Genomic DNA, 57,335 nt, shown 5'->3' on the forward strand with positions numbered 1-57,335 from the left:
AGCTCAGCGACCCACCCCCACACCCCGAAACCAGCCCACCCCCCACCCCCACCCCCACCCCGAACCCCGAACCCGCAACACAGGACGCGCCACAGGCCTGACCACCCACCGGAACGCCCGCCACGACACGATCACCGCCGCAGGCGTCATCGGTCACCACCCGCGTGCCCGGCACGAAACGTCAGCCCGTCGGCCGCGAGCGAGGCTCGCGTTCGTCGGGTGAGGAGGCGGACTTCGCGTCGCGGCGGTTGGCGTGCACACTCGTGATCGTGATGGTGATCAGAACGGCGACGATGACCCCCAGCGAGACCGGGGTGGGAATCTCCGGGACCCACGCCCAGGTGCCGTGCGCCCAGTGCAGGACGAGCTTGACCCCGATGAAGGCCAGGATGACGCTGAGCCCGTGGTTCAGGTGCCGCAGTTTCGTCAGGGCGCCCAGGAGCACGAAGTAGAGCGCCCGCAGGCCCAGCAGGGCGAAGGCGTTGGTGGCGAAGACGAGGAAGGGATCCTCGGTCACGCCGTACACCGCGGGCACCGAGTCGATGGCGAAGACGATGTCGGTGGCGAAAACGGCCACGATGGCCAGGGCAAGCGGGGTCAGGGCACGACGGCCGTCCTCGCGAACAACCAGGTGAGAGCCGCGGTAGTCGTCGGTGACCGGCATGAAGCGCCGCAGCAGCCGGATCGAGCGCATGGAGGAGATGTCGACCTCCTGCCGCTGCCCGCTCAGCGCGTCCCTGAGGATCTTCCCGGCGGTGACGATCAGTATCCCGCCGAACAGCAGGAACGCCCAGGTGCCGCTCCGCAGGACGGCCGCCCCCAGCGCTATGAAGATCGCGCGCAGCACCAGGGCCCCGATGATGCCGTACAGCAGGACGCGCTGGGCCAGCACGGCGGGGACCGCGAAGGCCGACAGCAGCAGCATGAACACGAACAGGTTGTCGACCGAGAGGGACTTCTCCACCACGTAGCCGGTGAAGAACTCCACCGCCACATCGGACCCGAAGACCCTCCATACGTAAACGCCGAACAGCAGGGGCAGTGTCAGGTAGAAAACCGACCAGCCCACCGCCTCTCGCATCCGTACCTCGTGCGGGCGCCGGGTCAGCACGAAGTCCACGCCCAGCAGGACCATCAGAGCGGCCACGGTGATCGTCCACAGTCTCGGCGAACCGATCGTCTCAAGATCGGCTACCGACAGGATCGCCTCGGCGGACATGCAACCTCCTCGAACGCGCTCGGCTGTTCGAGGTCTCCTTCACCTATGCCTGCGGGCGGCCGCCCGGGGACATCGCGAAACGTCCGTGCTGACCGGATCGGCTCTTGGAAGTACTCCCCTCGTCCTTCCAGGTTAGGCGGATCCCCGAGGGGCGCTCTACCGCGGGGGCGTTTGACTACGGGCCTGAGCTGCACCGATAGTGGAATTGATACGGAGGGGAGTACCCACCGTCCGACACCCCGATCGTCATCACGGTCCCCGAGCACAGGGAGACCCGGCGGGGTGGCCCTCGTGCGATACGGGGGTGTGGGAAGACCTTCGTCCTCGTCGTCACATGATCACAGCGAGGTCGAGGGAGGACTTGATGTCGACCGCCGCGCTTCTCGAAATCCTGCTGGGTGTGCTGCTGACGATCTCCGCGATCGCCACCGTCGCCGTTCTGTGGCCGGGCAGGCCCGGTCCCCGGCTGCCGCTTCCTCCCGAACCGCCTCCTCCGCGCCGCCCACCGGTGGCCGGCATGAGGCGCCGGGACGTGACAGGTCGAAGGCGCCGTACACCGCCTCCGGACAGAAGGCCGAGGCCGAGGCCGAGGGCGAGACCCGCCGGACCCGACCGGCGGGCTGTTTCCGGGACGAGGGCGTCGGGCGTCGGCTCTGGCGAGGAGCCGGGCCGAGCCCCCTGAGCCGGATTCGCCACACCGGTCTCGGCTCAGCTGGGGTCCCGGTGAGACTCAACCGGTCCCGTCTCGGCCGGGCCCCGGTGAGGCTCAGCCGGTCTCGGCTCGCAGCTCAGCGGTGATCGCGCGCTCCCTGAGCTGGGCGGACTCGGCGCGCAGTGCCTCCAGCTGCTCACGCAGATCCGTCAGGCGCATCTGTTCCATGGCCAGCCGCATGCGCGCCTCGTCGCGTTCGGCGAGGGCCTCGGCGACTTTGGCCGCCGCGCGCTCCCCCGCCTCGGCGACCTTCTCTGCGGCGCGTTCCTCGACTTTGGCCATCCGGCGCGCCGTCCGCCTCTCCAGATCCGCCGTCTGCTTGTCCACTCGCTCCGCCCGCGAACGCGCCTCGGCCGCCTCGGCCAGGGCCTGAGCGCGCGCGGCCGCCTCGGCGTCGGCGCGCGCCAGCGCCCGGTCCCGCTCGGCCTGACCTCTGGCCTCGTGGGCCTGCCTGGTCTCCTCCAGTGCCCGGTCCCGGTCGGCGCGCGTCTGACCGGACCGCTCCTGATCGTGGAAGGCGCGCGCCTCGGCCCGGCGCGCCTCGGTCTCGGCGGCCTCCACCCGTTCGGCCATCTCCCTCAGCGCCGCGTCCCGAGCGGCCTCGGCCCGCTGGGCCCTGCGGGTGGCCTCCTGCTCGGCCTGTCTGGCCCGGCGTTCGGTGCTGGCCGCCTCGTGCAGCGCGGCCAGCGCCTGCTCCCTGGCGGTCTCCGCGTCGGCCAGCGCGGTGTCGCGTTCGGCGTTGGCCTCCTCCACGCGGCGCGCCATCGCGTCCCGCTCGCGCCGGGCGTGCTCTGAGGCCTCCCGCGCCAGGCGTACCTGCTCGAAGGCCTGTTCGCGCTCGGTGCGCGCGATCGCCACCCGGGTGTGAGCCTCGGCCTGCACCGCGCTCACCTTGGCCTCGACCCCCGCCGGGCTCAGCTCCTCCGACAGCACCTGCGCCAGCGGGGCGATCGCCGCGATCATCCCCTTCTCCATGCGCTCGTAGAACTCCTCGGCCCTGGCCAGCGCCCCCTCAAGGCCCGGCGTCGCCCGTCGCATCTCGCGTTCGCGCTTGGCCACCGCCTGACAGTTCCCCTGCGCGCAGTATGCCCTCGGCCGTCCCCGCCCGGGCCGCTGCTCGATCGGCGTCCCGCAGTGTTTGCACGGCGTCACCGCGCCCGGCTCCTGCATGCCGGAAGCCTACTGACACCTTCGATTTTCCAGAAATTAGAAAATAATAAATACGATTCATTGCGTTGCGGCCCGGCCGGGGCAACGCACCCGGGTGGCGGAGGCGTCGCGCGACTGGCGGGCCAGCGGCAGGAAGACCCGAGGCAGGCCGTCACGTCCGTGATCGACCTCGGCCTCGACCCGGTAGACCGCGCGCAGGAGGTCTGTGGTGATCACTTCGGTCACCGGGCCGTCGGCGACGATGCGCCCGCCGTCGAGGACGACGAGGCGGTCGCAGGCGGCGGCCGCGAGCTGGAGATCGTGCAGGGTCACCAGGACGGTGACGCCGAGCGTGCGGACCAGTCGCAGCAGATCGACCTGGTGGCGCAGGTCCAGGTGGTTGGTGGGCTCGTCGAGGATCAGCAGCCGGGGCTGCTGGACCAGCGCGCGGGCGAGGTGGACCCGCTGGCGCTCGCCTCCCGACAGGGTCGCGAACGGCCGGTGCGCCAGAGCGGAGACGTCGCACCGCTCCATCGTCTCGGCGATGAGCGCCCGTTCGGCGGCCGAGAGCCGGCCCAGCGCTCCGAGGTGGGGGATCCTGCCCAGGGCGACGATCTGTTCGACGCTGTCGTCGAGATCGGCGGGGGTGTCCTGGGTGACGGCGGCGACCTGCTGGGCGATCTGGCGGGGTGGGGTCCGCCACACATCGGCGCCGTCGATCAGGACCCTGCCGCGGTCCGGGCGGATCCGGCGGTAGACGCACCGCAGTAGGCTGGATTTGCCGCTGCCGTTGGGACCGATCAGTCCGGTCACCTTCGCGGAACCGGCCGTGAGGCTGACGTCGTGCAGCACGTGCAGCCAGGAGACGTCCTTGATCTCGACGTTCACCGCAGGGCCCTTCGATCGGCGCGGATGAGCAACATGAGGAAGAAGGGCGAGCCGAGCACGGCGGTGATCACCCCGATGGGGATCTCGTCGGGCTGGTTGAGCATGCGGGCCGCCACGTCGACCCAGACGAGCAGGAGCGCTCCCGTCAGCGCGGCGAGCGGGATCAGGCGGCGGTTGTCGCTGCCGAGCACGAGCCGTACGGCGTGCGGGACCATGAGCGCGACGAAGCCGATGCCGCCGCTCACCGCGACGACCGCGCCGATGACCAGCGCGCACATGACGATCAGCCGCAGCCGCAGCCGGTCGACCTCCACGCCCAGGCCGGTGGCGCCCTCGTCGCCGAGCACGAGGGCGTTGAGCAGGCTCGCCCGGGTGGCGGCCCAGACGGTGGCCGCGGCGACGATGAGCGCGGGCACGCCCACGTCGCGCCACTGGGTGCCGGACAGGCCGCCCAGGGTCCAGAACAGCGCCGAGCGCACCTCCTTGTCCGGTGTGGTGAGCACGATGTAGCTGGTGACGGCCTCGGTGAGCGCGGCGACCGCGACACCGGCGAGGATGAGCCGGGTCGGCGCCAGCTGCCCTCCGCACCGTGACAGCGCCAGGACCAGCGCGAAGGCGGCCATGGCGCCGGCGAAGGCCGACAGCGGCAGGGACAGCGGCCCGAACGGTGACAGTCCTGCCAGCATCACCAGCACCGCGCCCAGGGACGCCCCGGAGCTCGCTCCGATGATGTAGGGGTCGGCCAGCGGGTTGCGCAGTACGGCCTGCAGCACCGCGCCCACGAGGGCCAGCCCCGCGCCGACCACCGCGCCGAGCAGCACCCGGGGAAAGCGGATGTCCAGCACGATGACCGCCTGGGGGCCGGCCGGCGCCTCGGTCACGAACCAGGGCAGCAGCCGGTGGCCGAGCATGCGGGCGACGTCGCCGAAACCGATGGCGACCGGCCCGAGACCGACGGCGGCGACCAGCGATACGGCCAGCAGTGCCGACAGCAGGGCCAGCGTGCCGAGGAAGGTCAGGCGGCCGGCCGGCGCCGGCCGTCGCGGCGCGCCGGACACCGGGCCCCGCTGTCTCGGCTGTCTCGAAGCCGCGACGGAGGGTCTCGCGGAGCCCGGTGGCTCCTGCGGCCCTGGCGTCCCCGGCGGCGGGTCCTGGGGTTCCGCCTTCGGAGAGATCACTTGGCCAATCCGGCGACGAGCGTCTTCAGCGCCCGGCCGCTGCGCAGGCCGGGCTGGGTGTCGTTGACCGGGATCACGATGAACCGCTTCTCCTTGATCGCGGTGACATCCTTGATCGGCTCGTAGGAGGTGAGGAACGCGATCGCCTTGTCGGCCGGCTCGAACGCCTGGTCCTCCACGACGATGGCGTCGGGGTCGCGCTTGACCAGCTCCTCCCAGGAGATCTGCGCGTACGAGGTCACCTCGGGGAAGACGTTCTCGCCGCCGGCTCGGCGGATGAGGTCGTCGATCAGGCCGTTGGACCCGGCGGTGCTCGGCTTCTCCAGGCCGCCCGCGTAGTCGAACACCTTGGGGGTGCCGGAGACCGGTTTCACGGCCTCCACCTCGGCGGTGAGCTTGCTCACCAGGTCCTCGGCCGTGGTCCGGGCGCCGAGGATGCGGCCCAGCTCGCGGATGTCGGTGTAGGTGTCCTCGACGGTGGCCTTGCGGCCCGGGCAGTTGCCCGACAGCAGGTAGGAGTTGACGCCCTCCTTGTGCAGCTGTGCCCGGTCGCCGAGTGCCTTGGGGCCGTAGTCGTCGCCGTAGCCGCTGACCACGAAGTCGGGGTTGGCGGCGAAGACCGTCTCCTTGGAAGGGGGTGGGAAGGCGGACTTGGCGATGACGTTCACGCCTTCGAAGGCGGAGGCGACCTCGGGCAGGAGTTCGCCCGGGGCGACCGTGCCGGCCAGCCGGTCGCGGGCGCCCAGGGCCAGCACGAGCTCGGTGGCGATCGTGCTGGAGGTGACGATGCGCTGCGGCGGACGCTCGAAGCGGTAGGTGGCGCCGCAGTTGCTCACCTCCACCGGGGTGGCCGAGGGCTGCGCGGTGGCCTGCGCGGCGGCGGTGGTGCTCGTGGCGGGGCTCGCGGTCTGGCCGCACGCGGCGGCGGCGAGCACGGTGGCTCCGGCGAGCAGGGCCTGGGCCGCGCGAGGGGTGATGAGTCTCATCGAAGGTGCTCTCTTTCTGGCTGGTGCAATTTCTTCGGGTGGTCGGCGTGGCGGCCGCGCGGCCGGAGTACGTCGAGGATCGCGCCGGGCGGTTCGGCTTCGGCCGGCGTGGCCTGGCTGGCGGCGAACCCTTCACGGCGCAGGCCGTCCAGGGGAACGGGACGGGCGGTCAGGCATGGGGCACCGGCGACAGGTCGGGGCGACCGGGGAGAGGATCGGCGCCGCCGCCCAGGAGGGGGAAGGCGGCCGGGGCCGTGGCCCGCAGACCGGGCACGATGACGCGGGCGACGGCCAGGCCGCAGACGGCGACGTCAGGGACGGTGAGGTCCACCGTGACGGCCTGCAGGCCGCGGGCGGCCAGCGCCGCGGCCGTGTCGAAGCGGCCCATCACGGTGGGCTCCGCGGGTGCCGTGAACCCGCCGCGGGCCAGACGGGTCAGCACGCGGGCGGAGAAGGAGGGGTCGGCCAGGAGCTGCAGATGGCAGGTGACGTCGGTGATGTCGGCGAGGTCGGGCCGGTAGGAGGAGGCGAAGGCACGGTCGGGACGGTGGGGTGCGAGCGGGCCGTGCGGGCGCTCCCACTCGGGCAGGCCGCCCGCGGCGAGCTGGACGGTGGTGTCCAGGGACTGGACGGCTTCGGCCGCGGCCTTCCAGGCGGCCGCGGTCAGCGGGTCGGCGGCGCCGGGAACGAGCGCGCAGCCGACCCCCACCGTCCCGCCGAACTCTTCTCCGGTGTCCTCGGCGACGCACAGCACCACCGGGGCGTCCAGGAGGTTCGGTACGGTGTGCGCGCTCAACCGCACCCCGGGCACCTGGGGCAGCCGCACGCCCGCCGGTTCCGGGAAGGCGAGCCCCGAGGCCCAGGCGGTGGCCAGGGCGTGCCGCTCCACGACCTCCGCCAGCGCCGAGGCTCGCGCGGAGGCGAGGTCGGGGCCCGCGGCGATCCCGGCCGACACCGGCAGGACGACGGGCCGAGACCGCACGCGAAAGGGGGTGAGCCAGGCCAGTGCGGCGGGTACCCAGACCGGCGCGCCGTCGCAGCGGGTACCTCGCACCCAATGGGTGCGGTCGGCGCGCGCCAGGCCGAGGAAGGGGAACCCGTCGCGGGAGATCTGTTCGGCTGAGTACAGCGCCAGGGTCTGCGGGTCGACGGCGCCGGGGGCCAGCTCGTGCCAGGCGGCCTCCACCAGCCGCCCTTCGGGGACGAGGTGGCCGCAGTGGCGTTCGGCCGCCTCCCCCAGCGCACGGCGGCGGGCCTCGGCGGGATCGTGCCAGGAGGCGCCGCAGACCGTGGGGTTGCCGAGCGGCAGGCCGTACCCGGCGGTGGCGGCGAGGTCGGCGAAGGCGACATGCAGGCGCCCGCGCAGGAGTGCGGTGCGCACGCCGGTGACAAGACCGGTTCGGGAGTCGACGGGGATCATGTGTGCGGCAGGGGGACGAAATTGACCTGATCGGCGGCCTGCAGTCCGAGCCGGGCGGGGTCCTCGCGCAGGCGGTGCCCGCCGAGGAAGGGGAAGGCGGCGGGCGCGTTGGAGTAGGCGCCGGGCACGATCACCCGGGCGACCGACAGCCCGGCGGACGCGATGTCGGGGGTGGTCAGGTCGGCCGCGTAAGCGCCCAGCCCCTGGGCGGCGACCCGCTTGAGGTAACCGTCGAGCACATCGCCGTCCACGTGCGGCAGGTCGGCCAGAGCGATCGCGTCGGTGCAGGCGGTGATCGGCGCCAGGTGCGCACGCATCCGCGGGTCGAGCCAGAGCTGGCTGTGGCAGCCCAGATCGACGACGTCGCGAAAGTCACCCCGGTAGTCGTCGGCGTAGCGGCGGTCGGCGCGGTGGGGCTTGAAGATGCGGGCGTCGATGACGCCGGCCGCGGCGGCGGCCCAGATCTCCCCCTCCGGGTCGATCAAGCCCAGCGCGTAGCGGCGCAGGGTGACGGCCTCGGCCAGCGCCTTGCGCACGGCCTCGGCGGGATCGGGGCGCGCGGCGACGCCGAACACGGCGATGCCGGTCTGCGGGTCGTCGAGCAGCACGCCCACGACCGCGACCTCGAAGACGGTGGGAATGGCCACGACCCGGTAGCGGCAGCTTCCGGTCGCACCCGCGGCGCGGTACCAGCCGGGTTCGGCCTCCGGCAGCAGCGGCGCCGCGGGATGGCCGGCGCCGGTGACGGGCCGGGCGGGCAGCTCGCCGGCCCACCACACGACCGTGGCGTCGCGTTCGATGACCTCCTCCAGCGCGGCCGTGCGGGCGGCTCGCGCGGAGGGCCCGGCGGCGATGCCGGCGAGCATGGCGTAGTTGGTCGGCGGCTCGCCCGCGCGGGGCGGGGTGAAGTAGTTGACGTAGACGAGGGAGGCGGGCAGCCAGGCGGGCGTGCCGTCCGTCAGGTCCGCCCCCCGGGCCCACAGCACCTCCAGGTCGGCGGTGAACGGCGTGAACGGGAAGCCTGGCTCTGCGTGCTGGGCGTCGCGGTACAGGGCGAGCCGGGCCGGGTCCAGGGCGGGTTCACGCAGCCGCCGGTAGGAGGAGCGGAGCAGGCCGGCGGGGACGAAGTTGCCGCAGTAGCGTTCCACCGCCTCGCCGACGGCGCTCATCCTGGCCCGGCCGGGATCGCCGAACGCGGTGCCGGTGGAGACGCGGTCGGCGGGCCAGGGCAGCAGCCGGTACGGCGAGCTCACCTCGGCCGAGCAGATCGTGAGCCCGTCGGGCCACCACGGCTCCGGCTCCAGGAGGTCCAGCCTGCGGATCAGTCCGGTGCGCTCGTCGGCCAGGATCGTCAGCGGGTCGTCGCCGGCCTGTGCGGTGTCCGGCCGGGCGGTGGCGCCCGTCGTCTCACCCCTTGTGTCCTCGACCGTTCCACCGGCCGCGCCGTCGGCCGTGACACCTGGCGTGCCGCCTGCGTCCGTCATGCGAAGACTCCCTTTCTCGGGCGGGGAAGGTGCAGCGTCACGTCACGGAAGGAGAGCTCGGCCCGCCGCTGCGGCGCCGGGTGGCGGGGGGTGCGCCCGGCGGTCAGCTCCAGGTGGAGCCGGTGCCCGGGCGGCAGCTCGGCCGCGGCCGGGGCCAGGCGGACCTCGCAGCGGGAGGTGCCCGTTGCGAGGGGCGCCGTGCCGTCGGCCATCCGGGTGGCGGTGCCATCGGGCTGCTCGTGGACGAGGGTGGCGACCAGTTCGGTGCCGGTGTCGGTGGTGACCTCGGCGGTGAGGCGGGGTGTGCCGTGCCAGTGCAACGGGCCGTCCAGGGGCAGCCGGACGACGTCGTCGCGGTCGGTCAGTGGCGCCAGGTCGGCGGAGTGCGGCGCCGACGGGTAGGGGGCGGCCGGGTCGTGCCGCAGCCGCATGCCGTTCGCGCCGAGAGGCAGGGCGGTCCAGCCGGGACGGCCGGGTGGGATCGGATCGGTGTCCGTCCAGCGGCCGGTGCCCAGCAGCAGGCACCCGTTGCGGCGGAAGCCGCCCAGCCACTCCAGCGCCAGCGCGAAGGGGTGCGGTCCGGCCGGTTCCGGCAGGGCGCACTCGGGCTGGAGGCGGTGGGTGAGCGCGCTCGCCCAGCCGCCGACGACGGCTTCGGCGCGTGGTGCCAGCATGGCCTGACGCAGCGTGGCCGGCGCCGACCGGCAGTACCAGCTGCCCAGGTGCAGGCTGGGCACGGTGGCGGTGCGTGCGGCCCGCGCCATGCGCCGGGCCGCGCTCTTGTAGGTGCTGGGCGTGGCCGGCCACGGGCCGACGTCCACCGGCCAGGCCTCGGCGACGGCGGCCACCGGGATCAGCCCGGTCAGGTGCGGTGCGCGGGCCAGGGCCGCGTCGTACAGGCCGGTGCGCACCGTCCGGCCGGTGCCCAGGTCGGTGCGCCACCACAGCTCCTCGTCCAGGGCGGGCGAGCCGATCGGCGGCCAGGGCTGGCGGCTGACGATCCCGCGGACCGCGGGGTGGCCGGCGGCGCACCAGGCGGCGTAGGCCTCGTAGGCCAGGCCGTACAGGAACACCTCGCCGTCGCACCAGGGCTGGGCCGCCGTCCAGTCCAAGCTCGCGTGGCCGTCTGCGGTCTCGTCCGTGCCGGGGGTGAAGGCCCCCTCCGACAGGTGGCGGCCTCGCAGGTCCTGCACCAGGCAGGCGAATCCGGCCTCGGCCAGGGAGAGGGCCTCGGGCAGGCAGCCCGAGGCGCCGTAGGGCGTGCGGATCACCACCGCGGGAGCGGGCAGCCGGTCCGGCAGGACCAGGTCGGCCACCAACCGCGCGCCGTCGGACGCCGTCACCGTCAGGCCGGTACGCACCTCGCTCACGCGGGTGTCTCGCGCATCAGGCCGCGCGGCACCGGCAGCACGGGGTGACGGCGGATCTCCCCCGCCGCCAGGTCGATCCCCACCTGGTGCCCGCCGCCGGGCGGGGACGCGCCGTCGAACCAGGCGCGCAGGTCGGCGGCGACCAGGGCGGCGGCGACCTCGGCTCCGGCCGGGTCGGCCGGGGCCGCGGGCCTGCCCCCGGCCTCCAGGAAGGCCCAGTAGGCGGCCAGTTCCTCCGGCCACGGGCAGGCCGCCAGGCGGCGCAGCCGCACGTCCTCGTACCCGGCGCCGCCGGTCGGCGGGGTGAACGGGCCGACGTACCAGCGGCGGCCCTCGCTGTGGCCGCGGTGCCAGGCGATCCGCAGGTCGCGGCAGCGGGCGTCCAGTTCCCGCCAGGCCGCGTCGGGCAGGTACTCGGCACAGGCGACCAGGGCCACGGTCTGTGGCTGGAGGTCTTGGCCGGGCTCGCCCTGCCGTACGGTCAGGCCCGCCTGGCGCAGGTGGCGGAAAAGCGGGTCCAGCAGCGGGCCGTCGCCCACCAGGAGGACCTCGGCCCTCGACGGAGGCGCGGCGGTGCCGGCCGCGTCCTGCGACGCCACGGTGAGTTCGGCGATCAGGTCGGCGGCGTCCGGGAGGCGCTCGAGCGCGGCCCGCACCCCGAGCCGCCCGCTGATCAGCCCCGCCACCGCGGCCTGGTCCTGCGGCGGCACCCGCACGACCATGAAGTCCTCATCAGGGCCGTGGACCAGCCACCCGTCCCCGGTGGGCACGAACGTGGTCCCGGCCGCCCAGCGCGCGGGCCGGTCCAGCCCTGAAGTCATCGCGAGCGCACCTTTCTTCGGAGTAACATCCCTCGCACCCGGGTGCGGGCGTGGTTGGCTCATGCCCGCACCCGGGGTCTCACCTCGCGACTAGCGCCAGGCCACCTTGGCGAGCGCCACCGTGGCGTGGTTGGACGAGTGAACGGACGCGTTGCGCGCCTTCACCTTCAGCTTCTTGACGGTCATGCCGGGTCACCTCCTTTCATCGGATCGGGGGACAGGAGCCTCGGACGCTCCGCCCGGCGGCACCGCGGTGTCCGCCTGGGAGCGCACGAGACGTTCGCAGGCCTCGCAGCGGGCGAGGAGCTCTTCGCAGGGGTCGGTGCCGACGATCCGGCCGCGTTCCAGCAGCACGCTGTTCACCCCTGTTGTCCGTGATGTCCCTACAAGGAGTAATGAAAACGAAAACCAAAGTCAATACTTGATCTTTGGCGACTTAGCAATGAAAATCATCATCACTCGATCGTCAGGGGTCACCGGTGGAACCTGCGCGCACTTTGCGTGAGCTGCTCGTCCGCAACCGCGACCTGCGCATGCTCTGGTTCGGCAACCTCGTCAGCGTGTGCGGCGGATGGTTCTCCGCCGTCGCGGTGTTCGCGATGGTCTACGAGTACAGCGGGGCCGGCCTGGCCGCCGGGCTCACCCTGGCCGTGCGCTACCTGCCGGGCGTGCTGGCGGGGGTCTGGGGCGGAGTGCTGGCCGACCGGGCCGACCGGCGCACGGTGATGCTGGTGACCGACGTGCTCATGGCGGTGCTCGCCGCCGCGTTCCTGCTCGCCGACGACCCGGGACGGCTCTGGCTCGTCTACCCGCTGACCTTCGCCTCCGCCGCCGCCGGCTTCGTCTTCCAGGCCGCCCGCGGCGCCTGGATGCCCAGCCTGGCCCGGCCGCAGGAGTATCCCCTGTACGCGGCGGCCGTTCAGGTCAACGGCCTGGTCTTCCAAGCCCTGGGCGGCGTCGCCGGAGGCCTCGTCGTCACGGTGGTGGGCTGGCGGTGGGCTTTCGCCGTCAACGCGGCGTCCTTCTTGCTGTCGGCCGCGCTCACCGCGACGGTCCGCTCCGGCGACCGGTCGGCGGGTGCTCCCGCGCACGGCTGGTGGCGCTCCCTGCGTGAGGGGGTCGCGGTGGCCGCGCACAACCGCGTCATCGCCGCGCTGCTGGGGCTGGAGGCGCTGTTCTGCCTCGGGCTGGGCGGTGCGATCACCGCGATGACCTACCTGGCGCTGCGTGTGCACGACCTCGGCGAGGGCGGCACCGGATGGTTCTACGCGGTGCAGGGAGCCGTGGGCGGTGTGGTCCTGGTGGCGGCCGCGTCCCGGATCCGCGCCATGGGGCCGCGCGGGCGCCACCGGGTCATCGGATGGTCGTGCCTGGTCGAGGGCGTGCTGACCATGCTGCTCGGCCTGCCGTCGGGCGTGCTGCCCGCGCTGGCGCTGTGGGGACTGGTCTCGGCCGCCGAAGTGGTGTACGGCCCGGCGGCCATGACCACTTTGCTGACCGCGACGCCGAACGAGACCCGCGGGCGGGTCACCTCCCTGTGGAGCGCCACCGCGACCTTCAGCCTCGGCGTCTCGGCCGCCGTCACCGGCATGCTCATCGACCGGCTGGGCGTGAGCGTGGTCTTCGTCGTTCTCGGCCTGTTCATGGCGCTCGCCGGCGGGTTTTGGCTGGTCGCGGGCATCCGCATCCGGCCGTTCGCCCCCGGCGAGAGGGAAGGCGAGAAATCCACAGAACAGGATCTAACTATCGATCAAGGCACCGAAAGGAAAACCACCGTGACCTGGCACGACAAAGCGCATGGCTGAGCTTCGGACCGGCCCGCAGGACACGCGGATCGATGACGAGGGCCCGTTTCCCCCTGACTCCTGGGGACGTGAGGAGTCCGCGAATCATGCTCTGCCGTGGGGGTTCGCGCTCGTCGTCATCCTGCTGGTGGTGGGGCGTCTCACCCTCGCGCCGCACCTGACGGCGCCCGCGTTGCAGACATGGGCCACGATCTTCGTGGCGATCTGCGTGCAGGCGCTGCCGTTTTTGGTCTTCGGGGTGGCGCTGTCCGCGGCGATCACGGCATTCGTCCCGGCGTCGTTCTGGACCAAAGCGCTGCCGAGGCACCCGGCCGCCGCCGTACCGGTCGCCGGGATGGCCGGAGCGGTGCTGCCGGGCTGTGAGTGCGCGTCCGTACCGGTGGCGTCGGGTCTGATGGCCAGGGGGGTGACCCCGGCCGCCGCGCTGGCGTTCCTGCTCGCCTCCCCCGCCATCAACCCGATCGTGCTGGTCGCGACCGCCGTCGCCTTCCCCGGGCAGCCGCTGATGGTACTGGCCCGCTTCGGCGCGTCACTGACCGTGGCGGTGCTGGTCGGCTGGCTCTGGCTCAGGTTCGGCCGCAGCCAGTGGCTGCGCATCCCCTCCCGGCCGCACGGCGACGGTCCGAGATGGGTGCAGTTCGGGGAGGCGATGCGGCACGACCTGCTGCACGCGGGCGGATTCCTCATCGTCGGCGGCCTGGCCGCGGCCACGCTGAACGTCGCGGTCCCCCGTGAGTGGCTGACCGCGATCGCCGAGGTGCCCTGGCTCGCCATCCTGGTCATGGCGCTGCTGGCGGTACTGCTGTCGATCTGCTCGGAGGCCGACGCGTTCGTGGCCGCCTCGATGACCGCGTTCTCCCCCACCGCGAAGCTCGCCTTCCTGGTGGTCGGGCCGATGGTCGACCTGAAGCTGATCGCGCTGCAGGCCGGCACGTTCGGCAAAGCCTTCACGGTGAGGTTCGTCCCGCTGACCTTCGCCCTCGCCGTCCTGGTCAGCGTCGCGTTCGGCTGGCTGCTGCTATGACGCCACCCTCCCTGCCGCCCCTCTCGCTCCGCTCCCCCGGGCACGCCGACGGCACCGACGGCTCAGCCTCGGGCACCGGCACGATGGAAGGAACCCGCGCCCCCCGATGAACCGTGTGACCCAGAACCTCGTCCTGATACTGCTGGGCGGCGCCGTGCTGCGGATCTCGGCGTTCTCCACGACCTACCTCAACTACGTCAAACCCGGTTTCCGGCCGTTCCTGATCAGCGCGGGGGTGGTGCTGGTGGTCCTGGGGGTCATCGGACTGCTCCAGGCGTCCCGGACGAAGGAGAGCCCGGCCCGCGAAGAACCACGCGACCATTCGGACGGCCACGACCACTCACCCGCCGGCGACCGCTCACATGACCGCGACCGGCCCGACGAGGGTGGCCACGACCACGCGCACGGCGGCCCCCGGGTCGCATGGCTGCTGTGCCTGCCGGTGTTCGCGATCTTCCTGATCGCGCCGCCCGCCCTCGGCTCGTTCGCCGCCTCCCGCGACGACACCCCGCCGCCCCGCGACCAGACCCTGAGCTCCTTCACCCCCCTCACCGGCACCGGCGCCGTGGAGATGACCATCGGTGACTTCATCGGCCGCGCCTGGGACGACGACAAGAAATCCCTCACCGGCCGCGAGGTCAAGCTGACCGGCTTCGTCTCCCCCGCGAAGAAGAAGGGCCAGTGGTACGTCACCCGCATGCAGATCGCCTGCTGCGCCGCCGACGCCTTCCCGCTGAAGGTCGCCGTCAGGGGACTGCAGGCACCGCCCGCCGACACCTGGGTCGAGGTCACCGGCACCTGGATCCCGCAGACCTTCGGCAAGATGACCACCGGCGTCGTCTATCCCCAGATGACCGGCAAGAGCCTCACCAGGATCGATCCCCCCGACGAGCAGTACGAGTAACGCCAAGACCACGGAGGAAGGGGCGAGCGTCTCAGGGGCGCTCAGGGAGGTTCTCGTGAGGCGGGATGTCACCCGGGTCCTCGGTTGACGGGGCCTGCGGAGGTGTCCGAAGGGTGAGGAGGCGGCTGATCGTCTGCTGGGCGGCGGCTTCGCGCTGCTCGGCGGCCTGGGCGCGCTGTTCGGCCCGTTCCAGTGCCTGCCGCAGGGCTTCCAGCCGGGTGTCGGCCACCGCGATCGCGGTCTGTGCCTGGTCGCGCTGGGCCTGGATTCGCCGCAGGTCGGCACGTTCGGCGGTGAGCTCCTCCTCCAGGCGGGTGAGCTGCGCGGTGAGTTCCTCGCGTACGCGGCCGGTCTCGGCGCGGGCCGCCTCGGCTTCCCGGTGGGCCTTCTCGCGGGCGTTCTCGGCACGCTCGGCGCGACCGGCGGTGGTGTTGAGGTCGGTACGCGCCTGATCGAGGTCGGCGGTGCGGTCGGCCAGGGCGTTTTCCAAGGTGGCGGTCCGCCGGTCGTGTTCTGCGGCCACGGTGGCGTTGTGGCGGCGTTCGGCGTCCAGGACTCCCTGCAGGGCGTCACGCTCGGAGGTGATCCGCCGGACCGCGCGCTCGGCGGCGGCGGCGCGCTCGGCGGCCGCGGTGGCGTCCTGCTGGGCGCGGGCCCGGGCGGATTCGTGCTCGCCGGCCGTACGCCAGGCCGCGCGTTCGGACTCCTCGGCGCGCTGTTGCGCCGCGGCTGCCTTCTCCACGGCCTTCTCACCTGCGGCGATGGCGGCCTCGGCGCTGTCGTGGGCGGCGGCGGCGCGCCGGTCGGCGGCGGTGACGTGTTCGGTGGCGCGCTGCTCGGCGGCCGCCGCGGCGGCGCGGGCCTCCTCGGCGGCCTGTTCTGCGGCGTCGATCTGGGTGAGCGCGCCGGTGGTCGCGGCGGTCAGCGCTTCGGTGAAGGCGGCCAGCTGGGCGCTCCACTGCTCGCCCGCGCTCAGCAGATCGCCGTTCAGCGCGCCGGTGCGGCGCAGGGCTTCGACGACCACCGGGGTGTGGGCGGCGGTGCGGGCGCGGTGGGCGGCGGCGCGGCAGGCGTCTCCGCAGTACAGGGCCGGACGGCCGCTGCGACGGCCACCGCGGCCCAGCGGCTCGAGCCGGTTGGCACACCCCGAACGGGCGCACATACGCCCCGTATCAGCATCGTCCGGACTCGCATCGTGGGCCGGATCGGTCTCGGTCGCGCGGGAAGAGGCGTCGCTCACGCACAAAGATTAGCATCGTACCGTTCGAAAACGATCAGCTCTTCATTCGTTCGAAACGAAACAATGAGAGTCGTCGTCAGGATGTCGGTGACACCTTCCGGGACGACGGAAGCCCATCGGCCCGGGTGCCCGTCTCTTCGCCTGGCCGGGTTCGACAACCGTACCCCTTGAGCCGGGGGGAGGCGCGGTGCCGTGAGAGGCGTTCTCCGGTGCCGGCGGCCGCGGTGGCGGAAGCGTGCGAGCGTCTCAGGGACGCTCAGAGAAGTCTCGCGAGGTGCGGGTCCGGCCTGTTCCGGCTCTCGGGTTCGGTGCGAGGTTCTCTTCCCATCGAGTGGCGACGCCTGGCGCGGGTGCGGGGGCGTTTTCGACTGGTCTGGCCGGTGAGGGCCCGGGTGGTGTCGTCCGGTTTCGGGTGGGCTCACAGGCCGACGCCTCGCATGGCGTTGTCGCGCCAGCGGTCGACGGCGCGGATGTAGCGCAGGACGACCGGGGAGGCGGGGGCCCAGCGGCCGTGTTTGGCGATGACGGAGACGGGGACGCCCGCGGCGTAGGCGACGGTGGCGCCGCCGGCGCGCAGGCTGTGCGCGGTGAAGGTGTCCGCGCCGGGAACGGCGGCGCGGACGGCGAGGTCGCGGACGATGACGTTGACGGCGTCGGCGCCCAGACGGGGGCCGAGGTTGCCGTGGCGGTCGATGCGGCGCAGCAGCCGCCCGGAGGTCTGTCCCGCCTCGGTGAGCACGCCGATCCAGTCGCTCCAGACGGCGACGGGGTCGGTCAGGGGGTGGCTGCCGCGCGGGATGGCGACGGTCTCGCCGCGGCTGTCCTTGTCGGTTTTGGAGGTGCGGATGGTGACCTCCAATCCGTCGGGAACCTGCCGGACGTCGTCGCAGGTCAAAGCGACGAGCTCGGAGCGGCGGCCCATCAGGGCCAGGCCCAGCACCAGCAGGAGCCGGTCGCGCAGGCCGGTGCGGGTGTTCAGGTCGCAGGCGCCGACCATGGCACGCAGCGCGTCGATGCCCACCGGTGGGGCTTCGCGCTGGCCGCGGGTGCCGGCCTCGGCGCGGGCGCGTTTGTAGGCGCGCAGCGCCAGGCGGGCGGCGTCGGTGGGAGGCTGGTTGTGGTGGCCGGCCAGGCGGTGCATGGTGCGTACGCAGGCGATGGCCTGCTCGATGCCGGCCGGAGCCCGCCCGGCCGCGCACAGCGTCTCGACGTATTCGGCCAGCGTGTTGCCGGTGGCGGGCATCTCGACCCGGCCGTGCTCGATGCACCAGGTGGCGAAAGCGGTCCATTGGCGTTCATACGCACGCCGGGTGTTGGGAGGGACACCGTCGGCGATGCGAGCCCTGGCCTCGTCGCTGAGCGCGTGGTCCGCGGCGGTGTACCGCCTCCCGCCAGCGGTCGTGATCGCGCCCTCCGGCCCCTGCTCCCCCACCCGGACGACCTGCCCTGTGAGCGGTTTCCCGTGATGCCCGTCATCCGTCACTCGGCAGCCTCCGGAGGTCTCGTTTCGAGAGGGCGATTCTGACCCGCGATAAGTGATGTTATCGCGGGTCAGCCTGAATCGCCGTCATCTTTAGTTTTTCGTTTTGTTACGTACGAAAGTAACTTGTTCACGAACGGTACGTTTCTATTCTCCGCATGTTGGTGATGATCTTTCCCGTCCCTCCGAGCCTTTCCTGGTCGTCGAGGGGAGCGCCGACGATCCTGGTGCGGAGCGGATGTGCGCCAACCGGCTGGAGCCGCTGGGCCGCAGGGTGGCGGCGAGCGGCTGAGGACGTCGGCTGCGCCACCACGGCACAAGCTGGACGACACCGACCGCGACCTCGACGACGAGGAACAACCGCAACAGCCGCGTGGCACCGTGAGCCGGCGCGCATGCCTGCCAGGCCGCGAACAGCGTGCGCGCGGCGCCGTCGAACGGTCCGTGCACCGGCAGCGGCCTGACGATGCGCAGCAAGGTCCAGACGACGACCGAACCCATCAGGTTCGCGTGCGGGATCTACATCGGGTCGAGTGCCGGCAGGACACCAATCCACGGCATATCGCGTGGAGACGGTCCGGGATTATGTATGGATGGACATGCCGGCTACGTACGGTGCCGACGTAACCTCCGACCATGACACACCCGGACACTGCGGTCGTGATCGGCGCCAGTATCGGCGGGTTGCTGGCCGCTCGCGCTCTCACGGAACGGTATGCCAAGGTCACCATCGTCGATCGCGATCTGCTGCCGGGGAGCGCCGCCGGCCGCCGTGGTGTGCCGCAGGGGCGGCAGCTTCATATCCTGCTGGCCCGCGGCAGGGAGGCCTTCGAGGAGTTGCTGCCTGGCCTGTCGGGCGAGCTGGCCGCCCTTGGGGCGCCGTTGATCGACCTTCACGAGCAGGTCCACTGGTACAACGACGGGTACCGGATGCGCCGGGCGCCTTCCCCGTTGAGGGCTTTCGGGATCAGCAGGCCGCTGCTGGAGCACGCGGTCCGGGCCCGCGTCGCGGCGTTGCCCGGGGTGAGTTTCATGCCCGAGTGCGAGGTGGTCGGCCTTGCTGCGGCGCCTGGTTCCCGGCGGGTCGACGGGGTACGGGTGCTGCCTCGTACCGAGGGGGCGACGGAGTCGGTCATCGGCGCCGACCTGGTCGTGGACGCCGGTGGGCGCGCCTCGCGGACCCCGATCTGGCTGCGCGAGCTGGGATACGAGTGCGCTCCGGAGGAACAGGTGCGTGTCGGCATCACCTATGTGACCCGGAATTACCGGCGCGAGCCGCACCATCTCGACGGATTGTTCGGGGCCCTGGCCAACGCCACTCCCGGCCTGCCGCGGACAGGGATCGTGGCGGCCCAGGAGGAGGGTCGCTTCGCCGTCGTCCTGGCCGGCATGCTGGGCGAGGAACCGCCCACCGACGACGAGGGGCTGGCGCGGTATGCCGCCACCCTGGCCGCACCGCAGATCGGCGAGGTGGTCCGGTCGGCGGTGCCGTTGGACGCGCCGGTGAAGATGCGCTTCCCGGCGAGTACGCGGCGCCGCTACGAGCGGCTGCGAAGTTTTCCCGACGGCTACCTCGTGGTGGGCGACGCGCTGTGCAGTTTCAATCCCGTCTACGGCCAAGGCATGACGGTCGCCGCGCTCGAGGCGCTACTACTGGGTGATCTGCTCGGTCGGGGAGACGATGGGCTGGCACGGCGGTTCTTCCGCGCCGCGGCCAAGATCATAGATGGCCCGTGGTCGATCTCGGTGGGATCCGATCTGCGGTTCCCGCAGGTGGAGGGGCGGCGCTCGCCGAGGGTGCGCTTCGTCAACGCCTACGTCAACAGGCTGCACGCCGCCGCGACCGCCGACTCCGTGCTCGGCGCGGCCTTCCTGCGCGTCCTCAACCTGATCGACGCGCCCAGCCGCCTCCTGGCACCGGCGATCGTGCTCCGTGTCCTGCGGGGGGCGTCGGCCCGTTCCTCACCGGCGACCTCTCCGCCGGTAGGTGAGGCCGGCGCCGGCGACCGGGACGTACGCGCGTCTGGTGACTGACCGGCGCCTTCGGCTGTCGCGAAGGAGAGCCCGGGGTGGTCGCCCGCGTTTCCTCAAGCCATTCGCGTCGGCCTCCGCCCCAGCGGCTGCCGCCCACTTTCCCCGGTCGCCCGCCCGGTGATGAATGGCAAGGGTCCGGGCCTTGTCGGCGGTGGCCTCTGTGAAGAGACCCGCATGGTGAGGTGTTCGGTTTCACCACGCCTGCTCTCGTCCCTCACCTGATCGCTGTCATGCTCCACTCGTCCGCCAGGAGCCTGCCGGTGAGCTGCGCGACGATCCCGTAAGGGGCGTGCAGCGCGGCACCGTGCAGGTCGTGAAGGTAGGACGGGGCCCACGGCAGCAGGTGGTCCTCCAGTAGTTCGCGAACGGCATGCCGGTCCTCGTCTTCGGGACACGCCGCGGAGACACCTCTCTCCCAGTCCCGCAGCAGGTGATGCAGGAGCGCCAGGCCGACTCCGAGATGGTCGTAGGCGAGCAGCGTGTGCCCGCCGGGCGGTTCGGCCTGCAGCCGATGACGGGTCATGAAGTCCCTGATGGCGTGGTCGGCGCGCCCGCCGACGAGCGGCTCGCCCCGGTGTATCGACGCGTACGGCGGACAGGCTGGATACGGCCCCACGAACAGGCGGCAGAACTCGACCGAGAGGGTCCGCAGGGCGTCCGGTTCGTCCATGGCGCCTGTCTGCTCGTCGATCAGGCGGTCCTCCGCCGGCGTCCCTTCGGGGTCGGCCGTGAGGAGTGCCCGGTACAGCGGCTGGTCGATCTCCTTACTGAGCAGCCGGGACGTCAGCAGGAACAGGTCGCGGCCCGTGGCCAGGGTCTCCAGCCGGGAGTCGTTCACGCGCCGTTCTCGATCTTGCGAACGCTGACGACGGTGTCGTGGTAGGACTGCTGGCCGGAGACCGGGTCGGGGTAGATCGGCAGGATGTCGTTCTGGGCCACGCTCAGTGTGCCGGTCCACCAGATGCGTTCGGTGTCTTTGTCATGCGGTCGTTCGTGCCCGGGTGGACGGGTCATGTCGCGGCCGTTGGTGGCGATCGGTCCCCCTGTCGTGCGGCCGGAGTTGTGGGCGATGGCGATGACCGAGGGGTGCACGCCTTCGGTGATGTGAACGCGGGTCCGCAGGGATCCGAGCCTTGAGCCGTCACCGCCGGGTACCTGATCGTCGTGGGGGCGGAAGCTCGTCACCTCAATCCAGTCGCCGTGCCGCAGTCCCAGGCGGGCAGCCGTCGCGCTGTTGATCCATGCCGGGTTGGTGTGGGCGATCTCCTGGAGCCATTTGGACTGCATCGTGCGATGGGCGTTGTGCACGTTCCACTTGAAGCTGATCATGATGAGCTGGTCCTCGGCGAGTGGTCTGCGGTGGCTCGGGATCTGCTCGTAGATCGGTAGCGGTGAGACGGTCTTGTCGACCTCGGTGCCCTTGTCGGCCACGAACTGGCTGTGTACCTCGACCTTGCGGGAGGGGGTGGAGAACCCTCTTCGCGGGATGCCGTCGATCATGATTCCTACGGCGAGGCGTTCCTTCGTCTTGGGGTCTTCGCCGTTGTAGATGATCCCGGTTTCCCGGTCGGTCTCGCTGCCTTTCAGTTCGTCGTCGGTCAGGACCCGCTCGTAGGGGGTGTAGTTGGGGGTCTTCGCCGGGTCTTGCCACACCCCCGAGGCCCGCATGTGCGCGAGACCGCCGGGAACGCTGCGGAAGTAGTCGTCGAAGTACTGTTCCTGGGTCTGCCAGGGGAAGTAGCGTTCCATGCCGCCGCCGATGCGGCGGGCCAGTTCCGGGAAGATCTCTCGTAGGTCCTTCGACTCCCCCAGTGGTTTGACCACGGGCTGGCGCAGGCCGACGTAGTCGACGAGTCCTTGCGGAGGCCGTGAGTCGATGTCCCATCGTTCGAGGTAGGTCGTCCAGGGCAGCACGATGTCGGCGAGCGCCGAGGTCTCCGAGGGCATGACGTCGATGCACACGTGGAAGGGGACGAGTTCCTCGTCGGCCAGCACCTCCCGGACGAGGTTGGCTTCGGGCCATGACCATGCCTGGTCGCAGTTGTATGTCATCAGCGCGGAGATTCGCTGGCGTCGTTCTTTGATCCAGAGGTAGACGATTTCGCCGACCCGCATCTTGTTGTCCTGCCAGGCGTTCGCCAGGGGCCAGTTCTTGGCTTCGGCGATCAGGCTGCGGGCGGTGGGCTTGGGCGGGATCGGCTCGGGCTCGGGGATCTGTTTCTTGTCCCAGGCGCTGATGGGGTGCCAGCACCAGCCGCCGGTGCGGCCCATGTTGCCGACCAGGGCGTTGAGCACGGTGATGGCGCGGTCGTTGTAGAAGCCGTTGCGGTGCGCGGCGGAGCCCCGGTTGCAGATCGTGGTGCATCGCGGCGCGGCCGCGGCGAACTCGCGGGCGATGCGGCGGATGGCCTCGGCGGGCACGCCGCTTTCCGCTTCGGCGCGCTCGGGCGTGTACTGCTTGACGTGTTCGGCGTATTTTTCGGCCGGATAGTTCGACCAGGTGTCGAACCATTTCCTGTCCCAGAGTTCTTCGGAGCAGATGACGTTGGCGATGGCCAGGGCGATCAGGCCGTCGGTGCCCGGCTTGACGCAGAACCACTCGTCCGACAGTGCGGCGGTGTTGGACAGGCGCGCGTCGAAGGTCACGATCTTCGCGTGGTTGCGTTCACGGGCTCGCATCATGCGGATCGCGACGGGGATGTGGCCCTGGTGTGCCTCGGCCCAGTTGCATCCGAAGTTGAGGATGTAGCGGCTGTTCTCGAAGTCGCCGAGGTCCCAGTCGGAGTCGCCGATGGTGGCCAGGATGGCGGCGCGGCGGTTCAGTGAGCACAGGGCGCGGTGGTTGAAGGCCGAGGGGGTGCCGAAGGCGTTGAGGAACCTGCTGACGATGTCGGTGGAGCGGTTGCGTCCTTGCTGGAAGGCGAACTCCTCGGGGTGGCCGCTCTGCCTGATGGGGCGCAGCCTGTCGGCGATCTCGGTGTAGGCCTCCTCCCAGGAGATGCGCCGCCATCGTCCCTCGCCGCGCTTGCCGACGCGTTTGAGCGGATAGAGCAGGCGGTTGGGGTCGTACAGGATCGACGGTCCGGCCACGCCTTTGGCGCAGATCGATCCCTGGCTGTTGGGGTCGGCGGGATTTCCTTCGATGGTGAGCAGCCGGCCGTCGCGTACGTTGGCGACGATGCCGCAGGCGGTGGTGCACATCTGGCACATCGAGGGGATCCTGCGCGCCGCGCTCGCGGTGCTCGCCGCGCCTGGGGAAGTGCTTGAACGATCGATGATCTCGATGGTTCCCAGTCCCGCCACCGCGACGCCGGTGACCGCTCCTATCCGAAGGAGATCGCGCCGTGTCAGCGCCCATGCGGGTTCCGGAGTGCTCTGATGCTCGGCTGGCACGATCGCTCCCTCATTGGCCGACGGCGAAAAGCAGATAGCGGGTCGCCGCGGCGCCGGTCAGCGTGGCGACGGCACCGGCGATGACGATCACGCGATGAGCGGGAAAGAGGAGAAGCGCCGTCGCGGGGAGGGCGATGCCCACCACGACCACGAGTCCCCAGAACACCGGGGCCAGGCTTCCGGTGAGCATCGCGGCGAGCAGGAGGCGGTCGGGCGGTCTTCCCCCGAGCGAGAGCATCTCGAACGACAGGGTGACGCCAAGGGCACCGAGCAGGACGAGTACCGCCCGGCGGCAGATGTGGAGAGTCGGCGTGTGGTCGCCTTCTCCCACATCCAGGAGGGACACCACCAGCAGGACCGCCGCCGTTCCCATGAGCAGGGCGGTGACGACGAAGATCAGCGCTGAGCCGCTGGTGCCGGCCAGCGGCGAGGCCCAGGACCTGGACAGCAGCGAGGCGGGGTAGACGGCGAGCGCGAAACTGGTCAGCAGGAGAGCCCCCGACAGCAGGGAGGCGGTCCTGCCGGACGTCACCACTGCGGCGCCTGCGGAGCGTCGACGCTGTTCGAGCCCGTAGACGAGAACGGCGAGCAGGAACATCTTGATCGCGATGAGCTTGGCACCCACGGCGATCGGAGAACCCAGGTTGTCGAAACGGGTGATCATCAGGTGGAAGCGCTCGGGGCGGCCCAGGTCGACGACCAGGAGGACGCTGACCACGAGCAGGGTCGCCAGCGCGCCCCATGCCCCGTAGCGGTCGATGCGTGCTGAGTCGTGAGAGCGTCGCCGGGCCAGCGACCAGGTCACCAGGGTGAGACCGCTGGGAAGACCGACGAGGATGATGTAGGCCGCCAGGAGCGGGCCCCAGGGCGGCTCCGGCACGGGAACGTGGGCTTGGTACGGCGCGGTCATGCCCTCTCACCGGGCAGGTCGACCGAGCGGTCCATCTGGACGCCTACGTCGGTGACCAGGCCGAGCGCGTTCTTCGGGTCGACGTAGAGCACGCGGGGGCGTGTGCCTTCGTCCTCTTTCCACACCGTGGTGGGGTTGGCCGCGGCCTTCTGCGCGATGATGCTTTGAGGGTCGTCCAGGTCTCCGAAGATCCGGCAGTCGGTGGGGCACGCGTCCACGCAGGCCGGTTGCCGTCCTTGTGCCGTGCGGTGCTCACAGAAGGTGCACTTCTGCGCGGCGCCCTTGTCGACGTCGATGTAAATGGCGTCGTAGGGACAGGCCGACATGCAGGCCCTGTTGAGGTTGCAGTCACCTTCGTCGATCGTGACCTCGCCGCCGTCCAGCCGTACCACCGCGCCGGTGGGGCAGGCGTTGAGGCAGGGAGCGTCCTCGCAGTGGTTGCACAACACGGGTATGAAGTGGCGGGTCACCTGCGGGTAGGCGCCCTCCTCGACGTACTTCACGGTGTCTCTGAAGACCCCTAGGGGAACGTCGAACTCCGCCTTGCAGGCCACGGAGCAGGCGTGGCATCCGATGCAGGTGTTCAGGTCGATGAGCATGCCGAGACGAACCATGGGGGACCTCCGAGGCCGGAGAGCGAGGACGTGCGCCCGGGTGCCGATGCGGACCGGTCGGCGAAAACCGGATTCGCGAGGCGAGATCGACAGTGGCGAGCGTATGTCGGCGCTTTCGTTAGCGTCAACTGTCAAAGCGGGTATCGCCGCCCGTTGATCGGATCAGAATGCGGTCTTCTGCCCGGCGCGAAGTCGCAGGGCGGAATTCGCGAGGAGCCGGGCGGCGGTCTTGACCTGGTTCTTGGTGGTCCAGCGTCCCAGCGAGAGCCGTATCGCCGACAAGGCTCGCTCTCTTTTCAATCCCATGGCCGTCAGGACCGCGGAGGGTTCGGGGTCGCCTGTGTGGCAGGCGGATCCGGTGGCGGCCGCGATCTGGGGGGTGGCGGCGATCAGGGCGGTTCCCTCGACGCCTGCGACGCTGAGGTTCACGGTGCCGGGCAGTCGACGGTCGGGGTGGCCGTTGAGGTGGATCGATCCGGGCAGCTGCTGCAGCAGGTCCCGGTGGAGCAGGTCGCGGAGGTCGCGGAGCCGGGAGGCTTCGCGGTCGAGTTCGGTGGCGGCCAGGTCGGCGGCGGCCCCCAGCGCGACCGCGTACGCGACGTTCTCGGTTCCGGCTCGAAGGCCCCGCTCCTGATCTCCCCCGTAGACGACGGGTTCGATGGTGACGCCTTTGCGGACGTACAGCGCGCCGATGCCCTTGGGCGCGTAGAACTTGTGGCCGGCCACGGTGAGCAGGTCGACGCCGAGGTCTTCGACCGCCAGCGGGATCTTGCCCACCGCCTGGGCGGCGTCGGTGTGGAACAGCGCCCCGTGGCGATGCGCGATCTCGGCGAGGTCGGCGATCGGCTGCAGGACGCCCGTCTCGCCGTTGGCCGTCATGATCGACACCAGGAAGGTCTGCGGGGTGAACGCGGCTTCGAGGGCTGCCGGGTCGACGAGGCCGTCCTGGTCCACCGGCAGGAAGGTGACGCGGACGTCGTGCCGGCGTTCCAGCGCCCGGCAGGTGCGCAGCACGGCGGGGTGCTCGGTCTGCTGGGTGATGACGTGGCCGCCACCGGCGGCCACGGCCAGGCCGCGGATGGCGGCGGTGTCGGATTCCGAGCCGCCGCCGGTGAAGACGATTTCTTCCGGGCTGCCACCGAGGAGGGCGGCCACCCGCGAGCGGGCCTCCCGCAGGGCGCGGCGTGGTTCCTCCGCGTAGCGGTAGGAGGTCGACGGGTTGCCGAAGAACCTGGTGACGTACGGCCAGGCCGCTTCGGCCACCCGGGGGTCCACGGGTGTGGTGGCGTTGTAGTCGAGGTAGATCACGTTGTTGTCGAGACCCGGGTGATTCACTGTGGCTCCCTGTCAGGAGGCGATCGGCAGTCCGGCCCGCCGCCACTCGGGCAGCCCGTCCTCAAGCAGCCTGGCCTGGAACCCGTGCCGGCGCAGCAGGCGCACCGCTTCCGGCGCCATGACGCAGAACCGGCCCCGGCAGTAGGCGACGATCAGGGTCTCGCAGGACAGCTCCGCCAGCCGCGCGGCCAGCTGGTCGTGCGGGACGGACAGCGCGCCGGGAATGTGGCCGGCCGCGTACTCGGCCTGCGGCCGCACGTCGATCACGGTGACGTCGCCACTCTTCAGCAGGGCCGCCAGTTCGGCTCGTCCGACCGGCTGCAGGTCGCCGAGTTCGCCGAGGTAGCCGTGGGCGGCCCGTTCCACCTCGGCGAGCGAGGCCGTCGCGACGCTCTTCATCTGCTCGACGAATTCTCCGACGGCGTCGTCGGTCAGGCGGTAGAAGACGTGCGTTCCGGAGCGCCTTGTCGTCAGCAGGCCCGCCGACTGCAGGATCTTGAGTTGCGCGGAAGTGTTGCTCAGCTTGGATCCGCAGGTGGAGGCGAGGTCTTCCACACCGCGCTCGCCCTGGGCGAGCACGTCGAGTATTTCCAGCCGGAGGGGGTTGGCGAGCGCCTTGCCTATTCGGGTGAACTGTTCGTACAACTGCGACTTGCGCTCGCGGTCACCCATGAGCCATCCTCCAAATAGTTATGGAATATTGTAACATGCCGTACAAAGGGGTACACAGTGGGCTTTTCAGGATCCCAGTTGATTCCTCTGGTCGACGAGGGACTCGGGAACACGTCCTATCTGGTCGACCTCGGCGACGGACGCGCTCTCGCCGTCGATGTCTCCCGGGATCTGCGCGCCGTTCGGCGGGCCGCCCGGCGGCGCGGGCTCACGATCGCGTTCGCCGCCGACACCCATCTGCACGCCGACTTCCTGTCCGGTTCCCTCCAGCTCGCCCACGACCTCGGCACGCGGGTCCTGGCCTCGGCCGCCGGGGAGCGCGCCTTCGACCACGTCGGCCTGCGTGACGGAGACGAGGTCGACCTCGGCGGGCTGACCTTGCGGGCGATCGTCACTCCCGGGCACACCACGGAGCATCTGGCGTTCCTGCTGCTCGACGGTAACCTCCCGGTGGGCGTCTTCACCGGAGGGTCCCTGATCGTGGGTTCCGCGGCGCGGACCGACCTGGTGTCCCCGCAGCGGGCCGTCGAGCTGGCGCACGCGCAGTACCACTCGTTGCGCAGGCTCAGCCTGCTGCCCGAGGAGGTGGCCGTCTGGCCCACGCACGGCGCGGGGTCGTTCTGCTCGGCGCCGCCGGGAGCCGAACGCGTCTCGACGATCGGCAGGGAGAAGGAGACCAACCCGCTCCTCGCGGCGCCGGACGCGGACGCGTTCGCGAACTGGCTGCTCGCAGACCTCGGCAGTTTTCCCGACTACTTCCTGCGGCTCGGCGAGGTCAACCGGATCGGTCCCGCCGTCCTCGACGAGCGCCCTTGCCTGCCCTCGCTCACCGTTGAGGCGGCGGCCGCCAGGGGGGCCACCGTGGTCGACGTCCGCCCGGTCGGCGACTTCGCGCGCGGGCACATCCCCGGCTCCATCTGCATCCCGCTGCGCGACCAGTTCGCCAGCTGGCTGGGCTGGATCGTTCCGGCCTCCGCGCCCGTGGCGATCGTCCGCAATCCCGACCAGGATCCCGAGGAGATCCTCTGGCAGGCACTGAAGATCGGCCATGAGAACCTCATCGGGCAGGTGGCCGGGGACTGGCCGCGCGACCTGGCCACGATGGACGTCGTCACACCCGAGCAGCTCGGACGTGACGACGTCCTCGACGTGCGCCAGGCCGCCGAGTTCCGGGCCGGGCACCTTCCCGGAGCCGACCACATCGAACTCGGCAGCCTCGCGGGCGCGCACCTGGACGACCGCCGGCGGGTGGTGATGTGCGGCCACGGGGAACGCGCGGCCACCGCGGCGAGCCTGCTGCGGCGGGCCGGCCACGGTCAGGTCAGCATCCTGTCCGGGGGCCCCGGCGACTGGGCCGAGCTCACCGGCGCCTCTCTGGAAAAGGACAGGTGAGAGAGCCGCCCCGGCTCGGACTGCGCGCGAACCTGGCGCAGTTCGTCCTGCTGGTGGCCGTGAACGCCCTGGTCGGCGGGATGCTCGGGCAGGAGAGGACCGTGTTGCCGCTGCTGGCCGAGCAGACGTTCGCACTCAGCGCCTACAGCGCGGTCCTGACCTACATCCTCGCCTTCGGGGTGACCAAGGCGATCAGCAACTTCTTCGCGGGCACGCTCTCCGACAGGTACGGCCGCAAACCCGTCCTCATCGCCGGCTGGCTCGTCGGGCTGCCGGTGCCGCTCCTGCTGATCTGGGCCCCCTCCTGGGGATGGGTCGTCGCCGCCAACGTGCTGCTCGGCGTCAACCAGGGGCTCACCTGGTCCACGACGGTCATCATGAAGATCGACCTGGTGGGGCCGCAACGCCGGGGACTGGCGATGGGCTTCAACGAGTCGGCCGGATACCTCGCCGTCGCACTCACCGCCCTGGCCACCGGATTCCTGGCCGAGCGCTACGGCCTGCGCCCGGCGCCCTTCCTCCTCGGCCTCGCCTACGCGGCTTTGGGCCTGGGTGTCTCCCTCCTGCTGGTCAGGGAGACCCGCGGGCACGCGCGGCTGGAGGCCACGACGCACGAGGCCACCCGGTTGAGCACCTCGCAGGTCTTCGTGCTGGCCAGTTTCCGGCACCCCTCCCTGTCGGCGGTGAACCAGGCCGGAATGGTCAACAACCTCAACGACGGGCTGGCCTGGGGGCTGTTCCCGATCCTGTTCGCCGCCCACGGCCTGCACCTCGCGCAGATCGGCCTGCTCACCGCCTTCCTTCCCGCCGTCTGGGGAGCGGGACAGATGATCACCGGCGCGCTCTCCGACCGGCTCGGGCGCAAGCATCTGATCACCTCCGGAATGCTCCTTCAGGCGGCCTCGCTGGCGGGTGTCGCGCTGGGGACGGGCTTTGCCGCGTGGGCGGCCGCCGTCGCCCTGCTGGGCGCCGGGACCGCCATGGTCTATCCCACGCTGCTGGCCGCCGTGGGAGACGTCGCCCACCCCAGCTGGCGTGCCCGCGGGGTGGGCGTCTACCGCCTGTGGCGCGACGGAGGGTTCGCGGTGGGTGCCGTGCTGTCCGGCGTCATCGCCGACCTGTACGGGATCCCCGCGGCCATCTGGGTGGTCGCCGGGATCACCGCCGCCTCGGGTCTTGTCGTGGCCGCCCGGATGCAGGAGACCCACCGGCGCCCCGCGGCGGGGTGATCTCGGCCAGACTCCCGTCCCTTCCTCACGCGGTGGGCCGGATCTCCACCGTCGCGCGGGCCGGCCAGTCGCGCACCATGTCCAGCGCCTCGTCCAGGTCGGCCACTTCGACCTCGACGTAGCCGGTGAACGCGTCACGATCCGCGCAGAACGGTTCGTCGAGCACCCTGAGCAGCGGCCCCTGCCCCGGACGCAGGGTGGTGGCGGTCTCATACGACCTCAGCCGGCGGCTGTGGGTGATCCTTCCGGCGTGGGCGGAGAACCACCGCTCCACTTTTGTGGACATGTGATCGCACTCGTTGTCGTCCGTCGCCTCCCAGGGCTGCTCGGCCCGCTCCGCGCCGCGAAACATGAGGGTGTATCTCACGCGTGCACCTCCTGCCTGAAAGACGAACGGCAATCGCCGTATTTCTACATCTATAGGGGGCGACTTCCGTAAGGGCTCAACACAAGTCGCGAAATGGCGCAACACCTCAAACAGGCATAAACAACTTACTTTAGATACATATAGTCAAATGCTAGGCTTTATAAAAATATAGTTCCCTCTGGACGACTTCGGCGGGGACGCCGTGCACAGGAGGCGTTGTGACAGACCAGAGCACTCGAGCCGCGTCGCACGATCCAGGCGACGCCACCGCAGACAGTCTCGACCGGCGCACGCTGCTGCGCGGCAGCGCCCTCGCGGGCGCGGGCGTGCTCGCCGCGGGATGCTCCACGGCCCAGGCGGGCACCCCCTCGCCCGCCGCGAAGCCGGACTCGGCCCGTTTCAACCCCCGCAGCTGGGAGTCGGTACGCGCGCAGTTCCCGCTCACCCGGCGCTACGCGCACTTCTCGGCGTTCATGCTCGCCTCGCATCCCGCGCCGGTCAGCGCCGCGATCGGGCACTTCCGTGACGGCCTGGACTCCTTCCCCCAGCAGTACGGGCTCGGGATGGACGACTTCCGGCGCAGCGACGACGTGCGCAAGGCCCTGGCCGGTTACATCGGCGCCAAGGCCGAGGACATAGCGCTGACCGACAGCACGACGATGGGCATCGGCCTGGTCTACGGCGGCCTGGACCTCAAGGCCGGCGACGAGGTCGTCACGACCGAGCACGAGTTCTACTCCACCCACGAGTCCCTGCGGCTGCGTGCGCAGGCCGACGGCGTCGTCGTGCGCACGATAAAGCTCTACGACGATCCGGCGAAGGCCTCCGCCGGTCAGCTCGTCGCCAGACTGCGCGCCGCGATCACCTCCAAGACCCGGGTGGTGGCGGTGACATGGGTCTATTCGAGCACCGGCCTGAAACTTCCCGTGAAACAGGTCGCGGCCGCCATCGCCGAGATCAACCAGCGGCGTGAAGACGAAGAGCGCATTCTGCTGTGCGTCGACGGGGTGCACGGGTTCGCCGCTGAAGACGTGACGATGCAGGACCTGGGCTGCGACTTCTTCATGACCGCCACCCACAAATGGCTGTTCGGGCCGCGGGGCACCGGCTTCGTCTGGGGCAGAGCCGAGGCGTGGGCCCGGTTCCGGCCGGTGGTGCCGAGCTTCTCGATGCCCGCCTTCACCGGCTGGCTGACCGGGCAGCCACCGACCGGCGCACCGGGCGACCTGGCCACACCGGGCGGCTACCACTCCTTCGAGCACCGCTGGGCGCTGGCCAAGGCGGTGGAGTTCCACCAGGCCATCGGCAAGGCCCGCGTCGCGGCCCGGACCCGCTCCCAGTCCGATCAGCTCAAGGACGGCCTGGCCAAGCTCAAGCACGTACGCCTCATCACGCCGCGTTCGGCGGAGCTGTCAGCGGGGATCATCTGCTGCACGGTCGACGGGCTCACGCCCGAACAGGTGGTCCAGCAGCTGTTCGCCGAGCATCACATCTCAGCCGCCGAGACCCCCTACCGCGAGTCCTTCGTCAGGTTCGGGCCGAGCATCGTCACCGATCCCCAAGAGGTGGAACGGGTCATCCGCGCGATGGCGACCCTGGGCTGAGAAGGCGCCGGTCGGGCTCGTCACACGTTGATCGTCTTGTCCGCCCAGGCGGTCCACTGGGCCAGTTCCTTCATCGAGGACCGGTGGGTCCCCTTGGCCACGTTGTCCTCGCTGACACCCCGCGCGTCCAGGCAGGCGCCGCAGGACCCGATCTCGGCCTCCTTGTCCACCAGGCCGCGGATCATCTTCGCGATGTTGTAGTAGCCGTTGGGCGTCTTCTGGCCGTCCATCGCCGAGATCACCGCGTCGCCGAACAGGAAGACCTTCACCTCGTTCTCGTCCTCGTCGAGCATCTCCCTGGCCCAGCGGATGCCGTTGTAGGTCCGCTCGGTACCGTACGGCGGGTCGTGCAGGACGAACAGGAATTTCATCGGACGCTCCTTCCGAAAAATGATCGATGCGGATGCGGTGTGCCTCCGCCCGCGCGCCCGGAGGCCGCACCCAGGCGGCTCCGGAAGACCTTGGATATCCGGTCGACGCCGATGACCAGGATCACCACCGACGCGACCAGGGTGGCCAGCTCCTGGTATCGGAACAGGTGCAGCGCGATACCGAGGGCCTGGCCGATCCCCCCGGCGCCGACGAAGCCGATCACCACCGAGCTGCGGATGTTGCACTCCCACTGGTAGAGCACCTGGGAGGCCAGGTGCGCGCGGGCCTGCGGGATGATCCCCAGCAGGGCGGTGGTGAAGCGGGAGCCACCCGTGAGCCGCATCGCCTCGACCGGGCCGGGGTCGACGGCCTCCAGCTGTTCCGAGCACAGCTTGGCCAGCACACCGGCCGAATGCAGGCTGATCGCGTAGACGCCCGCCGCCGGGCCAAGACCCACGGTCGCCACGAACAGCAGAGCCCACAGCAGCTCGTGGACGCTGCGCAGCAGGGTCGCCACCGTCCGCGCGGCGGCGCCCAGCCAGCGCGGCGCCTGTACGTTCCCGGCCATCACGACGGCCAGCGGCAGCCCGATCACCGCGCCCAGCAAAAGCGCGGCCACCGACATCTGGAGGGTCTCGACCGCGGCGGTGAACACCCTGCTCAGCAGGTCCGCGTCCAGATCTGGCGGGAACAGGCCCGATATCAGCTGCGCGGCACCGGCCCTGCCCTCGATCAGGGACCCCAGCCCGACACCGGTACCGGCCAAAGACCACAGCACCGCCGCCACCACCACGGCGCCCAGGAGCCAGCGCAGCGACCGCCGGGGAGAAGGGGAACGCCAGGCCACGCCCCGGCTCGGCGCGCTCATACCGGTATCTCCTCGGGCGCGCTCTTGCCGTAGATGCGCTCGATCTCCTCGGCGTCCGGCGGTTTGCCGTCGAAGACGATCTTTCCTTCCCGTAGCGCCACCACCCGCTCGAAACGCCTGGCCACGTTCAGGTCGTGCGTGGTCGCCAGAAGGGTCGCGCCGGAGCCTTGCAGGTGGTCGAGCGCGACAGTGGCGCGTACCGGATCGAGGCCGGAGGTGCACTCGTCGGCGAGCAACAGCCGGGGCCGGGTGAACAGGGCTCGCGCCAGGGCCACCCGCTGGCGCTCCCCACCGGACAGGTGCTCGACCCGGTCCGCGAGCAGGGACTCGATGTCGTGGATGCGGGCCAGTTCGCCCAGGCGCTCGGCGAAACGGCGCGGTACGGAGCCCACCAGCACCGCGGCCCAGTCCGCGGGTCTCCACGCGTGCGCGGCCCCGGCCAGGATGTTCGTGCGGGCGGTGAGTCCGGCGACCAGGTCGTCGCGCTGCCGCACGCATCCGATGGAGCGTCTCAGCCGGGTCAGGCCGGCACGGGTCCCGAAGGGATCCACCCCGTCGGCCATGACGGCGCCCCGCTCGGGGCGGAGCGCGCCCACGACGACGCGCAGGAGGGTCGTCTTGCCCGCTCCCGAAGGGCCCAGGAGGGCGATCTGCTCTCCTGGGGCGACACTCAGGCTGACGTCGTCGAGGACGGCCTGGTCGGTGAACGTGACGCGGACGTTCGACACCTCGATGCGCATCGCCTGCCCGCTTCGCGATGTGCTCACGGAGCCGTCAGCAGACCGAGATCGGCCGCTCGCTCGCGGACCTCGTTGTAGTGCGTGGCCGAGACCGCCGCGTAGCGCTTGGCGCGCATGAGGTCCAGCAGGCGGGGATCGGATATCTCCGTGAACGCCTTCACGATCGCGGCGCGGGCGCCCTGGCCCAGGTCCGGACCGGCGACCCACGGATACCCCATCACCTTGCGGGTCTCCACCACCCGCAGCGCGCCCTTGGGCACGCTTCCCTGCTTCTCCAGGCGATGCAGGATCCGCAACTCGATGCCTCCCGCGTCGGCGCTGCCCGACAGCACCGCCTGAGCCGTCGCGTCATGGCCGCCGGTGAAGGTGACCGCGGACAGCGGGGCGCACGAGGTGAGGTCCCGCGCTTGGCATCGGGCTCCGGCGTCGGCCAGCATGATGCGGGGATAGAGACTGCCCGAGGTGGAGCTGACGTCCCCGAAGGCGAACTTCGCGCCGGCGGCCACCACCTCCTTCGTCGACTGGAAGGGCGCGTCGGCCTTGGTGACGACGGCCGACAGGTACTCCGGGGTTCCCGTCTCCTGGTCGACCTCGGTGACGAGCGGCACCACCTTCGTCTGCGCCTCGGCCTGTACGTAGGTCAGGCCGCCCAGATAGGCGACGTCGAGTTTTTTGGCCGCCAGAGCCGTGACGACCCCCGCGTAGTTCGTCGCGACGAACAGTTCCACCTCGGTCTTCAGTCGTTCGGCGAGGTACTTGCGGAACGGCTCGTACTGGGCGCGCTGGGTCTCGGGCGAGATGTTGGGGATCACCCCCACCCGGAGGGTTGCGGGCAGCCCGTCGGAGCGGACCGCCGTCGCGGCCGAGCAGGCGACGGAGGTGATCAGGACTGACAATACGGCGAGAGCCGCCTTCAACCGTGTCCTGGTCACCGCTCGCTCCCGGGCGTCTGGAGGTCGGCGACGGGCGCGACGGCCACGTCGAGGGAGCTCGCGCCGATGAGCTCCTTGCCGGTGTGATTGTTGATGGGCATGATCAGCCCGGCTTGGACGTCGCGCCACATCCGCTCGAACGGCTGGCCGCGCATGTAGGCGGCGCCGCCGACCACGTCCAGAAGGCGGGTCATGATGGCGGCGGCGTTGTTCGTGCAGACGTTCTTGACGAAGGCGCACCGTCCCAGCCCTTCCTGGACGGTGAGCTGTTCCGTGAGACGGTGGCTGGACACCTCCGCGGCGTGACGCTGCAGCACGCTGCGGTTCACCTCCAGCATGATCTCCACATCCGCGACCGTGTCCTGGACGCGCGGGTCCCCTGCCAGGCCGCGGCGGCGGATCTGCGCGATGGCCCAGTCCAGGGCTCCGGCGGCGATGCCGGTGTAGACGGCCCCGAAGCTGGGAGCGGTCCAGCAGATGATGGTCTCCAGGACCTGGGCGTCGAAGTGCCCGACCGGTATCGACTGGACGACGCCGTGCTCGGGCACGAACAGTCCGTCGAAGACGACGTCGTTGCTCTGCGTGGCCCGCATGCCCAGGGTGTCCCACGTCTGCTCGATCGTGATGCCCGGGACCGAGGGGTCCACAAGCAACACCAGCAGGCGCGCCCCGTGGTCAGGGTCCTCATACCGCGCCGTCGTGGCCCACATCGTGGCGACGGAGCTGTTGGTGGCGAAGTTCTTGCGGCCGGTGATCCGGTACCCGCCCTCTGTGCGGGTCGCCGTGGTCTTGGCGTCCATGAAGAGGTTGGAGGTGCCGATCTCGCTGGCGATCGCGGCGAGCACCAACCGGTCCTGGCCCGCCAGCTGGAGCACCTGCGCGAGGGGCGGAGCGCCGGTACGCCGCCAGGTCAGCGCCCAGGAGCCGAGAGGTGCCACGTGCATGGCGTAGGCCAGGGCCGTGGCGGCGCCGGCGCTCGCGAGACGTTCCAGCACCAGCAGCATCTCCGCCTGCCCGGCGCCGAGACCTCCCAGCTCTTCGGGCACCGTCAGGCGCAGGAGTCCCGCCTCGCGCAGGTCGTTGTAGTCGTCGAAGGGGAAGGTGTTGTCGCGGTCGTGACGGCCCGCGCGTTCGGCGAGCGCCGGAACCACCTTGTCCGTCAGCGAGAGGAACCGCTGCTGGCGCTCGTCCAGGCACTGGCGCATGATGATCTCCTCGAAACTCGATGAGGTGTTGGCACAGCTGACGTGGTGGTAACCGGTGAGTCACGTGGTCATGGGCGTGGAACCGACGACCTCGCGGGGGCGTGAGCGCCGCCGGATCAGCAGCGAGCCGAACGCGGCGAGCAGGGCTATGGCGGCCAGCACGATCAACGCCGAGCGTTCGGCCGCGGCGAAGGCGTTCGTGTACGCCTCGCGTGCCTGCCGCACCTGGCCGCCGGGGCCCACCGGTGTCGCCGGCCAGGACGGCGAGCCGATCTGGACGATGGCGCCGACGAGCGCCACACCGAGCATGCCCGCGAGCTGCCGCCCGGTGTTGAGTACCCCGGAGGCCGCGGGAACCAGAGCGGCGGGCAGGCCTTTGATGGCCTCGGTACTGGCCGGCGCCATCACCAGTCCGACGCCGGCACCCACCAGGGCCAGCGGCAGAGCCAGGGTGAGCACCGTGGCGGACCGTCCGGCCAGCAGGGCGAACCACCCCACGCCTGCCGCCATGGCCATCATGCCCCCCATGATGATCAGCCAGCCTCCCGCCCGGTCGGTGAGCCATCCGGCCAGCGGGGAGAGCACCCCCGCCGCGACCGCCATCGGCAGGTAGACCAGCCCCGTGTCGATGGCCGTGCCGCCCAGCGCGCCCTGCACGTGCAAGGTGACGACCAGCATGAGGCCGAGCATCACGGTGAACTGCACACACGCCAGCCAGCCGGCGACGGTGAAGGAGCGGTGGGCGAACAGGCCCAGCGGCATGAGGGGATCGGCGTGCCCGCGCTCCCACCAGACGAAGACGGCGAGAAGCACCAGTCCCAGAACGAAGATCATGGGGATGGTGACGGGACCGGCGACCGTGCCCCACGCGTGCCGCGGTCCTTCGATGAGGCTGTAGGTGATCGCCGTCAGCCCGGCGGTCGCCAGCACGACACCACCCCGGTCCAGCGCCTGCCGCCGGCCGGCACGAACGTCGGGAACGTAGCGAAGGGTCAGCAGCAGGGCCAGCACACAGATCGGGACGTTGACGAGAAACGCCCACCGCCATCCCCAGCCGGTGACGATCAGACCTCCGCCGACCGGGCCGACGACCGCCGCCAGGGCCATGGTCGCGCTGACCACCCCGAGCGCGGCGCCGCGGCGGTGCTCGGGAAACAGCATGGCGACCAGGGTGAGGCTCTGCGGGACGATCATCGCTCCCCCGGCGCCCTGCACGACGCGGGCGGCGATGAGCTGTGCGGGGGAATCCGCCAGGCCGCACGCCAGCGAGGCGGCCACGAAGAGGACCAGACCCCCCAGCAGCAGACGCCGGGGACCGTGGACGCCTCCCAGCCGCCCCGCGGTGATGAGCAGGGCGGCGTAGACCAGGACGAACCCGTTGACGACCCACAGCACCTGGTTCAGGTCGGCACCGAGACCGTCGATCAGATCCGGGGCCATGACCTGGACGATCGTCGTGTCCACCATGACGACGAAGGCGGTCAGGCAGAGCGTTGCCACGGCGCCCACGGTGGCGGACGATTGTCGCGGGGAAGAGGGGGCGGGCATGCGAAGCTCCCAGATCGTTGTGATCGGTCTGGTCCGGGCTAATAACCCCATATCAGAAAAACGGACGAATGCTTTATAAATATATAGTTATCGTCTATCTTGACCAGAAACATGTCAAGACTCCTGGCTGATACTCCTACGAGTGACAACCGCTCTTCGTTGCGTGACCCATTCCGGTCCTCAGTCGAACGGCATTATGGAATTGACCAGCAAACCGTGCATGACGTGCGGCGCGGCCTCAAGCTGAAAGTCCATCATGGGGTGGAGACGGCGCACCGTCCCCTCAAGGGAGAGCAGGCACAACAGGGGGAACACGAACTCCGGCTCCGCGAAGAGCCGGTGCCTTCGCTGCAGATCGAAGAGGTCGACCGAGAAGGCGGCCAGGTCGAAGTCGCGGGCGACCGCACCGGCGTTCCGCACCACCAGATCGGCGATGTCGCGCCGGAACGCGGCCACGTCGGCGTCCTTCCCAACACTCCGGACAGTGGACAGCAAGATCTCTGCGCAGGATTCTCCGTCTCCCCGGATCATCCCGGCGAAGAATTGCGTGAACCTGCCTCTCGCCATATCGCTCAACCGAAACGTGAATCCGGCGTCAAGGATCACCAATTTCCCGTCGGCCTGAAAATAAACGTTTCCCTGATGCAGATCGACGTGGATAAAACCCTCGACGAAGAGCATCCGGTAGACGGCCTGTACCAGGATCACCACGCCGGCCTCCCGCGTTTCCCGCGGCAGGCGGTCGACGGCCAGGCGGTCGAGACCGCTGATGTAGTCCATGGTGATGACCCCGCCGGCGCACATGCCCTCGCGCGTCGCGGGAACCACAACCTCGGGCAACGAGCTCAGGTCGGCGCGCAGGCGACGCAGGTTGTCGGCCTCCTTGACGAAGTCCAGCTGCCCGACCAGCGAGTCCCCGATCTGCGTGACGATGTCGACCATGGGCACGCGCCGAAAAGGCGGGAGGCGGGTGATAAGCCGGGCCGCCAGCCGGAACATCGCGATGTCGGCCGCGAAGCGCCGGGCGATGTCAGGACGACGCACCTTGATCGCTACCTCCCCGTCGTCCCGTTCTGACCGGTAGACGCAGGCGATCGATCCGCTGGCCACGGGCGGGCGGCGCAGGGCCTCGTCGAACCCCGCGGGCAGCGCGCCGAAGGCGGCGCGGGCCTCCCCCAGCGCCTGGCGGCCACTCATCGGCCGCACGTTGTCGTGAAGCCGGCCGAGGGCGGCGGCCGTGGTGTGTCCCACCAGGTCGACGCGGGTCGCCAGGAGCTGGCCCGCCTTGAGGAAGGCCCCGCCCAGCCGTTCGGCCAGGTGGGCCACCTCCGTGGCGACGCGTTCGCGCCGGGAGGCCGCCGGCGAGGTGAGGGTCACCCCGAGCACCCGCAGCAGGAAGCGAAAGACGTGGACGGCCACCTGCAGGGCGCGTCCCAGCAGCAGTGCGGGCGAGGGCCGGGCCGGCATGCTCACTCCCGTTCCTCGCGCAGCCGGCGCGCGACCGCCTCGCGAAGAAGCGGCGGGCTCATGTCGAAGTCCGCCGCGGGGATCGCCGTCGCCGGACTGGTCCGGACGAAATCGCTGCGGTGACCGCCCTGTGACCGCGAGACCCTGATGCGTCTGGGCAAACGGTCCTCTTCCGCCTCACCCTGCTCGATGAGTTCCCAGCGCCTGACCTGCTGGGCGCCATCGTGTACCGTGCGCGCGAGCACCATGCCGTGGCGCGCGCCGACGACTTCGCTGACACGCAGCCCTGGCATCGAGGACGGCCCAGAAAAGCAGCGCGTCTCGACCCCGGGCGGGAGGTCCGGCAGCCGATCGGCGCACAGGCCGGGGGCGACCGGTTGCAGGGCGGGATGCGGCCAGGCCATGAGGTCCACGTATCCGATCTCGGTGAGGGGCAGGCAGTCGAACACGAGCCGGTCCACCACCTGCAGCGGCTCCCTCATCGTGGGCAGGTAGGTCTGGACCGCGCAGGTCGCCAGAGCGAGGTCCTCGTCGATCCATACGTAGGTGCCGAAGAGAACCTCCGGCTTCATCACGAAGATCGCGGTCGCCGCGCTCTCCCGGCCGGGGGGCCCGGAGAAACGGCGCGCGAACAGGTACCTCATCGGTTTCTGCCCGATGGTGGCCTCAACGCTGAAGGCATAGGACACGAGCCGGCCCGCGCGAAAGTTCGCTCGGGCCGGCCCGGCAACACGCACGTCATCCATCGCCTAAGTTCCTAGGCGAGCACTCTGGCGAGCTCGGCTGGAACCACCGCGCTCGTGATCGGGATGTGGTGGAGAAGATTCCCGATCTCGATGTCGGCGGCGATCAACTCACCTACGCGACGGCCTTCGCCGTCGTACAGCGTGTAGTGCTTGGAAGTACGCGACACGTCCCCGATCGGCGGGACCATCGCAACCCGAGACTCCAGACGGACCACCTGGTCGCCGGTGTCCACGGTCATGCCGAGCTGCTCTACCTCGAACCGAGGATAGATCATGGTAATACAGTCCTTGATGGGCATCACCGAGCCGTCGTCGGGGGCGGGACTCGGCTTGACCCGGGCTCCTTCCGCCTTGCCAGGCGAGTTCGAGACCTTGACCTGACCGAAGATCTCGCTGTGTCCCGTCACCTGAAGCGACAGGAACTGCGCGGTGATCGTCGAGCTGGCCCAGTCGAGGGCGACGCCCTCGGCCGCGTGCGGGTCGTGGCGACGATAGATCGCCATGCCGTGGAGGTCGACGATGTCCTCACCGAGACCGTCGATGCGCACGTGAATGCGCTCGCGGACGGTGAAGGACTCGAGGGCCGACGGTGTCAGCGTGTACGGGCGGATCGGGTAGAGGTTACCCGGCCCTCCCCACGCGGACTCGTGACCCTTGACAACCTCCGCCGGCGAGAGCGTCGCGTCGTCGATACCCGACGCGACGCCCCTGTCGAGGAGCTGTCTGAGGATTCCCTGAGGTTCGCTCACAGTTCAACCTTTCGAGTGAGAGCGATGGAGCGTGGTTGCCCGGCGTCACCCACTAGTTGTCAAGTGACGCCATGAGGACATCGAGCGAGTCGATGACGTGCGCGAAGTCGACTGTCCGCTCGCGGACCTTGGTCTTGTCGACCGTCTGGTCACCCAGTTCGATCGCGAGCACCTCGATCAGCCGATCGAGGTTGTTGTAGGCGATGCTCACCGGGAAGTGCTTGAGCGGCGTCTCGAAGCTGGGATCGGCCGTGGGAGCCCCCGACTCCATCACGCCCTTCGAGCCACTCGCCTCCCGCCAGGACCGCTCCACCGTGAGGTCGTAGGAGTGGAACGGGCCCAGGTAGTGCGGCTTCCAGAGCCGGCGCAGCTCATTCGCGGAGATCCTCCTTTCCAGGTAGTCCACTGCCACGGGGACGAACCGCTCGCGGTAGTCGGCGAGCAGGGGGCGAACGTCCGGGGATGTCGTCGACAGGGGGCTGTCCGCGATGGTCATGTCTTTCTCCCAACCTGGGTTCTCGGCTGATCAGGACGCCTCTCGAAGTGGAGTCTCCGGATGCCGCCGCAAGCTGCCGGATCCGGTGAGGGCCGCGCTCAGCGACCCTGAGCATCGGCGTCACCCATAGTTGATTACTTTAACTTCATATAGTCAACACTTCGGCCGGGAAAATTTCTCCGCAGAAGGCCCGTAGATCGCTTCTCCACAAACTTCCTTTTGAATAGCCACATCAGAGCCAGACGGAAAGAGGGCGAGGAAGTTCCGGTGTTCGATCGGTTGACAGCACGCTACAGGTATTATTAGTTAGGTGCTGGAGGCGTTAGGTGCCTGGTGGCCCTCCCGGTCTACAAAACCGATGGGCGGCGTTAACGTCGCTGGCGGGTTCGATTCCCGTTCGCCTCCGCCAAAAATCGTCGCGTCACTCCTTGAGCGATGGGAAAGCGCGTATGCATGTAGTCGCGACCGCAGGCCACGTAGACCACGGAAAGTCGACGCTCGTACGCGCCCTCACCGGCATGGAGCCCGACCGCTGGGCCGAGGAGCGCCGGCGAGGCCTCACGATCGACCTGGGTTTCGCCTGGCGGACACTGCCCTCGGGCAGGCCACTGGCCTTCGTCGACGTTCCCGGCCACGAGCGCTTCGTGACCAACATGCTCGCCGGTGTGGGCCCGGTTCCCGCCGTCATGATGGTGGTCGCCGCGGACGAGGGCTGGATGCCGCAGTCGGCCGAACACCTTTCGGTGATCGACGCGCTGGGGCTGGGACACGGGCTGCTCGTCGTCACCCGATGCGATCGCGCCGATCCCCTGCTCGCGGTCGAGGAGGCGACCTCGGAGATCGCCAAAACCTGCCTGGGCCAGGTCGAGGCCGTCACCGTCAGCAGCACGACGGGAGAGGGCGTCGACGACCTCCTCGAGGCGCTGGACAGGCTCGTCACCGCGCTTCCCCCCGCGCGGGCCGATGAGCCTGTCCGGTTGTGGATCGACCGGGCCTTCACCATCAGGGGAATGGGCACGGTCGTCACCGGCACGCTGCCCGCCGGTACCGTGTCGGTGGGTGATGAGCTCATCCTGGCCCCCTCCGGGCGTCGCGTCCGGGTCCGCGGCCTGGAATCGCTCAAGAAACGTCTCTCCTCGGTCTCCGGTGTCGCCCGCGTGGCGGTGAACCTCAAAGGGGCCGAGCTGACGGACGTCGCACGCGGTATGGCGCTGGTGTCACCGGACCGCTGGACCGCCACGAGCACCGTCGACGTCCGTCTGCGCGGCGCCGGCGCCGACGACCTCGGAAGAGAGTCCATCCTGCACATCGGCTCCGCCGCGACCGCGGTGCGCCTGCGACGCCTCGGCGCCGAGACCGCCCGGCTGACGCTCACCACACCGCTGCCGTTGCACGTCGGAGATCGCGCGATCATGCGAGACCCCGGCTCTCGCCGCATGGCGGGCCTGACCGTCCTGGACGTCCGGCCCCCGCCGCTCAACCGCCGCGGCGCGGCCGCGGCCGCGGCCCGCGAGCTGGCCGGATGGCCCGAGCGGCCGACCGGAGGCGCGCTGCTCCGCAGGCACGGTTTCCTGAAACGAGCCGAGCTGGCCATCATGGGCTGCGAACCCGAGGACGGGCCCGTGGTCGGCGACTGGCTGGTCGACCCGGTCCGCTGGAACTCCCTGGCCGGCGAGCTCTCCGAAACGGTCAACGCCTACGCCGACCGCAACTCCCTCGCTCCGGGCCTGCCGGTCGAGTCGGCCAGGCAGCTGCTGAACCTGCCCGACCGGCGCCTGGTGGAGGCCCTCGTACGGCCTCCGTTGCGGATGGAGGGCGGCCGTGTGCACCGGCCCGCCGCCGCGCCCACACTGCCCGCCTCTCTCGCCGCGGCCGTGCGCCGTCTGGAAAAAGAGCTGGAGGCGGCCCCCTTCAAGGCCCCTGACGCGGCTCATCTCGCCGACCTGGGCTTCACCTCGAAGTCGGTGATCACCGCTGCGCGCGCAGGCGCCCTGCTCCGGCTGGCCGAAGGTGTGGTCCTTCCCGTCGAAGCGGAGGGCAAGGCCGTGCAGATCCTGAGCCGGCTGCCGCAGCCGTTCACCGCGAGCGAGGCCAGGAGCGCCCTGGGCACCTCCCGCCGTGTCGCCATCCCGCTGCTGGAGTACCTCGACAGCCGCGGCCACACCGTCCGGGTGGACACGAGCACACGTCAGATGAGAACGCGCACGCCGGGCTGACCGATCGCCCGCACCCCAATCGTGGGTGAAGGCTCGCCCGGGTGTGTTCCTCTCCGCCTTCCGCCACCTCGATGAGGATGCCGCCGTCTCCCCGACGCGTGGCGCGCGAACGCGCGAGCCCACCGACCACGGCGAGGCCCGCCACGCTCGCAATACGGTCACCGACACCGGATGTCCGGATCAGTGCCCGATCGCGCGTCGCAGGCTCCGCAGCAGGATCTCGTCCTGATCGGGGAAGACGGTGCGAAGGTCCACCACGACACGTCCCCGCTCGGCTCGCGCGATGACGGGCAGGTCCTCGGCGCGCAGCCTGGCCATGACCGCGGTCTCGGTCACGGGCCGCGGATCGATCTGGACGAGCACGCTGGGCATGCCCTCACCGGGAAGGCTGCCGCCACCGGCCACGCTGGCGCCCTCCCCCAGCGAGGCGGCTTCGCCCAGGGCCTGGACCATGCGTTCGGCGCGGGATCTGACGTCCCCCAGAGGCAGGGTGAGCATCCGCCACACGGGGAGTTCCTCCAGCCGGCCCGACAGGTGTGTCTGCAGCGTCGCCTCCAGGGCGGCGAGGGTCAGCTTGTCGATACGCACCGCGCGCGCGATGGGATGGCGCGACAACCGCTCGACCAGGTCCGACCGGCCCACGACGAGGCCCGCCTGGGGGCCGCCGAAGAGCTTGTCACCGGAGAAGACCGCCAGATCGGCTCCAGCGGCCAGGCTCTCCTCCAGCGTCGGCTCGTCCCCCATGTGTCCGCGCAGAAGTCCCGATCCGATGTCGTGCAGCAACGGGATACCGGCCTTCCTCGCCAGGTGGACGAGGTCGGTCAGGGAGGGCTGCGCGGTGAATCCCTCGATGCGGTAGTTGGAGGGGTGGACCACCATCAGCAGGGCCGTTCGTTCGCTGATCGCGTTCGCGTAGTCGGCGAGGTGGGTGCGGTTCGTCGAGCCCACCTCGACGAGCTTCACGCCCGCGGCCTCCATGATGGCGGGGACACGGAACTCCCCCCCGATCTCCACCAGTTCGCCGCGGGAGACGAGGACCTCCCGATCGCGCGCCAGAACGCCGAGGGCGAGGAACAGGGCGGCCGCGGCGTTGTTGACCGCGAGGGCGCCGGGCGCTCCGGTGAGTTCACGCAGCAGGGCGTTGGCGGTGGCGCCCCGCCTGCCGCGCCCTCCGGTCCGCAGGTCGAACTCCACCGTCGAGTATCCGGTCGCGGTGTTGACGGCCTCCCTGGCCGCCGCGCACAGTGGCGCCCGCCCGAGGTTGGTGTGCAGGACGACCCCGGTCGCGTTGATGACGGCGCGCAGCCGACCGGCCGTGAGGGAGGCGACGGATCTCGCCGCCGTCCGCGCGATGTCGTCGAGCGAGGGCAGGGCCCGGCCCTCTGCGACGCCTTGGCGGGCCTGTTCCAGCGCCCGCCGGGTCATCTCGGTCATGAGCGGCCGTCCCCAGCTGCTCATCTGCTCGGCGATCCGGGGATGCGCCAGGACGACGTCCATCTTCGGCAGGGCACGGCGCGGATCGCCACTCATCGCCTTTACCTCCGGCCAGCTCGCAGCATATGGGGATGGTTCATGAGGCCCGCGTGGATCGTCAGGAGGGGCCGCCACGCACGGTGATGTGTCCGGCGTTCCCGGCGATCACCCGCCCGATCGGCGCGGCGGGCAGCCCTTGTGCCCGCAGTCGCTCCAGCAGGTCGTCCGCGGGTGCGGGCGCGGCGATGAGCAGGCCTCCGGAGGTCTGCGCGTCGTGCAGGAGCACCGAGATCTCCTCCTCGACGGACGGATCGGTGCGCACCCAGTCCGCCAGATAGCTCATATTGGCCCGGGAACCGCCTGACACGAATCCCTTGGCGGCCAGCTCGCAGGCCCCGGGCAGGAAGGGCACTCGGTGGGCGTCCACCTCCGCGGCGACGCCGCTGGCTCTCAGCATCCTGCGCAGGTGCCCGAGCAGTCCGAATCCGGTCACGTCGGTGGCGGCTCGGACCCCGGCCGCCAGCGCGAGCTCGCTCGCCGCCGCGTTGAGCGCCGCCATGGAGGCCACGGCGCTTTCGACGGTGTCGGCGTGGGCGGCGTCGTGCTTCAGCGCCGTGACGACGACCCCTGTTCCCAGCGGCTTGGTCAAGATCAGCTCGTCGCCGGCCCTGGCGTTGTCGATGGTGAACAGGCGTGCCGGGTCGGCGATGCCCACCACCGCCATGCCGTACTTGGGCACCGGATCGGCGATCGTGTGGCCGCCGACGACGGTGCATCCCGCGTCGGCCGCCACCGCCGCGGCGCCGCGCATGACCTGCGCCAGCATGCTGATCGGCAGGTCATCGCCGGGCCAGGCGGCCAGGTTGAGCGCGATGAGGGGCCGGCCGCCCATCGCGTAGACGTCGGACAGGGCGTTCGCCGCGGCGATGCGACCCCAGTCGTAGGCATCGTCGACGATGGGGGTGAAGAAGTCCGTGGTCAAGATCAGGGCCTGTGTCGCGTTGAGCCGCAGGACCGCGGCGTCGTCGCCTTCGGGCAGGCCGACGAGCAGGTCGGTGCCGGACGTGGAGATGATCGGGCCGAGATCGCCCATGAGCTGTTCGAGGGAGGCCTGAGGAAGCTTGCAGGCACATCCGGCGCCGGGTGAGAGAGAAGTGAGGCGGACGCTGTGCCGAGTTGATTCGCTCATCTCAGCCTTTCCAGGTGCTCATCGAAACTCTGGTGACCGATGGCGGCCGCCCCGACCTCACGCGGTGAGCCGGGCGGCCGCCGTCTGACCGGCCCTAGTGGCCGGTGGCGCACATCCGGTAACCGTCGTTGATGATCATCTGAGCCATCCCGACATAGGCGGCGGGGTCTTGGGGGACGATGGCGGCCAGCCCGTCGCAGTAGCGGTTGAACATGCAGAACGCCGCGGAGATGAGCACCGTGTCGTGGATCTCGGTGTCCGTGGCGCCGGCCTGGCGGGCCGTCTCCACCATCTCCTCGGTGACCTCCTGACCTCCGCGCTGTGTCGCGCCGGCGATGACCAGGAGCGCCTTGAGCTTGGAGGAGATCGGCGCGCTGGCGGCGTCGTCGATGACCTTGTCCACCAGCGCCCGGCCGCCGCTCTGCTGGGCGGCGCTGATCTCGGTGTGCGCGGAACTGCAGAAGTGGCAGTCGTTCAGCATCGAGACGTAGGCCGCGATCAGCTCGCGGTCACCTCGGCTCAGGGAGTGCGGGTTGCGCAGGAGCACCTCGGCGAGTTCGGCCAGCGGGCGCCCCGTCTCGGGACGGTACTGGAACAGGCCGGGAGTTCCGGGAGCCAGCTCGGGGGACATGGCGATGTGCGGCATTGTCTCTCCTCTGGGGGTGGTGCACGATCCTCGGCGCTGCCGTGGCCAGCGGTGAAAGGCGAAGACGCCACAGAAAAGGGGACGTCTTCTCGGGCGAGCCGCCACGGGCGTTGTCGTACCCGACACCTCAAAGTAGAACGCTTTAGAGATATATAGTCAAGCGTAAAGAGGCTCTGTTGCCAGGGGAGGTGTGAGCGGTTGTCGGATCATCGAAAAGAGACCTTCGTCAGCACATATTCAACTCAAAGATAGAGGGAGCGATCAATGACGGAGCGTGAAAGTATCGCGAAATTCTATTGTTTCTTAAATCAGGGGAAGGGGTCAGCGTGCGCCTGCGACGGCGTCCATCTCGGGCATGAGGCCCAGGAGGAAGCTGGAGCGCATGATCGCGTCGGGATCGCCGGACAGCATGAGCCTGCCCGAAGCCAGGGCCTCGAAGGGGGTCAGCCGCTTGGATCCGATCTCCACGAAGGTTCTGGCGTCGGTACGCGCCACCATGGAGCAGGGGCCGTCGTGCGCTCCGTCGGTCGCGCGAGGGACGCCTCCTTCGACGGCGATGTGGAAGGTGACGTCGTCCACATGAAATTCGTATACCTCGTCGATGTCCGACGCGCGCGCCGGGTCGATCATCGCCTGCACCGCGAGGAATCCCCAGTGCGGCCGGACCTCCTGGTCGGCCTGGGGCGGGCCGAGGAACGCCATCCCCCAGCGCGCCAGCATCAGCACCGGTTCGCGCAGCTGCCGGCCCGACTCGGTCAGCTCATACCCCTGGTCACGGGAGGTGGGTTTCACCAGGATTCCCTGCTCAGTAAGGGATTTGAGACGTTCCGCGAGCAGGTTGGTGCCGATGCCGGGAAGCTCGGCGACCAGTTCGCTGTAGCGCCGGGGGCCCAGCAGCAACTCGCGGATGATGAGCAACGTCCAGCGCTCCCCCACGATGTCGAGAGCCGAGGCCAGGCCGCAGTACTGCCCGTAGTTTCTCCGCACATGACTCATTGTGATCCTCCTCTTGAATTCTATACTTTATTTCTAGATAGGAACATACGACAAGAGGCGGATCGGGAGCGAGCATGGTGACACATTCGTCCGGTGTGCGAGTGCCTGTGATCCACGAGGCGGCTGCGACGGGAGACACGGCGGCGATCTACGAGGAGATACGGGACCGGCTGGGTTTCGGCCTGGTCCCCGACGTCTTCAAGCTGGTCAGCACACGCCCGAGTTATCTGCGGGCCTTCTGGGACGGATACCGTTCGGTCTTCCACGAGGGCGTCCTGGATCGCGACGTCAAGGAGCTGATCGCCGCCTTCGTCGCGCGGGAGGTCGCGTGCCGGTACTGCGTCGACGCCCACGTCCTCTTCCTGGACCTGATCGGAGCCGACCCCGGCCTTGCCGCGAGCCTTGCCGTCGCCGACATCGACGACATGGCGATTCCCGAGCCGACCCGTGAGCTCCTGCGGCTGGCTCATCGCATCACGCACGAGGCGTACCGGATCCTCGAGCAGGATTTCGTCAGGCTCCGGGCGGTGGGATGGAGTGACGAGCAGATCCTGGAGGCGGTCTGGACCGCGTGCCAGTTCAACTGGGTGGCGCGGATGGTCAACACCCTTGGTCTGAGCGCCCTGGGCCAGCTTTCCGAGCGGGGCTGACCCGATGGTGAGGGGTGCGGCGCCGGCCGCTCCAACGCGGCGCCGCACCCCCGGCTCACATGAAGTTGCGGGTGTGCAGGGCGGACAGCTCGGTGGCCTCGTCGTGCGGGAAACCCAGCCGCACGAGGCGGTGCCGGCGTCCCTCGTCCATCTCCGCCTGCAGTCGCAACACCTTCGCGTACCCGCGTTCGACGGCTTCTGGCGTCCATTCTCCGGCGGCCAGGGTGACCAGGGCGTCGAAGACGTCCTGGTTCAGCCCGGCGCTGCTGACGAGGGTCTCGTGCCGTCTCTCCACGGCGGCGCGAAGCCGGTCGCGCAGCGACGGATCGATCGCCGACTGGTGTTGCAGGTGGGCCACCCCGAAGGCGACGTGCCGCGCCTCGTCCTGGCGGGCGAGCCTCGCGACCTGGCGTGTCACCGGATCGGGGGCGTTCTGGTCGAGAAAGGTCAGCAGGTTGAGGAAGCTTCCCTCTCCCAGCACCGACAGCAGGAACGACGCGAGGGAGAAGTCCGGCTCGGTGAGCAGGGTGTTCAGCGATTCTCGCCCGCTCACCGACGAGGTGCCCATGTCCCCGCCGGTGAGCAGGGCCCGGCGGGTGAAGACCTCGACGTGCCGGGCCTCGTCGGCCGCCTGGACGGCCAGGAGCTGCAGGACCTCCTTGAAATGCGGGTGGACGCGGGCCAGCAGCCGGGCCGGGACGACCAGAGCCGCTTGCTCGTTCTCCACCAGGAAGGTCATCACCTGCACCACGGCCCGTTCGATCTCGTCGGACAGGCTGAACTCCGCGTCCCACGCCACGGCCGTGGCCGGATCCCACTGGGCGGCGGCCGCGTGCGCGTACAGGCTGGGTGCGATCGTGGACCAGACCAGGTCCCGGTGGATCAGGTCGACGGGAAGCTCCGGGCCGCCGGGTTCGACGAGTGCTCCGCGCGCCGCCAGGCCCCAGTGCCGCGGAGGGTCGGCGACGATTCCCTCGGGAGCGGGGCCGCCGGCGCGTTCGGCGTGTGCCCACCGGTCGAGATCGGTGCGGCCGCGCACCACCCGGGCCCGCACCTCGTCGTCGGCGTCCTCGACGAGGTGCACGCGGTGTCCTCTGCCCCGGCACCAGGCCTCGAGATGGACGACGAGCGCGGCGTCGTGGCCGGTCACCGCCAGCTCGTCTCCGGGTTCCAGGTCGCGCAGCGCCCGTTGCACCAGCAGGTGAGCGCCGCGCTCGAAGCTGAGGTCTCGAAGGTCGAGCAGGGGCGGCGGGCCGGTCATGGCGTGTATCCGTCCGCCGTGACGGCCCCGGACGCGTCGTAGAAGCCCGTCTCGTCGACCGCGGCCTCCAACGCGGCGTATCCGCTCGTTCTGCCGGGCTGCCACACGGTGAGTCCTTCGAGGTCGAACAGGGGGCGTACCCGAGGGTCGGCGTAGGACATGGACAGCAGGAGATCACCGAAGGTCTGGGTGACCTGCGCGGGCACGTGGTCGCCGACGCTCATGTTGCAGTGGTCGAAGGGCGGGGTCTGGGCGAGGACACGGGTGCTGCCCGCGGCGAGGGTGCCCTCACGGCCGAACAGCAGGTGGTTGGAGTCGATCATGCATGCGGCGGCCACCGTGCCGGCCGCGAGAGCGCGGGCGGCGTCCCGCTCGCCGCCGATGTGGTCGCCGTGCAGGCCCACACCGACGTCGAACCGGCGGATCGGCACATCGATCCCCGGTCGCAGGCCGCGCCCGGCCAGGAACGAGGAGGGGATCAGGGTGGCCTGCGGGGAGTCCACGGCGCCGACTGCGACGGTCTCCCCCTTCAGATCGGCCAGGTCCTTGTAAGGGGAGTCCGCGCGGACCACGATCACCGAAGTGAGGTCCCGGTCGGTGTCGCGCATGACCAGGGGGGTGAGCCGGCGCCGGCGGGCCTCGGCCAGGCGCCGGGCACGGATCCAGGCCAGCGGGGAGTTCCAGGCCGCGTCGATGCGCCCCTCCACGAGGTCTTCGGCCTGGCGCTCGTAGTGGGAGTAGAGGACAAAGTCGAAGGCGAATCCCTGGTCGAGCAGCCACGACCTGAACCCGCCCCAGATCGTCACCACCTTCGGGTCGTAGGCGACCGCACCCATGAGCAGCGTCATCGTGAATCCTCCTAAAAGAGCGGCATACCGAGGGTGGCCCGGCCGACGAAGTCGTGCAGGGCGTCGGTCGTGGGGGCCATCACGCGTGCGGCGAGCGCGTCGCGGAACAATCGCTCCACCCCCGTCTCCTTGCGGAAGGCCGATCCTCCGCACAGCCGCATCACACCGTCGGCGACCTCCGCCGCGGCCTCGGCCGAGACCGCTTTGACCTGCAGGACGCGCAAGGTGGCGTCCGCGCGGCCGGTCTCCAGGGCGGTGAGAGTATCGGCAAGGAAGGCGCGGACTTCATCGGTGCGGGTGTGCAGTTGCGCGAATCGGGCTCGCTGCAGCGGCTGCTCGGCGAGCGTCTGGTCGAGGTGGTCGAGCCTGGTGCCCAGCAGGTGGTCGTGTGCCTTGGCGACCAGTGCCTCCATGAGCCCGAGGGAGAACGCCGCGTTCAGGACGAGGAAGTACGGCAGCGCGGTCTGGAGCGCGATGTCCAGGCCCGAGCCGTCCGCGCCGAGCATGGCGTCCCGGTCGACGGTGACGTTCTCACCGGTGATGGGGCTGGAGGCGTTTCCGCGCAGTCCGAATCCGTCGAACGGCCCGCGGGTGTGCAGGCCGGTCGCGTCGCTGCGCACCAGCCAGATCGTCATGGGGCCCTCGGCCTCCAGCGGGCGGGTCGACCACACGTAGCTGTCCGCCTCGGCCGCGGCGGTGACCCAGCTCTTCTTGGAGTCGAGCCGGATGCCGCCGTCGCCGGAGGAGGCCGTGCCGAGGGGGGCCCAGAAGTGGCTTCGGGAGCCGACCTCGGAGAAGGCGAGTGTGGTGAGGTGCTCGTTGCGGGCGATCTCCGCGCGGACCTTCTCGCTGCCGTAGGCCTCGATCAGCGCCGTCGCGGCGTAGTGCATCAGCACGACCATCGCGGTCGACCCGCACGTCCCGCCAAGCCTTTCGATCACCTTCGCGGCCTCGGACAGGCCCTGGCCGCCGCCGCCGAGTTCCTTGGCGCTTGTGAGGCCCAGCAGGCCGGCCTGGGCGAGCGCGTCGACGCCGGTGCGCGGAAACGTTCCAAGGCGGTCGGTCTCCGCTGCGGCCGGAGCGATCGTGGATTCGATCGCGGCGTCCAAGGCAGTCATGTGATCAGAAGACACGGACATCACCACTTTCGGTTCGAGACGGATCGTGATCGGTCGAGGGTCCTGGCGTGAGGGTGAGCGCGGCGGATCCGGCTGCCTCGGCGCTGGCGACGACGCTCTGCCCGGCGTGGAGCCGCCCGCTGAGGATCAGGGCGGACAGGGGGTCGTCGAGTAGTTGCCGGACGACTCGTCGCAGGAGGCGGGCGCCCTGTGCCGGGTCGTGGCCGAGGTGGGCCAGCAGGTGTCTGGCGTCCGGCCTCACCTCCAGGGTGATGGCTCTGTTGCCGCTCAGACGCTCGGACAGGCGGGCGACGGTCAGATCGACGATCTCCAGCAGGTCGTCCGGTGTCAAATGGCCGAACACGACGACGTCGTCCACCCGGTTGAGGAATTCGGGTCGCAGATGATCTCGGAGTTCGTCTTCGACCCTGGACCGCACGTGCTCGGCACCGAGACTGTCGTCGCCGGGATCGGTGAAACCGGAGGGCAGGTTCCAGGCGAGGTTTCCGGCCCCCAGGTTGGTCGTCATGATGACCACGGTGTTGGTGAAATCGATCTGCCGGCCTTGGCCGTCGGTGAGCCGGCCATCCTCCAGGACTTGTAGAAGCATGTCGAGAACATCGGGGTGAGCCTTTTCGATCTCGTCGAACAGCACCACCGAGAAGGGGCGCCGTCGAACACGCTCGGTAAGCCGGCCTCCATCTTCGTAGCCAACATAACCCGGCGGCGCACCGAACATCTTGGAGACGGAGTGCTTTTCCATGTACTCGCTCATGTCCAGCTGGATGAGCGCGTCGTCGCGGCCGGAGAGGAACGCGGCCAGCGCCTTGGCGAGTTCGGTCTTGCCCACTCCGGTGGGGCCCGCGAAGACGAACGAACCGCTGGGGCGGCCCCGATCCCCCACTCCTGTCCTGGCGCGCCGGACAGCGCGTGCCAGGACCGCGATCGCGGCGTCCTGGCCGACCACGCGCTTGCGAAGCTCGATCTCCATCGCCAGCAGCCGCGTCGTCTCTCCCGTGGAGACCTGCGTCAGCGGGATACCGGTCATCGCGGCCACCACCTCGGCGACGAGTTCACCGGTGACCTGTGCCGTCCTTTCCGCGTCGGGCAGGGCGAGCGCTCGGATCCGGGTCAGTGCCGCCGCCTCGTCCATCGCGTCGACGGCCTTGTCGGGCAGGAAACGGCTGGGAAGATGACGATCCGTCAGGCGTACCGCGGTGAGCACGGCCTCGTCGGTGATCGACACCCGATGATGCGTCTCGTAGCGTTCGCGCAACGCCTTGAGGATCTCGACGGTGGCGGCGGCGTCGGGTGGTTCCACCTGGACGGCCTGGAACCTGCGGGCCAGGGCCGCGTCTCCGCCCAGGTGTCTGCGGTAGTCCTGGGGTGTGGTGGCACCGATCGTGCGCAGCTCGCCTCGGGCCAGCAGGGGTTTCAGGATCGAGGCGGCGTCGATCGTTCCCTCGGGCGCGCCGGCTCCCAGGAGGGTGTGCAACTCGTCGACGAACAAGACGATGCCACCGTCGGCCTGGATCTCGGTGACCACGGTCTTCAGGCGCTCCTCGAACTCGCCGCGATAGCGCGCACCGGCCACCAGGGCGCCCAGTTCCAGCGTGTACAGGCGCTTGCCGTCCAGGACGTCGGGCACCTGCCCGCTGACGATCCTTTGTGCCAGGCCCTCGACCAGAGCGCTCTTGCCGACGCCGGGCTCCCCGACCAGCAGCGGGTTGTTCTTCGTGCGGCGGCAGAGAACCTGGATGAGACGCTGGAGTTCCTTTTCCCGCCCGATCACCGGATCCAGGTCCCCGTTGCGGGCCGCGTCGGTCAGGTTGCGCCCGAAGCGTTCGAGCAGCAGATCGGCTGAGCGCACCGGCCCCGCGGCCAGGCGGATCGGTTGCGGAACCTGGTCGAGCAACTCCAGGATGCGTTCGCGCACCCGGGCGGCGTCGGCTCCCAGGTTCGCCAGGACCTTGACGGCCGGGTCGTCCTGCACGGCGACCATGCCCAGCAGGATGTGCTCGGTGTCGATGTGGTCGCGCCCCAGCCGCCTGGCCTCGGTGAGCGAGCGTTCGAACAGCTTGGCCGCACCGTCGCTCATCGGGATGTGTCCGGCGGTGAACTGCTGGCCCGCCCCGACGATTTTCTCCACCTGCTGGTGCACGCTGTCGAGCTCGATGTCGAATTCCTTGAGCAGCGCGCCGGCCAGCCCGTCGGTCTGGACCAGGCCGAGGAGGAGGTGTTCGGTGCCGACGGAGTTGTGGTTGAACATCCTGGCCTCTTCCTGGGCCAGGACGACCACCTGCCGTGCAAGATCGCTGAGTCGGTCCACCATCTTCCGCTCCTCGCTCGGTTCCGCTGAAGCGGCATGGCAACGGAGGCCGGTTTCCGGCGGACGCGGTTGGCGAGACGCCGGAGGGCTTTGAGCTGTTCGTCGCCGTACAGGATGTGCGGCGGGTGTGACGGCGAAGACGTCGCGGGCACGAGAAGCCGGACGACGTCACGGAGTCATTTTTTTTTCGCGCCGCGTCCTCGGCCGCCTGGCGGGCCACGTCGAAGCCGGCGTGCCACAGTTCCTGCAGGAACAGGCGGACCCTGGCCAGGGTCGCCTCGCTGGCACGGTACAGCCGGCGGGTGCCCTCACGACGCTCGGTGATCAGACCGGCTTCCTTGAGCACCTTCAGATGCTGGGAAACCGCCGACCGGGTGACCTCGAAGTGTTCGGCGATCTGCCCGGCCGGCAGCTCGGTGGATGCGATGAGGGTGAGGATCGCCCGCCGGTGGGGTTCGGCGATCGCTCGAAGGACGGCGTCCAGTTCCTCGTCCGTGTTCACGGATCGCATCTCACCGGGGTGCATGGCGGCGCTTGCTCAGCGCTGCCACAGACCGATGCGGTTGCCGTCGGGGTCACGGAAGACGGCCATCTTCCCGATGCCGGGAATGTCGTAGGGCGGCGTCTCCTTCTCGCCGCCGAGCGAGTCGATCTGCTTGAGGGTCTCCTCTGCGTCGTCGACGACGACGTACATCACGACACCGGCGGGGGTGTGCTCACCGGCTTCTCCGATGCCGCCGGGGATGCCCTCGGAGGCGCCGGGGTCGATCATTCCGTAGTTCATGTCGGCATCGAAGTCGATCTTCCATCCGAACACCTCGGAGTAGAACGCGCGGGACTTGGCGGAGTCCTTCGCCGCGATGTCGAACCAGGCAACGGGCTTTCCCATTGACTTTCCTTTCGTGTGATGTGGTGTGCTGCGATTTCCTGGGGGGTCGGGTTCCCGGTGAGGGGGCGGCTCGGCCGGGAGGTGAGGGGGTTCAGGGCGAGGCGGGGCCTGGCTGCATGTCGGGCGACATCGGCGCGGCGGCGGTCTCGGGGTCGGGGCGACGAATGATCAGCGCGGCCGCCACCCCGGCGAAGGTGACGACGGCCAGGACGATGGTCGCCGGGGTGAATCCGGCGACGAACTGCTCCTTCGAGCCGTAGCCGCCGGCGCTGGTGAAGACCGCGGCCACCGCGGCGACTCCGAACACCGCGCCCACCTGGCGGATGGTGTTGCTCACTCCGGCGGCGACTCCGACCTGCATCGGGTTGACCGAGCGCATGACCGCCGAGGCCACCGTCGGGAACGCGATGGAGACCCCGACACCGGCCAGCAGCAGAGGGGCGATCATGGGCCCGTAGCCCATCCCGGCGGAGGCCATCAACGCGATCGCGAGGAATCCGACACCGTGCAGCAGCAGCCCCACGATGACCAGGGGCCGCTCCCCCATGCTGTCGGCCATCTTCCCGGCGACGGGCGAGATGAACAGGGCGAGCCCGACCCACGGCAGCATGCGGATGCCCACGCCCAGCGGGTCGTTGTTCTCGGCCAGTTGCAGGTACTGGGCGAAGACGAAGCCGTTGCCGTACAGCGCGGCGGCCAGCACGAAACTGGTCAGGCATCCGCCGGTGAAACTGAGGTTGCGGAACATGCTCACCGGCATCATGGGGCTTGACGTCCTGGTCTCCCAGAAGACGAACAATGCCAGCACGAGGATTCCGCCGACGATGCCGCCGAGCACGGTGGGTGAGGTCCAGCCGGCCTCTCCGCCGCGGATGATGGCCTGGGCGATGGCGAAGACGCCCGCCGTGGACAGGATCAGGCCGAGCAGGTCGATTCTCGACGCCACTCCCCGGGTTTCTGCGATCTTCATGAGGCTCAGGGCGATCAGGGCCACACCGACCGGGACATTGAGCCAGAAGATCCACTGCCAGGCGAAGCCCTGGATGATGGCGCCGCCGATGAGCGGGCCCGCGGCGACCGCGACGCCGGAGATGGCGCCCCAGATGCCGAAGGCGGCTCCGCGTTCCTGCGGCGGGGTGGCGTCGGTGATGACCGCCAGCGCCAGGGCGATCGCGATGCCGCCGCCTATTCCCTGCAGCGCCCTGGCCGCGATCAGTGTCTCGATCGAGGTGCTCAGCGCGCACAGGGCCGAACTGAGCGTGAAGATGCCAACGCCGATGACGAACAGTTTGCGGCGGCCGAACCGATCGCCCAGGGCCGCGCCGGTGAGGATGAGTGCCGCGAAGCCGAGTTCGTAGGCGTTCACGGTCCAGCCCAGGCCGGCGACGCCGGCTCCGAGCTCTTCGTGCAGGGTCGGCAGCGCGGTCGTGACGACCAGCACGTCCAGGCCGACCATGAACGAGGCGAAGGACGCAAGGATCAAAGTCCATCGCTGCCGCGCCGGTGAGTAGGCGGGCGGGGAATTGTCACTGACGGTCATGGCTACTCCAACCAACGATATTGGCGGTGCGAGCAGCGCCCCCCGACGCCGCAGACCTCCGGATCCGGCTGTTCCGCCCGTCGGCGGACGCCACAGGCCGAGATCTGCAGGTCGCTGTACGGATTTAAACGTTAGCCATGTCTTCCGAAAGCGTCAACTGTCAGTTGCTTCCTCCCGAGATCCCCATTGAGGCCTCTTTTCGCGTCACATCGGCGTGCGGACACCCGCAGGATGAACCGGATGCGATATCACCGTCAACCCATTGACTATATTTTTATAAAGTAATCCACTGGACAGATGAGATCCAGGAAGGACCCCAATCCCCCTGACACGGACGGGCGGCCCCTCGGCGCGCCGCGGCGCGGGCGCGTCCGGACCATGGTGGTGCTCGCCTCGGCCACCCTGCTCGCGCTCGGCGGCGCCACCGCGGCGACGACGACCACGGCCGTCTCGGCGGCGCGGACGGCGGCGGACGACACCGTCGTGCACAGCGGGAACGTCAAGCACGTGGCCAACCTCGCCAAGCAACCGCCGTTCGACGGGATGCTCTCTCCCACCACCGACCTCGCCTTCTCCGGCAGGCACGCCATCGCCGGGAACTTCGGCGGGTTCACCGTCTACGACATCGGCAACCCCCGCTCCCCCCGGATCGTCACCCAGGTGGTCTGTCCGGGAGCGCAGAACGACGTCTCGGTCGCCGGTGACCTGCTCTTCTTGTCGACGGACGAATCCCGCAGCGACGATTCCTGCCAGAGCGTCCCCAGGCCGGCGACGGAGAAGGACGCCTGGGAGGGCATAAAGATCTTCGACATCAGCGACATGTCACGGCCGAGGTATGTGACGTCGGTGGAGACCTCGTGCGGGTCGCACACGCACACGCTGGTGCCGGGCAAGGGCGCCAACCGCGGCGTGGTCTACGTCTACATCTCCTCCTACCTGCCCGACCCCTCCTTCCCGGACTGCCGGCCACCGCACGACAAGATCTCCATCGTCAAGGTGCCGTTACGTGATCCGGGCCGCGCCGCCGTCGTGGCCGAGCCGGTCCTGTTCCCCGGGGGCGGAAACCCCGGCGGCACGGGCAGCACCTGGTACCCGACGACGGGCTGCCATGACCTGACCGCCTACCCCGCGAGGAACCTGGCCGCGGGCGCCTGCATGGGCGACGGCGTCCTCCTCGACATCTCCAACCCCGAACGGCCATACGTGATCACCGTGGAGCGCGACACCGAGAACTTCGCCTTCTGGCACTCGGCCACGTTCGGCAACCACGGCGACAAGGTCGTCTTCACCGACGAGCTGGGCGGCGGCTTCGGTGCCACCTGCACCCCGGGCGTGGGCGCGCAAAGAGGGGCGAACGCCATTTACAAGATCAACGGCAAGGGTGGCCGCCGCACGATGGAGCTGCAGAGCTACTACAAGATTCCGCGGCACCAGACGGCCACCGAGAACTGCGTCGCCCACTACGGCGCGCTCATCCCCGCTTGGGGCCGCGACATCATGGTCCAGGCCTGGTACCAGGGAGGGGTGTCCGTCTGGGATTTCACCGATGCTCGCAGACCCCATGAGATCGCCTATTTCGACCGGGGACCGCTGTCGGAGACGCAGCTGATCCTCGGCGGGGCGTGGTCGGCCTACTACTACAACGGCTACATCTACGCCGCCGACACCCAGAAGGGTCTCGACGTGATCGATATTCGTGATCTTCGGACCGTCACCGGGAAACTCACCCGTTATGAGCAGTTCAACGCCCAGACCCAGGTGCCGTATCCGAGGTGAGCGGCTCAGGTCGCCGGGAGGTGGCAGCGCTCACCGGCCGGTGGGCGCCCC

The 57,335-nt window shown here is 70.0% G+C and carries 50 protein-coding genes, 1 tRNA gene and 1 pseudogene; 11 read left to right on the plus strand and 41 right to left on the minus strand.

Annotation, left to right across the window (positions count from 1 at the left end):
• Positions 1-181 precede the first annotated feature (181 nt).
• The 10 genes from ACTOQ1_RS37330 to ACTOQ1_RS37375 form a co-directional block, all read right to left on the minus strand.
• Positions 182-1,219 (minus strand): TerC family protein, encoded by a 1,038-nt coding sequence (locus tag ACTOQ1_RS37330; RefSeq protein ID WP_440072743.1) that lies wholly within the window; start codon positions 1,217-1,219, stop codon positions 182-184.
• A 766-nt stretch (positions 1,220-1,985) separates the two neighbouring features.
• On the minus strand, positions 1,986-2,990 hold the full coding sequence (locus ACTOQ1_RS37335; RefSeq protein WP_440072745.1) for a hypothetical protein: 1,005 nt from the start codon (positions 2,988-2,990) through the stop codon (positions 1,986-1,988).
• Between the two features lie 168 nt (positions 2,991-3,158).
• A complete protein-coding gene (locus ACTOQ1_RS37340; RefSeq protein ID WP_440072746.1) occupies positions 3,159-3,968 on the minus strand; it encodes an ABC transporter ATP-binding protein in 810 nt (269 codons plus the stop codon).
• A complete protein-coding gene (locus tag ACTOQ1_RS37345; RefSeq protein ID WP_440072748.1) occupies positions 3,965-5,026 on the minus strand; it encodes a FecCD family ABC transporter permease in 1,062 nt (353 codons plus the stop codon). The genes ACTOQ1_RS37340 and ACTOQ1_RS37345 overlap by 4 nt, the downstream gene beginning before the upstream one ends.
• A 116-nt stretch (positions 5,027-5,142) precedes the next feature.
• A complete protein-coding gene (locus ACTOQ1_RS37350; protein ID WP_440072749.1) occupies positions 5,143-6,132 on the minus strand; it encodes an ABC transporter substrate-binding protein in 990 nt (329 codons plus the stop codon).
• A gap of 169 nt (positions 6,133-6,301) precedes the next feature.
• Complete coding sequence (locus ACTOQ1_RS37355) at positions 6,302-7,513, minus strand: YcaO-like family protein (protein WP_440072751.1); 1,212 nt, start codon at positions 7,511-7,513, stop codon at positions 6,302-6,304.
• Positions 7,514-7,548: 35 nt separating this feature from the next.
• Entirely contained in the window at positions 7,549-9,036 is a 1,488-nt protein-coding gene (locus tag ACTOQ1_RS37360) for a YcaO-like family protein (protein WP_440072752.1), read from the minus strand.
• On the minus strand, positions 9,033-10,406 hold the full coding sequence (locus tag ACTOQ1_RS37365) for a CocE/NonD family hydrolase (RefSeq protein WP_440072754.1): 1,374 nt from the start codon (positions 10,404-10,406) through the stop codon (positions 9,033-9,035). The genes ACTOQ1_RS37360 and ACTOQ1_RS37365 overlap by 4 nt, the downstream gene beginning before the upstream one ends.
• Positions 10,403-11,227, minus strand: a complete 825-nt coding sequence (locus ACTOQ1_RS37370; protein ID WP_440072755.1) for a hypothetical protein — start codon at positions 11,225-11,227, stop codon at positions 10,403-10,405. Before ACTOQ1_RS37370 ends, ACTOQ1_RS37365 begins: the two co-directional genes overlap by 4 nt.
• A gap of 192 nt (positions 11,228-11,419) precedes the next feature.
• Positions 11,420-11,590: a hypothetical protein gene (locus ACTOQ1_RS37375; protein ID WP_440072756.1), complete on the minus strand. Its 171-nt coding sequence runs from the start codon at positions 11,588-11,590 to the stop codon at positions 11,420-11,422.
• A gap of 116 nt (positions 11,591-11,706) precedes the next feature.
• On the opposite strand from ACTOQ1_RS37375, the gene ACTOQ1_RS37380 reads away from it, so the two are divergent.
• The 3 genes from ACTOQ1_RS37380 (at position 11,707) to ACTOQ1_RS37390 (ending at position 14,960) form a co-directional block, all read left to right on the plus strand.
• The gene (locus ACTOQ1_RS37380) at positions 11,707-13,032 is read left to right on the plus strand and encodes an MFS transporter (RefSeq protein ID WP_440072758.1); all 1,326 of its coding nucleotides are present in this window, start codon (positions 11,707-11,709) and stop codon (positions 13,030-13,032) included.
• Positions 13,025-14,056: a permease gene (locus ACTOQ1_RS37385; protein ID WP_440072760.1), complete on the plus strand. Its 1,032-nt coding sequence runs from the start codon at positions 13,025-13,027 to the stop codon at positions 14,054-14,056. Before ACTOQ1_RS37380 ends, ACTOQ1_RS37385 begins: the two co-directional genes overlap by 8 nt.
• 106 nt (positions 14,057-14,162) lie before the next feature.
• Positions 14,163-14,960 (plus strand): TIGR03943 family putative permease subunit, encoded by a 798-nt coding sequence (locus tag ACTOQ1_RS37390; RefSeq protein ID WP_440072761.1) that lies wholly within the window; start codon positions 14,163-14,165, stop codon positions 14,958-14,960.
• Positions 14,961-14,991: 31 nt separating this feature from the next.
• Here the strand turns inward: ACTOQ1_RS37390 and ACTOQ1_RS37395 are convergent, their stop codons facing one another.
• The 3 genes from ACTOQ1_RS37395 to ACTOQ1_RS37405 form a co-directional block, all read right to left on the minus strand.
• Complete coding sequence (locus tag ACTOQ1_RS37395; protein WP_440072762.1) at positions 14,992-16,122, minus strand: hypothetical protein; 1,131 nt, start codon at positions 16,120-16,122, stop codon at positions 14,992-14,994.
• Between the two features lie 496 nt (positions 16,123-16,618).
• Positions 16,619-17,683 (minus strand): tyrosine-type recombinase/integrase, encoded by a 1,065-nt coding sequence (locus ACTOQ1_RS37400; RefSeq protein WP_440072764.1) that lies wholly within the window; start codon positions 17,681-17,683, stop codon positions 16,619-16,621.
• 144 nt (positions 17,684-17,827) lie between these two features.
• Entirely contained in the window at positions 17,828-18,181 is a 354-nt protein-coding gene (locus ACTOQ1_RS37405) for a hypothetical protein (RefSeq protein ID WP_440072765.1), read from the minus strand.
• Between the two features lie 135 nt (positions 18,182-18,316).
• On the opposite strand from ACTOQ1_RS37405, the gene ACTOQ1_RS37410 reads away from it, so the two are divergent.
• Positions 18,317-19,714 carry an FAD-dependent oxidoreductase gene (locus tag ACTOQ1_RS37410; RefSeq protein ID WP_440072766.1) on the plus strand — a complete coding sequence of 466 codons (1,398 nt, stop codon included), beginning with the start codon at positions 18,317-18,319 and terminating at the stop codon, positions 19,712-19,714.
• Positions 19,715-19,928: 214 nt separating this feature from the next.
• Here ACTOQ1_RS37410 and ACTOQ1_RS37415 read toward each other — a convergent pair whose 3' ends face one another.
• The 6 genes from ACTOQ1_RS37415 to ACTOQ1_RS37440 all read right to left on the minus strand — a co-directional run bounded on the left by ACTOQ1_RS37415 (position 19,929) and on the right by ACTOQ1_RS37440 (position 26,638).
• Entirely contained in the window at positions 19,929-20,552 is a 624-nt protein-coding gene (locus ACTOQ1_RS37415) for a TorD/DmsD family molecular chaperone (protein WP_440072768.1), read from the minus strand.
• Positions 20,549-23,107 carry a molybdopterin-containing oxidoreductase family protein gene (locus ACTOQ1_RS37420; RefSeq protein WP_440072770.1) on the minus strand — a complete coding sequence of 853 codons (2,559 nt, stop codon included), beginning with the start codon at positions 23,105-23,107 and terminating at the stop codon, positions 20,549-20,551. The genes ACTOQ1_RS37415 and ACTOQ1_RS37420 overlap by 4 nt, the downstream gene beginning before the upstream one ends.
• 10 nt (positions 23,108-23,117) lie before the next feature.
• On the minus strand, positions 23,118-24,017 hold the full coding sequence (gene nrfD / locus ACTOQ1_RS37425; RefSeq protein WP_440072772.1) for an NrfD/PsrC family molybdoenzyme membrane anchor subunit: 900 nt from the start codon (positions 24,015-24,017) through the stop codon (positions 23,118-23,120).
• Positions 24,014-24,631, minus strand: a complete 618-nt coding sequence (locus tag ACTOQ1_RS37430; RefSeq protein ID WP_440072773.1) for a 4Fe-4S dicluster domain-containing protein — start codon at positions 24,629-24,631, stop codon at positions 24,014-24,016. Before ACTOQ1_RS37430 ends, nrfD begins: the two co-directional genes overlap by 4 nt.
• Positions 24,632-24,793: 162 nt before the next feature.
• Positions 24,794-25,966, minus strand: a complete 1,173-nt coding sequence (locus ACTOQ1_RS37435) for a cysteine desulfurase family protein (RefSeq protein ID WP_440072774.1) — start codon at positions 25,964-25,966, stop codon at positions 24,794-24,796.
• A 12-nt stretch (positions 25,967-25,978) separates the two neighbouring features.
• Entirely contained in the window at positions 25,979-26,638 is a 660-nt protein-coding gene (locus ACTOQ1_RS37440; RefSeq protein WP_440072776.1) for an ArsR/SmtB family transcription factor, read from the minus strand.
• Positions 26,639-26,716: 78 nt separating this feature from the next.
• Between ACTOQ1_RS37440 and ACTOQ1_RS37445 the strand changes: the two genes are divergently transcribed.
• Together ACTOQ1_RS37445 and ACTOQ1_RS37450 are read left to right on the plus strand one after the other, a co-directional pair.
• The gene (locus ACTOQ1_RS37445) at positions 26,717-28,030 is read left to right on the plus strand and encodes an MBL fold metallo-hydrolase (RefSeq protein ID WP_440072777.1); all 1,314 of its coding nucleotides are present in this window, start codon (positions 26,717-26,719) and stop codon (positions 28,028-28,030) included.
• Positions 28,027-29,259, plus strand: coding sequence for an MFS transporter (locus ACTOQ1_RS37450; protein WP_440072778.1), 1,233 nt, complete (start codon positions 28,027-28,029; stop codon positions 29,257-29,259). Before ACTOQ1_RS37445 ends, ACTOQ1_RS37450 begins: the two co-directional genes overlap by 4 nt.
• A gap of 25 nt (positions 29,260-29,284) precedes the next feature.
• Here ACTOQ1_RS37450 and ACTOQ1_RS37455 read toward each other — a convergent pair whose 3' ends face one another.
• A complete protein-coding gene (locus ACTOQ1_RS37455; protein WP_440072780.1) occupies positions 29,285-29,626 on the minus strand; it encodes a YciI family protein in 342 nt (113 codons plus the stop codon).
• Between the two features lie 218 nt (positions 29,627-29,844).
• Here ACTOQ1_RS37455 and ACTOQ1_RS37460 point away from each other — a divergent pair, with 218 nt between their 5' ends.
• On the plus strand, positions 29,845-31,230 hold the full coding sequence (locus ACTOQ1_RS37460) for an aminotransferase class V-fold PLP-dependent enzyme (RefSeq protein ID WP_440072781.1): 1,386 nt from the start codon (positions 29,845-29,847) through the stop codon (positions 31,228-31,230).
• 20 nt (positions 31,231-31,250) lie between these two features.
• Here ACTOQ1_RS37460 and ACTOQ1_RS37465 read toward each other — a convergent pair whose 3' ends face one another.
• From ACTOQ1_RS37465 to ACTOQ1_RS37510, 10 genes are all read right to left on the minus strand, one after another.
• Positions 31,251-31,601 carry a DsrE/DsrF/TusD sulfur relay family protein gene (locus ACTOQ1_RS37465; protein WP_440072782.1) on the minus strand — a complete coding sequence of 117 codons (351 nt, stop codon included), beginning with the start codon at positions 31,599-31,601 and terminating at the stop codon, positions 31,251-31,253.
• Positions 31,598-32,470, minus strand: coding sequence for a phosphonate ABC transporter, permease protein PhnE (phnE, locus tag ACTOQ1_RS37470; protein WP_440072784.1), 873 nt, complete (start codon positions 32,468-32,470; stop codon positions 31,598-31,600). Before phnE ends, ACTOQ1_RS37465 begins: the two co-directional genes overlap by 4 nt.
• On the minus strand, positions 32,467-33,237 hold the full coding sequence (locus ACTOQ1_RS37475) for a phosphonate ABC transporter ATP-binding protein (protein WP_440072785.1): 771 nt from the start codon (positions 33,235-33,237) through the stop codon (positions 32,467-32,469). Before ACTOQ1_RS37475 ends, phnE begins: the two co-directional genes overlap by 4 nt.
• Positions 33,234-34,142: a phosphate/phosphite/phosphonate ABC transporter substrate-binding protein gene (gene phnD, locus ACTOQ1_RS37480; RefSeq protein WP_440072786.1), complete on the minus strand. Its 909-nt coding sequence runs from the start codon at positions 34,140-34,142 to the stop codon at positions 33,234-33,236. Before phnD ends, ACTOQ1_RS37475 begins: the two co-directional genes overlap by 4 nt.
• Positions 34,139-35,347 (minus strand): acyl-CoA dehydrogenase family protein, encoded by a 1,209-nt coding sequence (locus ACTOQ1_RS37485; RefSeq protein WP_440072788.1) that lies wholly within the window; start codon positions 35,345-35,347, stop codon positions 34,139-34,141. Before ACTOQ1_RS37485 ends, phnD begins: the two co-directional genes overlap by 4 nt.
• 60 nt (positions 35,348-35,407) lie before the next feature.
• Entirely contained in the window at positions 35,408-36,847 is a 1,440-nt protein-coding gene (locus ACTOQ1_RS37490) for a DHA2 family efflux MFS transporter permease subunit (protein ID WP_440072791.1), read from the minus strand.
• A gap of 228 nt (positions 36,848-37,075) precedes the next feature.
• Positions 37,076-38,314 carry an ABC1 kinase family protein gene (locus ACTOQ1_RS37495; protein WP_440072792.1) on the minus strand — a complete coding sequence of 413 codons (1,239 nt, stop codon included), beginning with the start codon at positions 38,312-38,314 and terminating at the stop codon, positions 37,076-37,078.
• Between the two features lie 50 nt (positions 38,315-38,364).
• Positions 38,365-39,108 carry a hypothetical protein gene (locus ACTOQ1_RS37500; RefSeq protein WP_440072794.1) on the minus strand — a complete coding sequence of 248 codons (744 nt, stop codon included), beginning with the start codon at positions 39,106-39,108 and terminating at the stop codon, positions 38,365-38,367.
• Between the two features lie 11 nt (positions 39,109-39,119).
• Positions 39,120-39,857 (minus strand): DUF6073 family protein, encoded by a 738-nt coding sequence (locus tag ACTOQ1_RS37505; protein WP_440072795.1) that lies wholly within the window; start codon positions 39,855-39,857, stop codon positions 39,120-39,122.
• A gap of 52 nt (positions 39,858-39,909) precedes the next feature.
• Entirely contained in the window at positions 39,910-40,353 is a 444-nt protein-coding gene (locus ACTOQ1_RS37510; RefSeq protein ID WP_440072797.1) for a hypothetical protein, read from the minus strand.
• Between the two features lie 315 nt (positions 40,354-40,668).
• Between ACTOQ1_RS37510 and ACTOQ1_RS37515 the strand changes: the two genes are divergently transcribed.
• Both ACTOQ1_RS37515 and selB read left to right on the plus strand, forming a co-directional pair.
• Positions 40,669-40,762, plus strand: a tRNA-OTHER gene (locus ACTOQ1_RS37515).
• Between the two features lie 40 nt (positions 40,763-40,802).
• Positions 40,803-42,569 carry a selenocysteine-specific translation elongation factor gene (gene selB, locus ACTOQ1_RS37520; RefSeq protein WP_440072798.1) on the plus strand — a complete coding sequence of 589 codons (1,767 nt, stop codon included), beginning with the start codon at positions 40,803-40,805 and terminating at the stop codon, positions 42,567-42,569.
• A gap of 180 nt (positions 42,570-42,749) precedes the next feature.
• On the opposite strand, the gene selA is transcribed toward selB, so the two are convergent.
• From selA to ACTOQ1_RS37540, 4 genes are all read right to left on the minus strand, one after another.
• Positions 42,750-44,099 carry an L-seryl-tRNA(Sec) selenium transferase gene (gene selA / locus ACTOQ1_RS37525; protein WP_440072800.1) on the minus strand — a complete coding sequence of 450 codons (1,350 nt, stop codon included), beginning with the start codon at positions 44,097-44,099 and terminating at the stop codon, positions 42,750-42,752.
• A gap of 61 nt (positions 44,100-44,160) precedes the next feature.
• Entirely contained in the window at positions 44,161-45,231 is a 1,071-nt protein-coding gene (gene selD, locus ACTOQ1_RS37530) for a selenide, water dikinase SelD (protein ID WP_440072801.1), read from the minus strand.
• A 94-nt stretch (positions 45,232-45,325) separates the two neighbouring features.
• Positions 45,326-45,877 carry a carboxymuconolactone decarboxylase family protein gene (locus tag ACTOQ1_RS37535; protein WP_440072803.1) on the minus strand — a complete coding sequence of 184 codons (552 nt, stop codon included), beginning with the start codon at positions 45,875-45,877 and terminating at the stop codon, positions 45,326-45,328.
• Between the two features lie 321 nt (positions 45,878-46,198).
• The gene (locus ACTOQ1_RS37540; protein WP_440072805.1) at positions 46,199-46,873 is read right to left on the minus strand and encodes a winged helix-turn-helix transcriptional regulator; all 675 of its coding nucleotides are present in this window, start codon (positions 46,871-46,873) and stop codon (positions 46,199-46,201) included.
• Positions 46,874-46,968: 95 nt separating this feature from the next.
• On the opposite strand from ACTOQ1_RS37540, the gene ACTOQ1_RS37545 reads away from it, so the two are divergent.
• Positions 46,969-47,523 carry a peroxidase-related enzyme gene (locus tag ACTOQ1_RS37545; protein WP_440072806.1) on the plus strand — a complete coding sequence of 185 codons (555 nt, stop codon included), beginning with the start codon at positions 46,969-46,971 and terminating at the stop codon, positions 47,521-47,523.
• Positions 47,524-47,578: 55 nt separating this feature from the next.
• Here the strand turns inward: ACTOQ1_RS37545 and ACTOQ1_RS37550 are convergent, their stop codons facing one another.
• From ACTOQ1_RS37550 to ACTOQ1_RS37580, 7 genes and pseudogenes are all read right to left on the minus strand, one after another.
• On the minus strand, positions 47,579-48,784 hold the full coding sequence (locus ACTOQ1_RS37550; protein ID WP_440072808.1) for a sulfurtransferase TusA family protein: 1,206 nt from the start codon (positions 48,782-48,784) through the stop codon (positions 47,579-47,581).
• Entirely contained in the window at positions 48,781-49,632 is an 852-nt protein-coding gene (locus ACTOQ1_RS37555; protein ID WP_440072809.1) for a phosphate/phosphite/phosphonate ABC transporter substrate-binding protein, read from the minus strand. Before ACTOQ1_RS37555 ends, ACTOQ1_RS37550 begins: the two co-directional genes overlap by 4 nt.
• 11 nt (positions 49,633-49,643) lie before the next feature.
• The gene (locus ACTOQ1_RS37560; RefSeq protein ID WP_440072811.1) at positions 49,644-50,750 is read right to left on the minus strand and encodes an acyl-CoA dehydrogenase family protein; all 1,107 of its coding nucleotides are present in this window, start codon (positions 50,748-50,750) and stop codon (positions 49,644-49,646) included.
• A 4-nt stretch (positions 50,751-50,754) separates the two neighbouring features.
• Positions 50,755-53,082 carry an ATP-dependent Clp protease ATP-binding subunit gene (locus tag ACTOQ1_RS37565; protein WP_440072812.1) on the minus strand — a complete coding sequence of 776 codons (2,328 nt, stop codon included), beginning with the start codon at positions 53,080-53,082 and terminating at the stop codon, positions 50,755-50,757.
• 271 nt (positions 53,083-53,353) lie between these two features.
• A pseudogene (locus ACTOQ1_RS37570) lies at positions 53,354-53,605 on the minus strand (ArsR/SmtB family transcription factor); the annotation flags it as partial.
• A gap of 12 nt (positions 53,606-53,617) precedes the next feature.
• Positions 53,618-53,968 carry a VOC family protein gene (locus ACTOQ1_RS37575; protein ID WP_440072813.1) on the minus strand — a complete coding sequence of 117 codons (351 nt, stop codon included), beginning with the start codon at positions 53,966-53,968 and terminating at the stop codon, positions 53,618-53,620.
• Between the two features lie 91 nt (positions 53,969-54,059).
• Positions 54,060-55,508, minus strand: coding sequence for a DHA2 family efflux MFS transporter permease subunit (locus ACTOQ1_RS37580; RefSeq protein ID WP_440072815.1), 1,449 nt, complete (start codon positions 55,506-55,508; stop codon positions 54,060-54,062).
• A gap of 297 nt (positions 55,509-55,805) precedes the next feature.
• Between ACTOQ1_RS37580 and ACTOQ1_RS37585 the strand changes: the two genes are divergently transcribed.
• The gene (locus ACTOQ1_RS37585; protein WP_440072816.1) at positions 55,806-57,284 is read left to right on the plus strand and encodes an LVIVD repeat-containing protein; all 1,479 of its coding nucleotides are present in this window, start codon (positions 55,806-55,808) and stop codon (positions 57,282-57,284) included.
• Positions 57,285-57,335 lie beyond the last annotated feature (51 nt).

It is taken from the genome of Streptosporangium sp. OZ121 (genome assembly GCF_051918885.1).
Lineage (GTDB): Bacteria > Actinomycetota > Actinomycetes > Streptosporangiales > Streptosporangiaceae > Streptosporangium.

Coding starts and splice junctions, on each gene's coding strand:
- selB (WP_440072798.1), top strand. CDS start 40,803: ATGCATGTAGTCGCGACCGCAGGCCACGTAGACCACGGAAAGTCGACG.
- ACTOQ1_RS37565 (WP_440072812.1), bottom strand. CDS start 53,082: ATGGTGGACCGACTCAGCGATCTTGCACGGCAGGTGGTCGTCCTGGCC.
- ACTOQ1_RS37350 (WP_440072749.1), bottom strand. CDS start 6,132: ATGAGACTCATCACCCCTCGCGCGGCCCAGGCCCTGCTCGCCGGAGCC.
- ACTOQ1_RS37405 (WP_440072765.1), bottom strand. CDS start 18,181: ATGGGTTCGGTCGTCGTCTGGACCTTGCTGCGCATCGTCAGGCCGCTG.
- ACTOQ1_RS37390 (WP_440072761.1), top strand. CDS start 14,163: ATGAACCGTGTGACCCAGAACCTCGTCCTGATACTGCTGGGCGGCGCC.
- ACTOQ1_RS37575 (WP_440072813.1), bottom strand. CDS start 53,968: ATGGGAAAGCCCGTTGCCTGGTTCGACATCGCGGCGAAGGACTCCGCC.
- selD (WP_440072801.1), bottom strand. CDS start 45,231: ATGAGCGAATCAACTCGGCACAGCGTCCGCCTCACTTCTCTCTCACCC.
- ACTOQ1_RS37555 (WP_440072809.1), bottom strand. CDS start 49,632: ATGACGCTGCTCATGGGTGCGGTCGCCTACGACCCGAAGGTGGTGACG.
- ACTOQ1_RS37385 (WP_440072760.1), top strand. CDS start 13,025: ATGGCTGAGCTTCGGACCGGCCCGCAGGACACGCGGATCGATGACGAG.
- ACTOQ1_RS37550 (WP_440072808.1), bottom strand. CDS start 48,784: ATGACCGGCCCGCCGCCCCTGCTCGACCTTCGAGACCTCAGCTTCGAG.
- ACTOQ1_RS37410 (WP_440072766.1), top strand. CDS start 18,317: ATGACACACCCGGACACTGCGGTCGTGATCGGCGCCAGTATCGGCGGG.
- ACTOQ1_RS37330 (WP_440072743.1), bottom strand. CDS start 1,219: ATGTCCGCCGAGGCGATCCTGTCGGTAGCCGATCTTGAGACGATCGGT.
- ACTOQ1_RS37370 (WP_440072755.1), bottom strand. CDS start 11,227: ATGACTTCAGGGCTGGACCGGCCCGCGCGCTGGGCGGCCGGGACCACG.
- ACTOQ1_RS37360 (WP_440072752.1), bottom strand. CDS start 9,036: ATGACGGACGCAGGCGGCACGCCAGGTGTCACGGCCGACGGCGCGGCC.
- selA (WP_440072800.1), bottom strand. CDS start 44,099: ATGAGTGGCGATCCGCGCCGTGCCCTGCCGAAGATGGACGTCGTCCTG.
- ACTOQ1_RS37395 (WP_440072762.1), bottom strand. CDS start 16,122: ATGTGCGCCCGTTCGGGGTGTGCCAACCGGCTCGAGCCGCTGGGCCGC.
- phnE (WP_440072784.1), bottom strand. CDS start 32,470: ATGAGCGCGCCGAGCCGGGGCGTGGCCTGGCGTTCCCCTTCTCCCCGG.
- ACTOQ1_RS37580 (WP_440072815.1), bottom strand. CDS start 55,508: ATGACCGTCAGTGACAATTCCCCGCCCGCCTACTCACCGGCGCGGCAG.
- ACTOQ1_RS37560 (WP_440072811.1), bottom strand. CDS start 50,750: ATGACTGCCTTGGACGCCGCGATCGAATCCACGATCGCTCCGGCCGCA.
- ACTOQ1_RS37485 (WP_440072788.1), bottom strand. CDS start 35,347: ATGCGCCAGTGCCTGGACGAGCGCCAGCAGCGGTTCCTCTCGCTGACG.
- ACTOQ1_RS37540 (WP_440072805.1), bottom strand. CDS start 46,873: ATGAGTCATGTGCGGAGAAACTACGGGCAGTACTGCGGCCTGGCCTCG.
- ACTOQ1_RS37500 (WP_440072794.1), bottom strand. CDS start 39,108: ATGGATGACGTGCGTGTTGCCGGGCCGGCCCGAGCGAACTTTCGCGCG.
- ACTOQ1_RS37440 (WP_440072776.1), bottom strand. CDS start 26,638: ATGGGTGACCGCGAGCGCAAGTCGCAGTTGTACGAACAGTTCACCCGA.
- ACTOQ1_RS37465 (WP_440072782.1), bottom strand. CDS start 31,601: ATGAAATTCCTGTTCGTCCTGCACGACCCGCCGTACGGTACCGAGCGG.
- ACTOQ1_RS37430 (WP_440072773.1), bottom strand. CDS start 24,631: ATGGTTCGTCTCGGCATGCTCATCGACCTGAACACCTGCATCGGATGC.
- ACTOQ1_RS37535 (WP_440072803.1), bottom strand. CDS start 45,877: ATGCCGCACATCGCCATGTCCCCCGAGCTGGCTCCCGGAACTCCCGGC.
- ACTOQ1_RS37585 (WP_440072816.1), top strand. CDS start 55,806: ATGAGATCCAGGAAGGACCCCAATCCCCCTGACACGGACGGGCGGCCC.
- nrfD (WP_440072772.1), bottom strand. CDS start 24,017: ATGACCGCGCCGTACCAAGCCCACGTTCCCGTGCCGGAGCCGCCCTGG.
- ACTOQ1_RS37510 (WP_440072797.1), bottom strand. CDS start 40,353: ATGACCATCGCGGACAGCCCCCTGTCGACGACATCCCCGGACGTTCGC.